The organism is Legionella stuttgartensis (genome assembly GCF_977063405.2).
This window is the reverse complement of the sequence record NZ_CDRUHA020000022.1, coordinates 230,686-288,356: the sequence shown is the minus strand read 5'-3', so window position 1 is coordinate 288,356 and position 57,671 is coordinate 230,686. Positions and strand designations below refer to the sequence as shown.

The following is a 57,671-nucleotide window of genomic DNA, read 5'->3' as shown; positions in this document are numbered from 1 at the left end:
ATTTAAAAAACGTGACAATGAAACTGGATATGATGTCAAGGAGTGTGAACGCATCATTAAACGCCTAGAAAATGGCCATTGTAATGGATTTGCCGCTACCTGGTTACTGCTTTGGTTAAATGATAATGAAGATGAGTATTATAAACTTTTAGGGCCGGTTGTGGATTGGAACAGGGAGAGGGATTCCCTAGATGCCGCCTTAACGAAACAATTTGAATATGCAATTTCTGTAATTAGGAGTTTCCAACAAGGCCGTGTCTTTTCTGATGAAAAAGAAATGCATGAAAAACAATTGGATGAGTGGGCAGGTCTTAAGAGTACGAAAGACAAGCATCGAGATGTATTAATAGGATCGCCTAGCTTCTTTAAGCCGCAAGATAGTTGGGAAGATTTTTCGGAACCAGGGAAATATAAATCGGAATACCAGTGGGAAAGTCCACATTTTTCGCTAGAAGCTCTGATGATTTTGCTAGAAAAGTTAGGGAAGAATTCTGAGAATAAATTAGGCTTGTCTATTGGTTCTTATCAACACGCCACTGCTGCAGGAATTAAAAACTCAAAACTTTATTTTTTTGATCCTAATTGCTCTCCCGTATCGAATACAACTGCTAAAGTTGAGTTACCTAGGGTCTATGATTTAACATCTGAAGAAGATAGGAAAAAGGCTGCAGAAGATATCTATTTTGCTGTGGCTTACAGACCAGCTGAATCTTTATATAGTTCCTTTCAAGGGAGTATTAAAACCATATCTTTATCAGAGACTCCTTATAAAGGAGAAGAAATTTCTATGAGCGCTATAGGACTCTCTAGGGCTAAGCGTTTAGGCGGATGATTTAACTCCTAAATGAAGAAGTTATTCGAAGAATTAGAACTCTTACTTTTGTTAAAAGGTTACATTTTATTTTGATTAAATCAATGGGATCTATTTTTGGTCCCATTGATTTAGAAAGTCATTTGAAACTGAATCTATCTACTTATAGTAGACTTTTTCCAGTTATTGGTTGAGTATAAACACCACTTTTATATTCTTGCCAATTATCAGCAGGTTTGATAGCACATTTTTTTGAAACCATATGCCATCCTGGTTGATACTTGTAACATGCCGCATGGATTGGTCCGACTGCAAGCATGGTAGTGGCGAGTATTAATCCTGCTGCTTTGATCTTCATTTAAATCTCCTTATACATAGTTGTACAGCTTGACTAAAAATACTTCAATATGATTATATATTATGCTTTGTTGATGTGCAAATTTGTACTTGATTAAAAGCAGTGCTTACAAGGATTGAGCGTATTATTTTGATGATTACCAGGCAGAGGATCTTCTAATAGCTTTAAGTTTTGGAGCCCTTTCTTGCATTGCGAACGATTAGCCTTAATAAAACCTTAATGTTGTTAGCATAAAATATGATCTGTTTATTTAATAATTGATCAGATTATTTCTGTTAACGTACTTAAGGATACAACGTGAATAAAATTTTGACTTTATCTCTTTTTATCATCTTTGGACTATTCTGTTCTCAATCAAACGCTCAAAAGACAATTAAACTCAATCCAAATGAAACAAAACTACTCGCAAATAATACCCTTTGGACGCTCAATGCTACATGTGTTGTTCAATGTACGCATCAAAATAACGGTAAAATTAAAATTAACGTAATAAAAAATAGTGGCGTGATCAATGGGAAAAAACTGTCTACGGGTCAAGGAACCCTAATTCGGGTTAAGAATAACAGCAGTGTATCTGTAAGCGCAGAATCGGGTACTCAAATCAATCTCATCAATTTAGGCTCTGATGAATTGCAAGCGGTTTGTTCTACCTAATTAAATAACCCAAAATGATCTAATAAAAGTTCCCATATTTGCTCAGTAATATGGGAATGATTCCAACTTCGTCACTATTTATGAGCACAGCACCTTAATAGATGTTCATTGATTTTTTCATAATCTTTATGTTAAGGTGGTTAAATGAACAAATCTCGTTCTCTGATCCTCTTAATACTTATGAGTGCCATTTTTCTTGCACCACTCAAGCTTCCGACTTGTCCAAAACAAAGCGTTAATTCGCCTGTGGCTCTTTCTGTCGTAATGACTCCTTGTTCTGTGCAGCAAGTAATGAACAGTAGTTGTTATTCAGCTTCTTATTGGCTTCAAGATGCATTTGTAAACTCATCATGGATAGTACGAAACCTCATTGGTTTATTAGGTTTTTTACTTATTTTGTCAAAATATAATTCTCCATTGGATACGATTTATCGTCCTCCCATTTGATTTCTTATTTTATTTTTAAACTCAAAAAATTTATTAAGGAATCAAAATGAAAAAACTAATTTTGTCATTGTTGATGGCATTTATTTCTTTTTCTGTTTTTGCATCAGGGATTAGCAGTGCGAATCCTGCCGATGCAATGCAGTTTATCCAAAGTCACAGTCCAATTTTTTATCTGACTGCATTCTTTTGCCTTGGTGTTCTATTGGCATTTACACCTTGTGTTTTACCCATGGTACCGATTCTATCTAGTATCATTACGGGGCAAGGAGCAAATACCGGACGTCATGCCTTTAAATTATCTTTAGGATATGTTTTGGGGATGGCAGTTACTTACGCCATAGCAGGAATGTTAGCAGCATGGTTTGGGTCGACGGTACAAACACTAATGCAGCAGCCGCTGATTATTGCTAGTTTCAGTATTTTATTTATAGTTATGGCATTATGGTTGTTGGGTGTTTTTGAATTACAATTGCCTGTTTTTGCACGACTTACACCTAAGCAAAAATACCAGCATGGTATTTTGTCGGCAACTTTGATGGGATCTTTGTCTACCCTGGTCGTTTCGCCCTGTGTTACAGCACCTTTGATTGGTATTCTAACTTATATTGCTCAGAGCAACCGCGTTGCTGAAGGTGGTTTATTACTCTTTGTTTTGGCATTAGGAATGGGGCTGCCTTTATTAATTGTGGGGGCAGGATATGGTCGTTTTTTACCCAGCTCTGGCCCTTGGATGGTTCGAATCAAACAAGTATTTGCCCTCATGATGTTTGCCATGGCCGTCTGGTTATTAAGTCGTGTTGCGCCTCAGTTTTGGATTGATCTCTCGTGGGTTGTTGTCTTGCTTATAAGTGCATGGGTTTTTGGTGCTTTTCGCCAGGAACCTCATTTGGGGGGACGCTTACTGCAAGGTTTGGCTTTGTTATCTATGATGGGAGCGGGGGCTTTGGCTTATCAAGCATTTGTACCTACTCCAATTATTGAGTCAGTGACACAAGCCCCATTCATTAGGGTGCATAATCTTGAAGAAGTGAATGCCAAATTAGCTGAAGCAAAGGCAAATCATAAACGTGTTTTTATCGAATTTTTTGCCGGGTGGTGTAGTGACTGTCAGGCCATGGATAAACATGTATTTAATCAAGCTGATGTTATTGAGGCCATGCAAGATTCAGTAAATCTCCGCGTGGATATCAGCGAAAAGACAGATGAAGTGGCTAAAATTCGTCAGGCGTACCATATTTATGGTATTCCTACGATGCTCTTTTATGATAAGGAGGGGCAACAACTTGCTAACTTAAGTTCTGTAGGACAGATATCTAAAGAAAAAACCGTGCAGTTATTAGCACAATTTCAGAATTAGTATTCTGTAAATCCGCAACCCACAAGTGCATATTTTTCATAAGTGATGAATATGAGGTATTTGTTCATCTACTGAGCTTGTGGGTTGCTCTCACCATCTCTTTTTTTGAAGACACTAAGGTGTCTAGACCAATAATGAATCATATTAGTCAAAAATAATGTGCTCTATATTATTATTGTGTATAATATTTACCCATGATTGCTCAAAAAGAACAGATTGCCTCTTCGTGAATTGACAAAACTGCGCTTATTTTTACAGGAATATAGATAAATGGCTGCTAGATCGATAGATGAACTAACTGCGGAAATTATAGCTTTGAAACAATCAGGGGGCATGAGATTTGATATGTCCGGATGTGATATTGGAAAAAAATCAGACATAGAGTTGTTACCCTTATTTGAGGTTTTAAAAAACGCTCGCGTGAAGAATTTTCAGCTAGGGAATAATTTTCTTTGGGAAAAAACAGGTACTGAGCTGGCCGCAATGTTAAGTGCTTTAATAGACGCAGGGGTCACAGAGCTTGATTTGTATGGAAATGAGCTTTGCCAAAAATCAACGGCTGATCTTGTTACTATGTTGGGTGCTTTACAAAAATTAGGGCTGAGAAAGCTTAGGTTGGGGAGAAATGATCTTTGGAAAAAATCAGGAACTGAATTAGCAATTATTTTAGGAGCTTTACAGGATTCTGGAGTGACGCATCTTGATTTGAGTGATAATCATCTCGTAGAAAAAACAGGTATTGAGCTCGCAACGATGTTGGATGCTCTAAAAAACGCTGAAGTACACCACCTTAATTTGAGTAGAAATAATCTAGGTCAAAAAACAGATACAGAGCTTGCTATTATGTTTACTGCCTTAAAGGGAAGTGGGGTAAGGTATCTGGTTTTGGCTAATAATAATTTGGTTCAAAAAACTTGTGCTGAGCTGGCTACTATTTTAAAAGCTTTTAAAAACTCTGGGGTCAAGTATCTTGATTTAAGTTGGAATTATCTTGGACAAATAACGGGTTCTGACCTAGCGATCATACCGGAGGCTTTAAAAGATTCAGGAGTAACCCATCTTGATTTAGGTGAGAACCGCTTGGGACAAAGATCTGGTCGCGAGTTAGCTTCCATGTTAGGTGGTTTAAAAGACTCAGGAGTAACACATCTTAAGCTACGCGAGAACCTACTAGCACAAAAATCAGGTGCTAAGTTGGCTTTCATTTTAGGGGCTTTAAAAAGTTCAGGAGTTAAGCATCTTGATTTGAGTTGGAATAATTTTTGGCAAAAAACAGGGCTTGAACTCGCAACGATGCTCGATGCGTTACAGGACTCAGGGATAACTCATCTTAGTTTGGCTTGGAATGAGCTATCCAAAATAACTGGAGCTGAGCTAGTTACTATGTTAGGTGCCTTAAAGAAATCAGGGATAACACATCTTAATTTTTGTGGGAATCAATTGGGATTCAAAAAAACCACTGAGCTTGCGGCAATGATACGTGTTTTAAAAGATTCTGGGATAACACATCTTGATTTGTCTAGTAATAATCTAGAAGAGAAATCCGCAGCTGAACTTGCGGTCATTTTCGCTGAGCTGGAGGGGTCGGGAATAACTCATCTTAATTTGAGTTGGAATGGACTTAGTAATAGATCGAGTATTGATCTTGAAAAAATTATTAATGCTATTCCCAAGAGTGTTGTATCGATTAGCTTAACTTTTTTTGACATCGAAAAAATGGATGAAGCGCAACGCAAAGTGATTAAAGATCGATTTCCAAACCCTGAAAACATTATTCTGATTGCTAAAGAGAATAGAAAATTAGATGCCTCACTTAGGAAGGCTGATGCAAATGTTTATAGGGCGCTAGGATATAAGACGACTATCCCATCGCTTTTAAATAATTGCGCTTTGTTCGTAGCCCAAAACAAAGAGCTATTTAAAAAGCGAGATAAAGAACTTCCTCTAGACTTAATTGAGTATGTCAATGAACTCAAAAGCTAAGCAAAGAGGGCAACAAACGCTGTGGGATATCGCCTCAGGGGTTTGATAAGCGATAGTGTATCAAATCAAATCTGAGGCTATAAAAAATATTCTCAAATGTACCTATTTTACTGTCGATAATGAATGATAATTTAGTGTAGGATTATTCTTTGCAATCAGATTCCCAAAAAAAGAATTGTCCATTTCCACGACGTTCGCATCACTAATAATAACTGATTCGCGAGAGAGATCTTCAGGAAGTTTGTCGAGGTCAATTTTGGCTGAGATCAATGCAGTTAAACCGATGTAATTTCCATCGGAATCTTTGGTTGTTGAAGTAACAACACCCTTGATAAAAATCGCATCACCGTATTCTTGAGTATAGCTTTTTACAAGTTCTCGTAAAAATTCCATGGCACTAGGAATTAGTTGATTGCTCTCTTCTTGGGTTAAGAACTTGGTGAGATCTAGGCCTATAGAGCCTTTGAGAACAGTGGTTGGTGAAGAGCCATTACCATAATCATAACTTAGATTGTCAACTTTTACTTCGAAGCTGTTTTTTGGACCGACTTTCTTATAGAAACTATTTAAAGCGACTTTGGATGCTCGTTCTTTATCAATTTCTAAAGCGTCAAATTTAAGTTTTGCTACAGTAGCTTCCTTTAAAATCTAAATCTCAGTAAAGAAAAATCAATACTTATAGATAAATGTTTCCTTTAACTGTTTGAGAAAAGCAGATCTATTTTTGCTCATCCTAATTGATAATGATTATCATTATCAATTAGGATGTAGGCTGATTTTCAATATTCTTATTCATTATGATTAAAATAATTGCAACTTTTGCGGCTTTTTTGCTGGTGTCATTTAACATTTTTGCAAAATCCGCACTATTTGAATGGCATCCTAAACGATTTACTTATGAGGGCCATGTATACTTTAATGCGACCAACTCGGCAGTTCAGGGGGGAAGATATTTACTTAACCAGCAATTATCAAATGTTAAACTAGGTTCTGAATTGCAGATGAACGATTGGAGTAAAGTGAAAGGATTATTAATTTATAATACCTTGCCCACTCCTATTAATCCTCAATTGTATATTGATCAACTGTATAACGAATTTAAAAATCCCAATTCACATTGGTATCTTGAGGGAGGAAAAAAATGGATTACTTTTGGCAACTACAAAAATGATCTAATTTATAAACCCCTCACTAAAGCTTTAGGTCAAACCAATGAATTAGCAGCAGTAATGGGATACGACGCAGAATATTACATCAATGTCTCTTTATTTTCTCCTTATTCACCTATCCGCTCATCCAATCTTCCTTATTACAATTTAAATGTAGGTACACATAACAGAAATTATGATGTCGGTGGCAGTTATCTTTTTTCTTTAGCCGAAAGCCAGCTTTTACAATACAACAAGGGTTTTGGTGGTTTTTTGGGTAGGGCTATGCCCAGCAAAGTTCCCGGTTTTGCTGCATATATAAATTTGAACTATAAAAAAATGGGGGGCTATTTGACCTATGTTACAGCACTTAATCGATTTCAAAGCACAGAACTTAGTTACAATACAAAAGGGGCCAAGCCTCAAGCCTTTAGTATTCAAAGCGGGTATGACGTGACGATAAAAAAAATGCCGATGAAACTGATTGGATTTTATGATTATTCCTATGAGGCTTTAGCCTTAAGAATACCTAAACAACGAATCGGAGTAGGGCTTTCGGCATATCCTAAATCTTATCTAACTGCGCAATTTCAGTATTTTAAAGATTATGAATACAGTTCTAAAGACCAAGCGTCAGGTTTAAATAAAATGATTTTGGGAACATCTGCAAAGGTTAATACATTTGCACTACAGCTTATTTTAAATTTCTAGCTCCTTACAACATCTTCTTTATTTAACCACAAAAAAATCGATCAACTATTGCAAATGAGAATCATTATCGTTTATATTGCAAATGATAATGATTCTCATTTTGTTGTTCTGAGCAAATCGGCAATTGGAACGTTGTTTCTAAGAGTAACAACTGTAATCGAAAGACAATAAAGAGGGTGGTGTGTATGATTTTATCGAATACTCATGCTAATGAACTCAATTACCAATTACGTTCATTATTAACGAATACTGATTTTCCTATTTCATCCAAACAAATGGGGCATTTTCTTGTCGCTTCTTATCAACAGTGTTTTAATCGACTAAGAAGATCTGCGATTTCAGAAGGATTAATTGATAAAAAAGTAATGAGTCCATCCATTACTACTTATCTTGATCTCCTGAAAATTTATTCTCAAAATCAACAAACTCATTTCAAATATTGGCACTCATTACATGAAGAGTTAAATGAAAGTATTGCAAATCAAGCCTTGGCTCTTGCTTATCAGTATCAATGGCATAAAACAATCCGGCAACAGGCAAAGGGATATACAAATTTATGGTCTTGGTTAATCGAACACTCAAGCCAACAGCAAATACTTAATTTTTTAGAACAATGGGGTTGCATGGGGCATCCATCTCATCCCAACTTTCGTGCCAAAATAGGGTTTAATCGTAAAGAGGTTGTGCAATATTCTCCGGAATTTAATTCCGAAGTCACAATTGGGTGGGCTGCCATTCACCATTCACTTGCATTTATTTCAACATCAAAGTCCGCTTTTCACTGGCTGTTCAGCAATCATTTTCCCAAGGAATACAGCTTGTGGAGTGAGGCGTTACGATTAAAAAAATTGAACCCCGATGATTATTATCCATTTCCTATTCATCCCTGGCAATGGACTAATAAATTACAAACAGTAACAAAATCTATATTCGAGGAAAATCAATTTATAATCAATCCAGTGCACCAACAAACCAAACCATCGATGTCATTTCGTACTATGATGCCGCTTGAAAAACATGGTCCTCATCTTAAATTAGCGGTGGGTGTACATACTACTTCATCTTTACGTACTGTTTCTCCAGCCTCGGTAAGTAACTCGTCTACACTCTCGCAATGGATCAATGAGTTACTTACACAAAATCAATATTATAAGGGGCAATTATTTTTAGCTCGTGATTTAGCAGGGATCAACGCAATACATTCATCTATTCCTAATGACGAAAAAAAACATTTCGGTCTTATAGTTCGTGAAAATCCTTTACAATGGATTCGATTAAATCAAAAACTTGTGCCGCTTGCGTCTCTTTTTAAACGCTCACCTCTGAGCCAAAGATCCTTATTAAGTGAGCTCATCGAACTTAACCAAAGTAATCCAGTAGATTATTTTATGGACTATTGTCGCTGCATTTTAGCGAGCCAGCTGCATTTATTATTATGTTATGGAATTGCTTTAGAGGCTCACCAACAAAACACTTTAGTTATTTTTCAGGCAAATCGTCCTTCTGGTTTGGTACTGCGTGATTTGGGAGGTATAAAAATTTGTAGTCACGCATTCTATGATAAGGTGGCTAAACCAGCACTACATCCAGACTCCACAATAACCTGCTCTGGGTTAAATGAGCTGACCAATAAATTCATACATGGTAATTTACTGAGTAATTTGGCTTATGGGATTGATTGCTTGAGTGTGGATTATAAGCTTTCTAAGGCAATGCTCTGGCGAAAAGTAAGACAAATTCTAGATCATCTGTTAGAGGAATTGCGAACAGAGATTGAGCCCCGAATACATCATTGGTATCGACAGCAATTGCTTGTTCAGCCCTGGCAGCAAAAATGTTTGCTTGCTATGCGACTCCATGAAAATCAAAGCCAAGATCTTTTTTCTATGATTCGAAATCCTTTGAGCAGAGCTTATGCCTAAATCAATACAATCGCTTCTTTTAATAAGTCAATTTTTTATGATTTTGGCTTTAGAAATGACGAATCCTTTTTTATCGTTATTGATTGCATCGCAGGGGGAGATATCGATGCAGAGTGCTGTATTCTATAGCATGCTCAGTTTGGTATTTCCTATGCTTGCCAATATCATTATGACACCAATTTGGGGGCTTGCTGCGGATCGTTATGGCTATAAGCCCATGCTTATGCGTGCAGCGTGGGCTTTGGTATTTACCCAATTGAGTATGATCTTTGTGAATTCCCTTAATTGGATTTTAATCATTCGTATTGTTCAGGGCGCTTTTGCTGGTTTTATTGTATCCATGCAAACCTATTCGTTAAGTCTTTGTGAATGGCACCATAAAAGTCGACAGTTGTCACGCTTACAATCAGCAAAGGCGGTTGCTACAACTTTGGCAGGGTTCACAGGAGGCCTAATCTTAACAGCGACTAATTATCAAGGATTATATGAAGTAGCAACGGTTATTTGTTTCACTATCACACTTGTTATGCACTATTACTTGCCAGCCAGCCCAAAACCTGAAAGTAAAAATTTAGGTCATAAAACCGATACGTTGAACGTAGACTCGAAGCCTATATACGCGCTGTGTTTTTTAATTACCTTAACTCAAATCATTAAATTTTTACCTGATCCGGGATTATCTTTATTTATTAATGATTCGTTTTCTCATAATTTAATTTTTATCGGCTTACTTTATTCTTTTCCTGCGGCGGGTATGCTGTTGAGTTCGGAATGGTGTGGCCGTCAGTTCGATCGATGCAGGTCTGATCCGTCTTTAGTTCATCGTTATTTAATTCATTACAGTGTGTTAGGTTTCATTCTTATGCTATGTCAAGCATGCATAAGCAACCTTATTTTTTTTGCCTTTATTCGCATTCTATGGGGCGTTGTGTTAGCTGCTTTATTACCTGCATTATTTGCGCTTTTAAGTGATCGTTATTCTTTACCGGGCTATGCACTTGGTTTAGCGAATTCGTTTGCCAAACTAGGTAATCTCATTGGTTTGTTATTAGGCGGTCTACTGCTAAATTGGCTTTCTTATTCAACGCTTTTTGTGATTAATGCTGGTCTTTATGGTTTATTTGCTTTTTTCGTGCTGTGGCTTCATGGAGTTTTTATCAATCTTTTGCCACATATCTCTAATACTTACCCTGACAGAACATTATGACCAATAAAATGCTTCTAGCCATATTGCTTACCTGGTTTTTTGGAAATCTTGATATTCATTTCCTTGCTCCAGCTTTACCTAGATTAGCTGAATATTTCGAAGTGGAACCCAATATTGCTCAATTAACAATTAGTATTTTTTTATTGGGTAAAGCATTAAGTATGGTCTTATGGGGAATGCTTTCCGAACGTTATGGAAGAAAACTGATATTTATTTCAGGTTTATTTTTGTATTTGATCTCTAATTTTCTTGCGGCATGGAGCTCTTCTATTGGTATTTTATTGTTTTGCCGATTTGTTCAGGGATTGGCTGTAGGAGCGACTTTGCTCATGGGAAGAGCAATGATTAACGATACCTATGATGAACAGCATGCAACAAAATATTTTGCTTGGTTGTTCACTTTTGGAGGTCTGTTTATCTGCTTTTTACCTTTTTTGGGAGGCTTAATTAATAACCATTGGAGTTGGCAGACTGCATCAATAATTATTGCCCTGTATGCTCTTTTTCTCCTTCCTCTAAGTATCGGTATGAAAGAGACCAAATCTAATGATTCAATAAGTTTGAATTTTAAAAAAATAATAACTACCTTTTTCCGTCATCCTATTTTTGTGGGGTACTTATTCATTTCAGCGTTAATGATGGCAGGTGAATCCGCTTTCAATACTTCAGCATCGTTTATTTTAATTAAAGGTTCTCAATGGACGTCCACCCAATATGGACTTGCAAAGACAGCTATGGCCATAATGCATTTATTAGGAACTGCGTGTTGTGGCCTATTAGTTAAACATTACACCAGTAGACAATTGACCGCATGCGGCGTTTATTTTTTTGCTTTCTCAGCGGGTTTAATGTGGATGTCACATTTATTTTCGGATATGGTTTATCTTTGTTTTGTGATACCAATGATGATCTATTATTTTGGTACTGGTTTTATTGTTGCCAGTGCAACTTCTGCAGTTGTACGTCCATTCCCCAAGCAAATGGCATTAGCTTTGGCGTTAACGTTATTCTGCCAATTTAATTGTTCTGCTTTATTCAGTTTTATTACCAGTGTTATCGGTATCACAGATGCTTATTCTTTTATGCACTTGCTGTGCTTAATTGCTTTACTCAGTTTGATTACATTAAATCGACTTAAATTGAATGAAAAAAATTATTGGAACAACGATTTCTTGCACAATAAAAAATAGTGTTTCATAGAAGTAAAACGAATCCAATTTATATGACTTGGTTCCCACTCATACTACTCACGGGGGTTGTTTCCTCCAATCCCTCACTGGGGACTAAAGAGGGTTCTTCACGTATTAAAAGTGCTTGGAGTTGATCAATCTTTTTTAGTTTATTTTGTAATTGCTCAACAGTCTGTGAAAATAGAAAATGCAGCGATTTTTTATCTAAAGAAATTTTATCCAATTCTGTATGGAGTTTTCTACGTTTTATTTCGAGGGTTCCATAAAGGTGAACACACATTTCTTTTGGATGAAGAAATGAAGCATAGTCAATGCGTGGAGTGATATCAAAAAAGCCATTCTCTCTGACCCAGGCACATTGAGCGCATACCGTTGTTAGAAGTTTTTTCTTTTCTTCTAAAGGCATTTCAATTTTGGTTAATTTTAATAAGTATTTTGCATCTGTTAGTAACGCTTGAACAACAGCTTGATTTTGTCTCCACGTTTCTCTCTTATAAGGTGATGTGGAAACCTCATAGCTTCTGCTCATTTTCCTCAGATCACCTAAAATACGTTCATCATTAAACGGTTTCTTTTTATTTAATCCTCCAATGGCCCAAAATAAAAGAAAACGATAGACGTCGGCTCCTTCCAGTGCCTCTATATGCGGTAACTTCTGATGTAACCGAGGCGTTCTCAACTTCATCAGTAGTTCGTTGTAATATTCGCCATCCATTCCTAATTGTTCGACAGAGAATAGATAGAGATGACGCATACACGTTGAAAACTCAATTGGATTTATTTTATTCCGAAACAACTCTAGAGGACATGGTTCTCCGTTGGGTTTTTGATAGTCAAAAACATGTAAAAGCCTTAATAGGCTAAACTCAATATGCATATATAGATTCTCGATTTTTAATTCAGGCCAAAAAATAAAATGCAGAAAATAGCAAAAAACTGATAATCATGGACTTTTATATTACATAGAGCTACTCATGAAAGCAACTATTTGGATTGTGGGAATAAATACGACATTTTTTATTACTCAAGCATTCCTTTGCAGTTAGTCTAATCAAGATAATCCATTGGTCTTAAACTAGCGTACTTTTCCAGTTTGTTTTTTTCCTAATCAAAAGCCCCGATGCATATAAAACAACACCGGTAAGAATTAAAGATAAGGTACGAATAATTGTTGGTGTTGATGAGGCATCATAAAGTAATGCTTTACCTGCAGCAAAAAATAAAACGAGAAGGGTCGATTTTGCAATAAGCACATCGTTTCTCAGAGTTGAAACTCGCAATATGATAAGTACGTATGCAAGCCAGGACGCAGATACAGCCAATGTACTGTATTCAATGGTTAACTGGTAAAGACTCATAATCGCAAGGAGATGAGAAGCTGCCAACAAAACATAGCAATACTCTTCTTTTTTAGCTAATTCCTGGTAATTTTGGATTAATAAAAACCAAATACTGGCAAAAGAAGCGCCAGCCACTACAGACCAGGATAGCTCTTTACTGCTAATTAAGTGACTTAATATACTGAGGTATTCAATCCCCAAAATAGCAGAGAGCGCCACAAATGGAATTAAAAAGGGAATACTCCATTGAATCTGTTTGATTTTTGCATAGAAAAAGGTGCACCCAAAAACGATTGCAGCAAAAAGCCATGGTTTTAAACTTAAGGGCAGAAGGCCAAGATAAATCGAATGAAAGCAAACAAGTGTTACAAAGGTTAGCAATACATTCCGACTATTAAAACGACGCTCAGGAAACCATCTTTTAGCTGAGTAATAAAGCCCGACTAAAAGAGCCGCTGAAGCTAAGGAAACACAAGAAGCCAAAGTGGGGTCAATACGACTGAGATAATAATATTCCATTGCATAAAAGATTAATAATACTGGGAACAGACTCCAAGACTCTTTCTCTGTAAGATGTTTTTTAGTCAACTGCGTATGAAATAAAGTGCCAATGGAGTAGATTAGAAAATTAATAACGAGTGCCGTAGCAATTAACACATCTTGATGAAGTTTTAGCCCAACTATTGCTGTTATTGATATGGCCAAATAAGCTGAAATCATGGTTAACGTACGTGACTCCACCCAAATAGCAAGTGTTGCAAAATTCAACGAACAAATTGTGAAATAATACAAAGAAAATATAGCGTTATTCTCAACTCCAGCAACAAGGGGGGCGATGTATGCGCCTAAGGCCGCAACGATCGCATAAATATCATGCTTAAATCGTAAATAAAACCAAATAGAAACCCCTGAGATAATCGTTGATATGGCGATAACCGTTTGGAATGAGATAAGCAAATAATACTGATATGCGGCAAAACAAGTTAAATAGAGTACCGTTGCTCCTGCAGCTGGTAAAAAACAAGCATAGATTCGATCGGCACTGGAAATAATGATTCCACCTGTAAATAATGCCATTCCAAATAATGTAGCCACTCCAAGTTGTTTTTCATGAGTCAACCATCCCGATTCAATTGATAATTTTACTATGAAACACGCTGCTAGAATAAAACAAACGGAAGCTACAAGCCCCAACCAATTGCCCGACATGGGTTTAGATGTTGATTTTTGTGTACTTCTTTTATCTTTAATAGATCTAGATTGTTTCGATGTAGTCGAGGTCATGCCATTAATTTTTTCAACCATAGACACACGCGCTTCTAAGGCCTGTAAACTTTTTTCAATATCAATCGATTCCAAAGAAGTATCCCACATATTAAAAAGACTTGCACAATTTTACTACATTTTGCCCATTTGTTTCGAGTATTATTTTACAATTATGGTTAAATTCTTTATTTAATGAGCGTTTAAGAATTCCTAGGTCCACGACATTTCACTTTGCTTATACTAATAGAGTGATTATCTAACTTATTTTCCAACTCAGTGGTGGATATTTTTTAACCCATCATATGATAAACTTTAATTATAGAGTTCTAAAATCGTTTTCCCTTAACAAAGGGAGTTCGGCGCTGAGGAATAATTGTGGGATTACAAATTAAAGAAATTTTTTATCTTTTATCTGCTATGAAAGATGTTGCTACGGCTCAGGGGAAACAGTCATTAACACCACTACAACAATCATCCCTTAATGCGGTATATTCTCAGGTATTTGGCCATACAGATGAATTGCAATTAACACATCTAATTGACACACCACTTTTAGGTTTTGCCCAAGTTTTCCCTGATGCGAGAAAAGCAGAATATGTATTACGTTTTTTAGTGGTCACGGCCTTGATGGATAAAACCATTGATGGCGAAAAAATTCTAACTGTTTTTGATTATGCGAAGGCTGTCAATATTTATCCACATTACCTAAACCAATTAAAGAAAACCTTGGAAGGAGATTTTCAGTGGCTTATTAAAGATATTATGCGTAAGAATCTTGAAAGTTTTGATATTTTTCCAAATATTCAAAATGAAAAAGATATTGAAAACTGGCTTTTTCCTTATCGTGGCGACAAAAAGAATCCTCAACTTGCTCAACGTTACGAGGCTCTTCGTCACTTACCCGAAGAAAGTTTTGGTCATCATATTTGGATGCAGTTTAAAACGAATCATTACAAATTCCCAGGCGAAGAGGAGGGTGCTAATTATGAGTTTATCATGCCCCATGACTCACTTCATGTTTTAAGTGAATATGATACAAGTCCTTATGGTGAACTCTTGGTATCTGTATTTACTTCAACAATGTTGGAAAAAAATTCAATTGATGGTCACGTTATTCCGGTTCTATATTCTTTTTACTTAGGTATCAAGATCAATGAACTTGCAGGCTCCTCTCAGGTAGACGTTAATCCCTATGAGTTTTGGGAGGCATGGTATCGAGGCTCGCAAATGCAAATTAATTTGTATTCTAAAGGATGGAATATTTGGGATGTCGCTGAAACTCCCATCACTGATTTAAGAGCGCTTTATCATGTTGTACCTAAATCGGATTTATTAAACCCCGTGAGTAGAGAACGAGAGAAATTGAGCTGAATTGAACGCTCAATTTTGCGTGAAATTACACTCTTGCTTGAAAATTTCATGAAGATTCTTCCATGCCGTAGGATTTGAAGTGGCCTCAAAAGCTTCTTTGATCCTTTTTGCGGTTTCTTGAATTGAAAGGTGCGTATTGTCTATTGAAAAATCATAGATCATATTTTGATGAGTGACTAATGCACTCGTACGATTCCATCCTCCTGGCCGACCGTTTCCTTGGATGTCATGAGCGCCAGCGGCTTGACTTCGTTGTAATTCACGACGGAGACCTTCTGCATCAGAAACAAATAAACCTACAAAAAAAACTTTGTAAGGAATAAAAGCATTCAATGCTGCTTGAAACCATAAAGGGCTCCAAAAAAGCTGATCGGAGATTACATTAATACCTACGTCAAGATAAGCAGCGATCGAAGAAAATGAAGCACAGATAACTTTATCCAAAAGGGGGCCTGTCGAAATATTATAGTACTCCAAGCCGTCCTTGAGGTATTTTTCAGCTGAAAAATACCTCGACTCAATAGTGGCCATATTGTTTTGTTTTGGGGGCGTTGCTTGTGAATAAACATCAAGACCGAGCAAGACATATTGTTCCTCCATCATGTCCTGTAACGCGCGACACGTACTCGTTTTCCCACTGCTTGAGGAGCCATTTAATAGAATGATTTTTCCTTTATCCATTAGTTATCCCTATAATCTCCTTATTGTTCATATTATTTTAGAATACTTTAGGTAGTGAATCTTCAACTGTTAATTAACATTTTTTTTGAACTCTAGATTATGGATATTCTGAGGGGAATTATATTAGACGGGATTATGATTATGATGCAAAAGGGGCGAAATACCCCCTTTGGACTTTACTTTTTTATTCCTGCTATGATTACTTCCTCAGCATCATGTTCATCATGTGCTTTAGCAATTTTTTTGGCAAGTTTTTGGTAAAACAGCGTACAGGGCATCTCTTCGACACCGCCTTGCTTATTGACATCAAAACGAGAACATCGAGTACTCCCAATTTTTTCCATATAAATTTGGTGCCTATCTCGTTCTCCGTCTTTACGGACTGTTGGATAAGTGATTAATACCTGATCGTAATCCTCGAGCAACGCTTTCACTGTTTCCTCACTTTCACTTTCACTTGCTTTAACCTGTGTTTTCTTATAAGGAATATTATGATCTACAAATACCGCATGCAAACCGTCTTTTCCCTGATGAATTAATTCAACTTGGTGTAATTTTTCTTTAATAGCTGTTTCATAAATATGATCAGCGCTACCTTTCATAAAGCTATCATCTCGAAAACCTAATTTTTTCTCAAAATATAAGTTAACAACTGGAGAGCAGATCCCATTTTCATCAGCGGATGCACCAACTTCATCTAAGATCTCATCTTGGGTTGTAAAGGTTTTCTCAGAAGAAGGAGCTTGTGGGCTCACAAGAGATGTCATAATTTTTTTTGATGAAGTCAAGTCAGATGATTCGGGACCATCTTCTTCTAGTTGAGGGTGGGTTAAATCTAAACGAGTTGAAACAGCACTTCTCAAAGCTGTGAATTGAGTTGCGGCAAAATTTAAAACGAAATTAATTGGAGTAAGTAATGAATTAAAGGTCCGAGGTTCGGTTTTATTGCGTTCATTACTACTTAAATTAGATGAATGTTCCTCATCGCTGTTATTTGTTTCGTAAAAGCTAGGCGAACTTTCATATGCTTCCTGAAGTTCAATGTCTACTTGATTATAATCGGTATCAAAATAATCAATCGCAGGAATTCCTGATTCACTATCCGATTCTAATAGCGGAGGGGCTTCCCTAACTGAGAGAGAGTTTTGAACTTCACTTACAATATTTGGATCGCCAAACGCGTCGTCCATAGTCAATTCCTCCTATACTAATTACATCCACAGCGTGTCATTATGTTAGCATAGTGAAAAATTTATTACCACAAATGACTTTTCAAATCGATAATGGTTGGGCCTAATGAGCGCTTTCTCACAGTAGTTATATGTTCGTACAAATCTAATGAAGACTTAAAAAGTCTTCATTAGATGATTATCTACCTATACTTTTTTTACAGATGAAAGATCATTTGAACCTTCTTCAACATTTTCAGTAGTGGTTGTACTAATAGTTGGTGTACTGTCCTTTTTAAGCGCCTTTTCACGTTCCCTGATTTTACTTATTATGGTGGCAGAGTCAGGAACAAAACCAGGTTGAGAAGTGATGCCTCCCTGAATTGGTTCCAAATCAAGAGCAACTAGTTCAACAATCCCTTTTCCTTTATGAATTAAGCTGCCTGCTAGATCATATTCATCCTCACCTTTGCCAAATTCATGAGCAATATCAAATTCTTTTAACGCATGAGAAGTTGCTTCACTAGGAGGATGAATTTCTGAGTTATTTTCCTTTAATGATTCTTGCTTTGCGTTAGCGTGTTGCTTTAACGATTTACGTGCACCTGGTAATAATGGTTTCCCACTTTTATCGAGAAAGACATTGACACCTACCATTTCAATATTCTCTGTACCACCTGTTTTATTATGAAGTTTCTCTCTTTCTGGATATTGAAACTTGTGTTTTTTGCATTCTTCGATATTTGTTTGTGCAGCCCCTTTTACCGTATCAATCATGGCCCCTAAAATTTTATTTGTTGAGCCAACATCTTTTTGATGCTCCTGATAGTCTACTCCATCAAAATTATCATCGATTACTGGTTCTGGAGTAATCTCATCGGTTGATAATTGCTTTTCGGTACTAGAATCTGTATTTTTCAATGCGCTGAAGGGAGTAGAAATAATATTTGCGATAAAAGTAATAGGTGTTAATAGAAGTTTAGCTCCTGCCCAGGGATCGCTATTTTTTTCTGAACTGCTGGTTGAGGGGATACTGCTATCACTTTCATAAGAGCTTGTTGATTCTGCAGAGTAACTTTGTGACTCTTGTTCTTTTTGAGTATAATCTGTGTCGAATTTGTTATAATCTGTGTCGAAATATTCTTGTATAGGTATTCCGCTGACTTCTGGGCTCTCTGATATGTTAGTTTCCGAAGTAACGTTGTCTTTAAGCTCATTTGTCGCAGTTTGCTCACCAATACTTCGACTCTCCTCTTTATTTACTTCTTGGTTATCATCAGGGTCAAAATCAAACCCCATATCACCTTGATATTTTGATTGCATAATTTACCTCTTTAACTAGATTTTACGGATGAGTAACTGGCATTTTAAGTGATCAAAATTAAGGCAGTATTAACACTGTTTAAGCATTTACATTTTTTAAATAAATATGATTATTCTTTACGGTTTTTTTACATACAATGTGTGTTTCAAGGGACATTAAAATGAATATTTATGAACGGATGTAACTTTGATAGGCTCTATTGATTTGTAATAAAATCAAAGTCATAAAAGATATAGGATTTTTTTTAACTTGAGTTTTCTACATGAAACAATAGATGATCTAGCCTAAAATCATTTTTGCTAAAAATTTTTAAAGAATAGTCCACGTGATTATGCTACTTGCATAGTAAGAGATATTACTCTGAGTGCCATACCAATATTGAGAAACAGGTAAAGAAATACCAACCTGAGCAATTAGTTTGGGTGTAGAAAACCAGAGCGAAGGAGTCGCATAAATAATATTTCCTCCTGTATTAGGAACAACATGCGGGCCCAATTTGGTTTTATCACTATACTCACCATTAAATTCGAGCAATCCTGAAAATATATATTTTTTTTCCACGCTTTTGATATTACGTCCTATTCCCAAATTATAATAATACTGTGTGCCTTGCTGAATAGAATCCTGTTTACTGATAAATAAAACTCCTGGTGCAATAAAACTATACCAATCAATTAGAGTACGAGAGTAAGTCGCTCCAATGAAATAGGTCATCGCATCGAAACTAGAAGGACCATTTTTTTTTGAAAATCCGGATACACGTCTACTTGGATCAAGCTTTTTAGAAATTGTATTTAAATTGCTGATAGGGAAGGTAGGAGAAAAAATAATAGTGGCTTGATCTGAATATTTTGAGTTGTCGTGATTATAAAAAGCATATTCTAAATCAAGCTCAAAATCACTTATACCCGACAAATTTTGATTGTTATTTTTATAACTCGAAACAACAGGTAGCGTGAGTAATAAAGAAGCCGTGTCTGTAATTCCATAAAGTAGGGAGGGTGTTATATCTAAAATCTGTTGAGACTGGCTAAATAAATAATCGGGATTAAATGAAACAATTAATTGATTTTTATCAACAATATTTTGACCAAAAGAAAAAAATGGGCCTGGTTGTTGTGATGTTGCTAAAGAAAAATTACCTACCGTTGGAGGCTGATTGGCTAGGGTGGGCTCAATAGCTGCGGATGAAGTTGCATAACCTATGAATATTAAAAAAAACAATCTTCGGCATGAGCTTCGAAGATTGGTTTGTCCTTGCATCCTTCTCTCCCGATGAAGATCCACTTATTTCTTTTTATTTATATTTCTCCAAGCATAATCCTATGCGAGATGTAGAGCAAACATCACTCCATAAAATATTCAAAATTTAGATTCTGGCTGATTCAAATAGTTATTAGTTTTACTCAATGTCTTTTATTTGATAACTATTTTTTATATATAATATCAATATCGTCTCAACTTGACTGAGTCATTTTATTAATCCAATTGGAATAGCATTGAGGAGTTTTATGCCTACAATTCTAATTAAAGATGTAGTGCTATATGCATCAAAAAATGAAATGATTAACTTTAAATCCACTAATTTTCTTTCAAATCATACGATTAAATAAAACGAATCATTCTCAAATTAAAACCAGGTTTTGATTTGATTATTGCTTTTTCGCTCTTGTGTGCATTGATGTAACTACAGTTCCTATTGTTTCATCAGTTAAGCAATGCACCCTATAGATAAGAATAGAGTCATTTGGTGGCCTGGCGCATTTACTAAAGCTTCCCAACATCAAATAAGAAATGCAATTGAAGTAATCGATGTTACAGAACAAGAGGTAAGAAAATTTTGGTGTAATGCCATTGTGTGTAATGAGCATATTATAATTCCAGCTGGTTGTGATTTACTAAGAGCAGAATTAGAAAAAATGAATTTTAAAGTTTCTAGTTGTGACATGAGTGAATTTATTAAAGTTGGGGGCTTGCAAATGATTCTGCTTAATTATGTCTTCGCCCAAGTTATGCTAAATATTCGATTAGAAAAAAGAAAAAAATGAAAAAAAGTCCCAAGATTAAATAAAACAAAAATTCATCTTGAATGCGTCTTTGTTCTTTTTCTCTTGACCGAAGCATGTAAAACGCAATAAAAAGAAATACGACGCCAACTATTATGCTTAAAATCTGCGCTCCCACAAAGAGGGACGTAAAATAAGACGATGTTGTTTGTGTAACAGGTTCTTCTATTGGATTCATTTTCGTCACAGCCTATAAATTCATTTTTATGTATGTGAGAACTTTTTTATCCTCGCTCTATTTAACCAAGATTGCAAGTCTGAGGAAGATTTACTCAATTTTGAATGAAGTATCAAACCGTTTTGCTTGCTAATGATTTAGCGAAGCATTGCCTATTTTGTTGATATTTTAACCAAAAAAATATAAAATGCTCGAACTATGAACAGGTTTTATATTTCTACGCGATATGAAGATTTATTTAGTTGGTGGGGCAGTACGTGACAAACTGCTTGGTTCTAAACCAAAAGATAACGATTGGGTTGTAGTAGGTGCTACTCCAGAAGATATGCTGACATTGGGCTATAAGCCAGTCTCTAATGGTCAAGAAGAAAACAGCTTCCCTGTTTTTTTACATCCGGAAACCAAAGAAGAATATGCTCTTGCTCGATACGAAAAGCGAATAGGGTATGGGCATGGAGGTTTTGAGTTTGATATCTCTCCGACGATTACTTTAATAGATGATTTAAAACGGCGAGACTTGACCATAAATGCCATGGCTATGCCGGTTGAGGAAGGCGAGCTGGGAGCGTTGATTGATCCTTATAGTGGGAAAACTGATTTAGAGAAACAAATATTGCGACATGTATCGCCTGCATTTGTTGAAGACCCTCTTCGGTTGTTCAGAACGGCACGCCTTGCCGCTTGTTTAGGTTTCCAAGTAGCAAAAGAAACGTTAATGCTCATGGAACAGATGGTTGCCGAAGGCAAAGTCAGCGAATTAAGTACTGAGCGAATATGGAGTGAACTAGAAAGAGCGCTTATGGGAGCCTATCCGTCAAATTTCTTTGAAGTGATTAAAAAATGTGGTGCGGATGGTATTTTATTTCCTTATATGAACATATCAGATATTAGTGTTAAAGCCTTACAACGAGCTGCTGATCATAAAGATTCAGCTCACATCCGTTTCGCTGTATTGATGCATAATTTGACTCAAGAAGAGATAATCAAGTTTTGCAAGCAATTCAATGTACCTAGTCAGTACCGAGACTTGGCATTATTAACCAATAAGCATTTAGCGCAATTCCGCCGGATCCAAGAGCTTGATGAAAAAGGAGTATTTGACCTACTAACAAACATGGGCGCGTTTCAAAATAAAGAACGTTTTAACAATTGTTTACATGTTTTTGCTTTATGCACCCAAAACTCGTCCTCAATAGAGCAAGCACACCAAGCTTTTCAAGCAGCCCAATCTATTGATACAAAAGAACTCGCTTCGAAATATATAGGTAGTGAAATTTCTACAAAAATTAAGATATCTCGTATCGAAGCAATCAAACAATGTCTCAATAGTTCCAAATTAGATTTCGGTCTTAAGTTTTTATACTAAGTTTTGGAGCTATTCTTACCTGCACTTTTGGTAAATCTTTTTTTACCTGGTTTGTTAAACGTTGAGGTAGTTCTCTTTTTGTTATCCGGAACAGGCTTTTTAGGTTTTGAACAACTATTGGTTTGGGGGACATTGTGATTGGGTTCAAAATCTTCGATTTCAATACGGCTTAATTTACGTTGAATTAGTTTTTCTATCGCGTGTAATTGATTGACCTCATCAGCACTAACTAATGAGACGGCTAATCCTGAAGCACCAGCGCGACCCGTTCGTCCGATACGATGAACGTAATCCTCAGGTACTTGAGGCAAATCAAAATTAACCACACAAGGTAATTGATCAATATCAATGCCTCGAGCAGCAATATCTGTGGCCACCAAAATATGTAACTCCCCCGATTTAAACTCTGCTAAAGCTTTAGTACGTTGGGATTGTGATTTATTACCATGAATTGCCGCTGCATGAATTTGTGCATCTGCCAATTGCTTTACTAATTTGTTTGCACCATGTTTGGTTTTGGAAAACACCAAAGTTTGACCCCATTTGTTTTTATGGATCAAATGGCTCAGCAAAGCGGCTTTGCGGCTTTTATCTACGGGATGGACTGTTTGCTTGATTTTAACTACGGTTGTATTTCGGGGTGTAACATCAATTTCTACAGGATGATTGAGAATGGTTTTAACCAGATTACGAATTTCATCAGTAAACGTTGCTGAAAACATGAGATTTTGGCGGTCTCTGGGTAAGTGTTTAATAATACGTTTCATATCATGAATGAATCCCATATCCAACATTCTATCAGCTTCATCGAGAACTAATGTATCCACCTCATCGAATTGTATGGCTCGTTGTTGATGCAAGTCTAACAAACGTCCGGGTGTGGCGACCAGAATCTCAACACCAGAACGTAATCTCATCATTTGAGGATTAATTTTAACCCCGCCAAAGACTACCGCAGAGCGAATTGAGAGATGTCGCCCATATTCAAGGATGCTTTCATGTACTTGGCTTGCTAATTCACGAGTCGGTGTAAGAATGAGAACACGAGTTCTATTATTTTTAGCCCGAGGTTTTGAACTGAGTTTTTGTAAGATAGGTAATACGAAACTTGCGGTTTTTCCTGTTCCTGTTTGTGCCGAAGCAAGAACGTCTTTACCTGATAATACATTTGGAATGGCTTGCGTTTGAATAGGGGACGGCTCCTTGTAGTTTAATTCGTTAAGGGCTTGAAGTAATGGTTCAATTAAACCTAACGATTTAAAACTCATGCTGTTTTCCTTTATTTATTGGGTATCAGTGTAGGGGAGATAATATTATTTACATTGGTCAAAATGTTTATTTAGAGGGCAATTGTATCACAAATTTCTGAAAATACGGTAGAAATGCTTAAATCAATCACAAATTGAAGCGAGTAATATATCTTTACCAAATGTTTCTTGTGGTCCGGGAGGCTCCCCCTAGACGGGGGAATTAATCAATATCCATTTTTCAGAATAAACTCCTAGGAGGTAGATCGATCTTTAGCAAACTATCACATGAGTAGACATGCACAACTCTCTTCTTTTTTATCATTTAATGCTACAGGTTGATAGTTAGAAACTTGGCCCGAGATGAACTCGAGATTTGAAACATCCCCTAACACATATTCGATTGCTGTTTTACTAGGCCCCATACGATAAGTATGATATAGCGCTGGTGTTACTAATTGCTTGGTGACAATACCCTCAAAAGACTCCTTTAATTGTACTTGAAAAACTGCGGCAATTCGATTTACTACAGAATGACTTTCTTCTAAGGTAAGGGTTGCATATTCTTGGGCTTCTTTTTGCGTACGAAATAGCTTCATTTTTTCAGTTTTTGGAATAGCAGCTTCTATTTCCTTAGCAGGGATTGTTTCTCGCTTTTTTTGATAGGGAAACGTTTTATCCCAAGGATTTGAAGATTGACAAACGTTTACTTTCTCGCCCACAGCATAGTAACTTGTCGTATTAGGTAATTTTTTTATAACTGGATAATCCTTATTAGTTGTTTGGAGTAGACGTAAACTTTCACTTCTCAAATCTATTGAGACTTGAGCGGTTTTTTGTAAATCGAATGTGTTAAGTTTTTCTAAAATTTTGGTTTTCATTTCAAGTGGTAGTTGATCAAAAAGCATGATTTTCCTCGCGATAAAGCTGTATCAATTAATGGCAATGATATAAAAAAATATATCAACTGAGCCAATATTAGCCAATTCGTTAATTTAGGAGAATCCACTAATTTTGAAATTTATGTTTTCCAAAATTGAAAAAAATAGATACAAATTTAAATTTCAGAGTGAAATGAAGTATATGCTTCTTAGCTATTTGAACTAGGATGGTCTGATTTAATCAATGCACTAGGATGATTTTTATTTTTAAGAGGTTGTTCATCAGTTGGTTACTATTGATTTAAGCCAAGCTAAAGTAGTCATGAGTCTATTTTATGTATTACGAGTAATAAATATACAATAAGAGCATAATTTTAATATTACCTTAATAAAACATTATTAGAATATATCACTATTCATTATTCAATTATTCATCGGATAACTAGCAAACTGTTGACTTGACACAAGCTACACGAGTTGTCTGTACTGAATGGAGGGCTGGTAAACTTAACTAAAATCAATAAGCAGATTTCCTGTTGAGATAGATATTTAAGTTTAATCAGTTTTTTGTATCAACATTTTGAACGAGTAGTTGCATTAAACACCTATCAATACCTTTCAGTGATACCCACTTACGCTTACCAACTGAGCGTTGTGATTAGGATTGTGAATGCACTATCAAATCTCATCTCAATTTAACATTTAACTAATTTAATTTTTTAAAGGTAACAAAATGACAATACGCTATATCTCGTTTGGTATTGAGAACGGACTGTTTAATATGAGTTATACCCATGCGGATCATCAAAATTTTACGAAACATTTAGGCGATGCAGTTTTAGTGCATAATAAAGCCTTTCTTGATACATTAAAAGAACAAAATAAATCCTATACTTCTGTCTATGCTTTTCTTTATTCCAACAGGCAATCTTATGAGGTCGATCTAGCTAATCAATATCAAGAGGGGTTCAAAGGCTCTGCTTTTTCTGCAATTGAGACTGTTTGCAACGATTTAGATATCATCTTCGATTCTTTTCTATTAGCAGATCTCTATAATAACCTTCCCTATGGGACAGCGTTTGCAAAAGCTCTTGCAGAAGTGAAAAATGGGAATGATCTCACAAATCCTGATAGCTCAAACCACCCTTATTGTCCCTCTGACCGTGACAAAGTACCACTACTGTTCGCGCAAATGCAAAAGGCAGCTATTGATGCTGCTGCCAAATATCCTGATGAAGAGATTATTTTTGATGTCTTTGATAGTCACAAGCATACACTTGATTATACAAAAAGTTTTTTTTCAGAGAATAAGCACCTTATTCCCAAGGGAATGACTTTAAATTTAAACTACTATGATGGTGGAACGCCAAGTTTTGACTGCAGTATTGAAGGTGAGGGTGTTGTTTATTTGAATTATGCAAAACACACGATTGAATTATTGAACCAGGGTTTTCTTTCCCGAGAAGATTATGTAAGGTCATGTATCCATCCAGAAAGTCCCAAGACGCTATTGAATATTGTCGCTCAGTACTTTGCCAGACACCAAGACTTATATGAAGCTGAACGGGTACCGGAAGAGGTAACGGAGCGAGTCAGATCCGCTTGTCGGGAGCTTGGTCTTGATGAGATTGCATTTAAAGACAGCGAAACTGCAATAAATGTGGGACTAGAAGCACAGGGAGAAAACAAAAATTTGGATAATGCGGGAGACTGCGAACAAGCTCCGCCTGCTGAGCTCCCTGCGATCAGTTCACAAACAAGCCTATCCACTCCTGGGCGAAGCCAATATGGATTTTATGCCGCTGGAGAGAAAGAAGAGCAAGAACAGACAGAACCTTCGAAACAGAAATGTAGTTCATCGCGTTTTTGCATTGTCTCATAAGCCAGAAACCTTTGTTGCAGCTACGTCAGTGCTGCGACAAAGGTTTAATTGACTTCTCGTCCCGGTGATGATTTGAGCCTTCCGACCAGTCCCTAGGAAATATTACCCCTGAACTAAAAAGGGCAAAGACATAACATACATGCTGCATAAATTCGAACTGCACAGAAAAAAGCTGCTATACTTTATCTACAAAATGTTCAAAAATATTCACAATATTGAATAATAGAATAAAAATGAAAAACACACATAAAACCATTAACTTAGGGCTTCAAGGAGGTGGCGCTCATGGTGCTTTTACATGGGGTGTTTTGGATTATTTATTAGAAGATGGGCGTTTGGATATAGAGGGGGTGAGTTCCACTAGTGCGGGAACAATGAATGCGGCAATATTGGCGCAAGGCCTTTTGAATCTTGATCGAGATGAAGCCCGCCAAGCATTATATAATTTTTGGGAAGAAATTAGTAAAATTAATAGTCTAACATCTTTTAAACACTGGTTTGGTAACCCTTGGTTTTCTTTGGATCAATATAGCTTGGATCACTCACCATTTTATTTTTGGTTTGAGATGATTACCCACTTGATGTCGCCATACCAATTCAATCCTTTTAATTTCAATCCAATGCGTACTATTCTTGAGAAAAGCATCGATTTTGAGGCGTTAAGAAAAAGGTCTACGGTAAAGCTATTTGTTTGTGCAACCAATGTGGAAACGGGTAAGGTTCGTATTTTTACTAACTCTGAGTTGTCTGTAGATGCGTTACTTGCGTCCGCTTGTCTTCCATTTCTATTTCAATCCGTCAAAATTAAAGATCAATATTACTGGGATGGTGGATACATCGGTAATCCTGCAATTTATCCATTAATTTACAATTGTAAATGCCAAGATGTGGTGATTGTACATATAAATCCTATTATCCGCTCAGGTACACTTCATCATGTAGGTGAAATTCTTAATCGTGTGAATGAGGTAAGTTTTAATTCCTCTCTTATGCGTGAAATGAGGGCAATTGCTTTTGTGACTGATTTGATTGATAGTAAACAAGCAGAAGGACTTGACCTTAAACGAATGCATATGCATTCAATTCGTGCAGATGATGAAATGACTAAACATGATGTTTCTACAAAACTTAATGCTGATTGGAACTTTTTAGTACATTTACGTGATCAAGGACGCCTTATTGCTAAAAGTTGGATTCATGACAATTTTTCTAAAATAGGAAAAAAGTCTTCGGTGGATATTCGGAAAGAGTTCCTTTAGCTGATGTATGAATTACCTAAAACTCAGACTACCTTTTAATTTCTGCTATAATTATTTTAAAGTTTTATAACTGCATGATTTATGGAATAAAAATGGGGCAGGCACATAAACTTATTAATCTTGGACTTCAAGGAGGCGGCGCCCACGGGGCATTTACATGGGGGGTTTTAGATTATTTACTCGAAGATGGCCGTTTAGATATAGAAGGGGTGAGTGCCACAAGTATTGGTTCAATGAATGCAGTAGTTCTTACACAAGGCTTATTAAATGATGATCGTGATGAAGCACGACAAGCACTACATGATTTTTGGTATGATATTAGCTGTAGCCTGGGTTATTTTTCATTCCATTCATGGTTTGATATACCGTGGATGCGGACTCATGAGTACAATCTAGAGGGCTCACCATTTTATCACTACTTTGAATTGATAACGCAAATGTTCTCCCCTTATCAATTTAACCCACTCAATATCAATCCAATGAAATCAATTATTGAAAAAAACATTGATTTTGATGCCATTAGAAAAAAATCAAAAGTTAAACTCTTTATCTGTGCAACCAATGAAGAGACGTGTAAAGTCCGCATTTTTACTAATCCTGAATTATCAGTAGAAACTATTCTTGCCTCCTCATGCTTACCGAACCTTTCTCAATCAATTGAAATAGATGGTCAAAAATATTGGAATGGGGGATACATTGGTAACCCAGCTATTTTCCCATTAATATACAATTGTGGCAGTCAGGATATTGTAATTGTACATCTCAATCCAATACATAGACGCGGAGTTCCACACACTGCATCAGAAGTTCTTAATCGCATTAATGAAATTAGTTTTAATTCAACCTTATTGCGTGAAATGCGTGCTATCGCATTTGTTTCAAAGTTACTCGATTTAAAAAAGGATAAAAATCTGAAACTTAAAAAAATGCTTATACACTCCATTCGAGCTGACAAGGAAATGGCACATTATGGGGTTTCTTCTAAACATAATGTAGATTGGGATTTTCTCTGCTATTTACGAGATAGAGGTCGTTTACATACTAAAAAATGGCTGAAACAAAACTTTTCTAAAATTGGCAAAGAATCTTCAGTGGATATCTACAAAGAATTTCTCTAAATTAAATAATATAAAATTTTTTATAGAGAAAGACGTGTTATATGCAAAAAATTTACATTTTCAGGCGTACACCATTAGCTGATTATCATGTTAAGCCCTACATATTAAAATTGGTCGTTCTGTCAGGTATTTAAAAGATGATCTTGACTTTTAGTTGGAATTACACAGAAACTAAATTCAAATATAGAAAGCTGGGATTAGGTCACAGCGTTCTCAAAGCTAATATGCTTAAATTTTCCAGGTATAGTATCTTTTAGTAACGTATCTATTTGAGCAGCAAAAGGTTGATATAAGGATGGACGCCGAGGAAAAATTCTGTCGTTTATCCAATAAACCGGCCATCCCTCAGTAGTTTCGATGCATTTTTTCGCAAAATTTGTAATTTTAAATTTTTCTTCAATTTGAATACAGCCACGTAGAAAAATATCAACATAGGATTGGACAATTGGGAAATTTTTGGAAGGTAATTGATTCTCAGTTGAAGTTATAGTGTATATCCAAACTTGTTTTTGAGTTGAACTGTTCGAAGATTGAGAGAGGAAAACGAGGTTATCAGGATTAATTTGCTCTCTGCAATAAATACTTTCTCTTTTATCATAACTTCTGATTTTTGATGGATTGTCCAATTGATAACTTACGCCAATAAAAGAAGAGCTTTTATTTTTAATTGCAGATAAAAATGTAGTATTCACACCAGGTAAATTTCCGTGTCCTGCCCAAATTCTTTTATATCCTTTTATCAAAACGGGAAAACTCTCTTCAGCATATGGATCTGTTCTTTTTTTAGAGGTCTCATCGATTAAACTTCCATAGCCAACAATATATTGAGGAAGATTAGGGTTGATTTTTGGGTGGCAGTCAAAAGCAAAAGAAGGGAGAGAGAATAACAACAATAAGAATAACTCAAACTTCTTCATACTGCGTACTTCCATTTATTAAGGGCTTTAAGGCTATAACTATACTCATAATTGCTTATTGCATCAGTATATAAAAAAGATTAGAGGTATTTTATATAATGCTTTGAATTTTACTGGCGTCCCGGAGAGGATTTGAACCTCCGACCTGCCCCTTAGGAGGGGGCTGCGCTATCCAGCTGTGCCACCGGGACTTTAACGGCGTAAGTCTACCGTTATCATGAAAAAATAACAACGTCTATTGGCGCAAATGTGTTTTTTGATTTTTGAATTTAATCATTAAAAATGAGTTAATTATGAGCATTTTTCTGGCTCAATGTGGTATAATCCATCGACCTTTTTTTTGAGCATGTATGATGGACACTTCAGATTTAAAATATCCATTTCATTCAGCCTGGAATTTTTTGTGGCAGGTCATCAAGCCTTATCGGTGGTGGTATGTCTTAATGTTTCAGGCTCCGGTGCTCACTGCGTTTTATATTTTTGCGAATAACTATTCGTTTAAGCTTCTTGTGGATGCGTTTTCTAGCGAGACAATTGCTTCATATCATCAATTGGTATTTCCTATTGTGCTATTTATTACAGCGCAAGTTATATTGGATGTTGTTTGGCGTATTAGTGATTTCGCAGAGTGGAAAGCCGAGCCCTATGCACGGCAGCGATTATTGTCTTCCGCGTACGATTATGTCCAACATCATTCCTATAATTATTTTCAAAATATGCCGAGCGGTACGGTAATTAGTAAGCTCAAAGGGCTTTTGGATGGATATGATAGTGTTTTTGCTAATCTTCACCATATTGTAGGCAAACACTTTTGTGTGGTTATTGTTTCTGTTTTTGTTTTATTGGTGGTCAATTTTAGTGTGTTTTGTTTTATGCTGGCCTGGTGTGTATTAGTTATGGCAATTATGCTACCTATGGCGCTCAAACTAAATCAGCTTTCTAATAATATGGCTGAAAGTAAACATCAGGTAATCGGTGCTTTCTCTGATAATATTACTAATATTTTCTCTTTGTTTTATTTTGCAAAACGTCGTGCTGAACATCGACGTGTTAATGAGCTGATGTTGGCTGATTTTGTGCCACGGCAAATTGAACTTTATCAGTATGATTTTAAATTTAATATTGTCGGCTCAGTGCTGTATTGGTTCATGTTGATTGCTGTTTTTATATTTATGATTTACCTACGTATTCACGGTCAGATTTCTACTGGCGATTTTCTATTTGTCATGCTCACGGCCATTACCATTTCTTTTGATTTATGGTCGCTTATGAGTAGTCTTTGCACTTTCTTAAAAGAAATAGGAGATTTTAAATCGTCTTTTGGTATTTTGGCGACGCCTCATGATGAAGTAGATACATTTCATGCACACGCATATCAGATAAATCAAGGTAAAATTGAGTTTAAACAGCTCTCATTTGCATATCGTGAAGGAGCTCCTTTTGTATTTAAGGATCTTAACTTATTGATCAAACCTGGTGAGAAGATTGGTTTGGTAGGACATTCTGGTGCAGGTAAATCAACATTGGTTTCTTTATTGTTAAAGAACTTCAGACCTACAGCTGGGCAAATTTTAATTGATGATAAGCCTGTCTCAGAGATAACTTCAGACTCTTTGCGCCAACAAGTTGCTCTTATTCCTCAAGACATTATGCTTTTTCATCGTTCTATTGGTGAAAATATTGGTTATGCAAAAGAGAATGCAACCCAAGAAGAAATTAAACGCGCCGCTGTGATGGCTAACATTGATGACTTTATTGAATCACTACCTGAGAAATATGATACTTTGGTTGGTGAGCGGGGGGTGAAGCTTTCAGGAGGCCAGCGTCAACGCATTGCGATTGCACGAGCATTTTTAAAAAATGCATCCATTGTTGTTCTTGATGAGGCGACCTCAAGTTTGGATACCCTTTCAGAGCAAGAAATTCAACAATCAATTAATGCCATGCTGGAGCAAAACAATGCGACAGTGATAGCTATTGCTCATCGTCTCTCTACCATTCGCCATATGGATCGCATTGTGGTCATGGAAGGGGGGGTGATTATTGAAGAAGGTGCTTTTAACGAGCTGATAAATAATGAAGACAGTTACTTCAAAATGCTTTGGGACAGTCAAGTTAATGGGATGGTTTTATAAAATGAAAAAATGTATTGTTTTTTTAATTGCTTCTTTGGCAATTAATTCTATGGTGTTTGCAAATAATAACTGCTTTATTGCTAAAGAGGGCGCAGTCACGCTAAAACAAGAAGGTCAATGTTCTCAGCGCCATGCACCTTGCTCGACTTTTAAAATTGCGATCAGTTTAATGGGGTTTGATAAGGGGATATTAACCGACAAAACTCACCCAGAATGGCCTTTTCAACAAGGATACAATGATTGGCTGGATGTTTGGAAACAACCGCATAATCCAACCACTTGGATACAACATAGTTGTGTGTGGTACAGTCAGCTTATTACGCAAAAATTAGGAATGGAACAATTTAAGCATTATATGCATGTTCTTAATTATGGAAATCAGGATGTTTCTGGCGATAAGGGCATGAATAATGGCTTAGTTCGTGCTTGGCTTTCAAGTTCGTTGCAAATTTCACCACAAGAGCAAGTCGAGTTTTTGTCTGCCTTGACTCAAAACAAGCTTCCTGTAAGCCATTATTCCATGCAAATGACCCGTGAGCTTCTTTTTATTGAGAATTTGCCCGGAGGCTGGAGGCTGTACGGTAAAACAGGAGCCGGCAACCCGTTTAAGAAAGATGGTTCTCGAAATACAGACAAGCAGCTCGGATGGTTTGTTGGCTGGATAGAGAACAATTCACATACTATTTTGTTTGCTCAATATATTGAAGATAATGCTACACCTGACTATTCAACGGGAAAACGTGCAAGAGAAATTGCGAAACAAAAATTAATCTCATTGACGCAAGAAGATAAGTTTAAAAGATCTTAAATAAATTGTAGCCTGGGTACCACATTAGTGGAACCCGGGAATTTCTAAAACAATTGTTTCGAATTCCACTACGCTGCATCCAGGCTGCGAAATGAGTAAGCGTGGTTTTGCGTTTACTCTGCGTAACAATATATATCACCACCACTTGGAATACCGGCATGGAATATAACGGCATCTAAGCCAACAATATCTCTTTTTTCTTTTAAGCAACGATATCCCGGATAAGTATAATAATAATCACCTTCAGGGACTGCCGTTCCTTCAATAGTAGTATAAGTATGTGCTTTTTCATCTACAGTGATGGGAACACTTTTCCAACTTTTAGTTTCCGTGATAATTACATTATCAGCTAAAGCGACTGTAGTAATCGTTAGCAATAAAGCTGTTAGTAGTTTTTTCATTTTGTATCCCTCCTTACTCATTGATCCATAATAAGATACATTTTCTTTAATAAAATATATCTGACAAATTATAGTACAAATTGGTCAAAAATCAAATTTAAAGTTTTGGAGTGTCACATAAAAAAATACAAAAAATCAATTGATTAAAGTGTTTTAATCTTCCCTCAAAAACGAGGGAAGAATTTATTAAAAGTGTTTATGAGTATGACTGGTAGTGTGTCCATGCGTATGATTGTCATCATGTCCATGAATAGTTCCGTTAGTGGGATGTCCATGTGAGTGATCGCTATTTACGTATACCGAGCTGGTACCGTAATCAGGAGATGGAAAGCCGTTATAAACAGAAGAAGGAGGGTAAAACCCATAACTTCCATAACTACTATATCCAGGGGTAGTGGTACTTACTGTAGTATAAGAGTCATTGTTACAATTACATAAAAAAGGGAGTACGAGCATCAGTCCAATTGCAAAAATAGCGAGGGGTAATGCTGGTGTAAAGATAAAGGCTGAGGCGAGTAATGTTTTCGCTGCTACCGCAGTTGCTGCTGCTGCAGCTGATTTTAGTGATACGAAAGCAATAATTCCTGCGGTGGCTATGGCAGCAGCAGTTATTGCGGCCATACATTTAAGTAAAAAATTATAATTGGTATCATCTTCTTGTTGTTTATTCCTCTTGGTCATTTTTCACCTCCTGTGTTGTACCAGATTAAATAAATTTGAATTTAAATCTATTGATTAATGCCGAAATTGCATTTTCGAACGCTTTAGGATTCTACTATAGGGAAGAAAAATGTCATCTTAATTTTTTTTACGTTCATGCCCTATTCACAATTTGCACATCTTGCGCGAAATAAAACTTCGGAAACCCCACTACTGATGTAGGCAACATTGGGACGAAGCTAAGAGTATTTTTCTATATTTACTTTTGGCCTACGTTCTGTGACTTGTTCGCGGGATCCAGCTACGAAGCCTACATTCCTTCCGTTCCCCAAGAGGCAAGTATACCTCCTGAACGGTTACATTTTTTTCTTATTGGAAAGACAACGGTTCTTGTGTAATTGTTGTAGATGAAAGAAATCAATCGGTCATTTGATCGAATTTACCCCGTAAGGGTAAAACCCTTACGCAGGTATGTGAAGTTTTTTGAAGTGATAAGTATCTCTATTCGTCATCCCAGCTTAAAGTACCGCCTGCTTGATATTCAATGACACGAGTTTCAAAGAAATTCTTTTCTTTTTTCAAATCCATCATTTCACTCATCCAAGGGAACGGATTTGTAGCACCAGGATATTGCTCTGGCAAGCCAATTTGGCTTAAACGACGATTAGCAATGAAGTGCAAATACTCTTCAAACATTTCAGCGTTCATTCCCAGAATGCCTTGAGGCATAGTGTCCTTAGCATATTGATATTCCAATGCAACACCTTGGCGAATTAGTTGAATCATTTCTTCTTTAAATTCAGGTGTCCACAAATTTGGGTTCTCAATTTTAATTTGGTTTATGACATCAATACCAAAATTCATGTGCATGGACTCATCACGTAGAATGTATTGGAATTGCTCTGAAGTTCCTACCATTTTATTGCGACGACCCATGGAGAGAATTTGAGTAAAACCAACATAGAAAAAGATCCCTTCAAAAATTACATAGAAGGCAATTAAGTCGCGTAATAATCGCTGATCGTTTGCTAAAGTACCTGTATGGAATGTTTCATCACCCAAGCTTTGAGTAAAAGGTAGTGCCCAAGCTGCTTTAGTCGCTACGGATGGAATTTCACGATACATATTAAAGACCTCTGCTTCATCAAGGCCTAAGCTCTCAATGACGTATTGATACGCATGCGTATGCAGCGCTTCTTCAAAGGCCTGACGTAATAAGTACTGTCTGCACTCAGGATTCGTAATATGTCTGTACACAGCGAGTACTAGATTATTGGCAACTAACGAGTCTGCTGTTGAGAAAAATCCTAAATTACGTTTGATAATTAAACGCTCCGCTTCTGTAAGCCCGTTAGGATCTTTCCAGAGCGCTACGTCAGCGCTCATATTAATTTCATTAGGCATCCAGTGGTTGGCACAAGCAGTTAAATACTTGTCCCATGCCCATTTATATTTAAAAGGGACGAGCTGATTTAAGTCTGCGCGGCAGTTAATGATGCGTTTATCATCCACATGGATGCGCGCTGCCCCCATTTCGAGCGGTTCATATCCAGTGGCACCAGTATGAATTATATCTTGTTGTTGTATGATGTTTTCTGACATTTAAATTCTCCTGATTATTGGCACGCTTCACAGTCTGGATCGAGTATGGAACATACCTTAGGTTCCTCTGCTATTATTTTAACCGCATTGAGTGCACCATCAGTCACAGTAGATTTCTCAGCATTGGATGCGCCTAAACTACGTAAGTAATATGTGGTTTTTAATCCACGTGTCCATGCATGCATGTAGAGTTGATCCAATTTTTTACCTGATGGCTGAGCCATGTAGATATTGAGTGATTGTGCTTGATCGATCCATTTTTGACGACGAGAAGCAGCGTCAACTAACCAAATGGGGTCAATTTCAAAAGAAGTCGCATAACGTTTTTTCAATTCAGCAGGAATACGGCTGATTGGTTGGACGCTACCATTAAAATATTTCAAATCATTGACCATCACTTCATCCCAAAGATTCAATGCTTTCAAATCAGCAACCAAATAGGGATTAATCACAGTGAACTCGCCTGACAAATTGGATTTTACGTATAAGTTTTGGTATGTAGGCTCAATGGATTGCGAAACACCACAAATATTTGAAATAGTTGCTGTAGGTGCGATTGCCATCACATTGGAGTTGCGCATTCCTTGAGTACGAACTTTAATGCGTAAGCTTTCCCAATCCAGACGTTGTGAACGATCTTGCTCTAAGTACTTATTGCGAGATTGTTGTAATAGATTAATTGAATCAATTGGCAATATCCCCTTACTCCATAAAGAACCTTCATAGCTGGAATAACTGCCTCGTTCTTTAGCCAAATCACAAGAGGCTTCGATTGCATAGTAGCTGATCAACTCCATAGATGAATCAGCAAACTCTACTGCTTCTTGGGAGGTATAATCAATTTTTAACTCATATAATGCATCTTGGAATCCCATTAGGCCTAAACCAATAGGTCTATGCTTCAAGTTAGAATTACGTGCTTGAGGTACGGAATAATAGTTAATATCAATCACGTTATCCAGCATACGAATTGCAGTTCTAATGGTACGTTTTAATTTTTCAGCGTCCAATTTGCCTTTTTTGATGTGTGCGGGAAGATTAATACTACCCAGATTACACACGGCAATTTCTTCTTCTGAAGTGTTGAGTGTAATTTCAGTACACAAGTTAGAACTATGAACTACACCCGCATGTTGTTGTGGTGAGCGTAAATTGCAAGGATCTTTAAAGGTCATCCAAGGGTGGCCAGTTTCAAACAGCATGGATAACATCTTACGCCACAGTTTGACTGCAGACAGTGTTTTTGCGTTTTTGATGAGGCCTTGGCGTGCCTTTTCTTCATATTCGCGATAGAGTGTTTCAAAACCTTTTCCATACTGATCATGTAAATTGGGTACTTCATCAGGCGAGAATAAAGTCCAATCCCCATTTTCGCGTACACGCATCATAAATAAATCGGGTATCCACAACGCGGTATTCATATCGTGTGTGCGACGTCGATCGTCTCCCGTATTTTTTCTTAACTCGAGGAATTCTTCTACGTCCTTATGCCAACATTCCAGATAGGCACAAACAGCACCTTTTCGTTTACCGCCTTGGTTTACTGCGACTGCAGTAGCATCAGCAACATTTAAGAACGGAACTACACCTTGTGATTTTCCATTGGTGCCTTTGATATGTGAGCCCATTGCACGAACTGGCGTCCAGTCATTACCCAAACCTCCAGCATATTTTGAAAGTAGGGCATTATCTTTAATTGCACTGTAAATCCCATCTAAATGATCAGGGACGGTAGTCAAATAGCAACTGGATAACTGAGGTCTAACAGTACCTGAATTGAATAGGGTAGGTGTTGATGACATGTAATCGAATGAAGACAGTAATTGATAAAACTCAATGGCTTTTTCATTTTTATCGTGTTCACGTAAAGCCAGTCCCATAGCAACACGCATGAAGAATGCTTGAGGCAACTCATAACGTACCCCTTGATCATGAATGAAATAACGATCATATAAGGTTTGCAAGCTTAAATAACTAAACTGCATATCACGTTCAGGTAATAGCGCTTTGCCGAGTTTTTCTAAATCAAAGTCGGCCATTTTTAAATCTAACATTCCTTGTTTGATGCCATGAGCGATATACACTTTGAAGTAAGAAGGATAAAGCTTGCTCATTTCATCAAAAGTTGCGTCCGCTTGAATTTCTAATTTATTCAATGCTTCCATACGCAAACTGTCTAATAATAAGCGAGCGCTAACATAAGTATAGTTTGGCTCCTTTTCGACCAATGTGCGTGCAGCCATGATCAACGCTTTGTGCACGTCTGCAAATTTTGCTTGATTGTAAAGATTACGCATCGCATCTTTAATAACAGGTTCTGCTTGAACATGTTCTAAATTACGGCATGCTTCATCTACAATCGTATTCATGCGCTCTGTGTCTAATGGCTTTAATTCACCATCGGGCATAGTAATTAATAAGACTTTACTATCACTAGCCTGTTGTTTTAATTCATTCTCGCGTGCTTTACGATGTTCTTCTCGATACAATACATAAGCGCGAGCAACTTTATAGTGGCCACTGCGCATGAGCCCTAACTCGACTTGATCTTGAATGTCTTCAATATGAACAGCACCACCACTGGGTAAGCGGCGTTTGAACACTTGAGTTATTTGACGAGTAAGTTCTTCTATCTGTTGATGAATACGATCTGATGTGGAAGCTGTACCGCCTTCATCTGCAATGAATGCCTTAGTAATTGCGACTTTAATTTTCGTATCATCGTAATTTACTACTTTACCATTGCGTTTAATGGTTTTTAATAAACCAGGGGCATTAGCGGTCAATTCCAGTTGACTGGTTTGCGGCACATCATTTACCGGATCAAGAATTGCGGACATTTTTCCTCCACGCATTTTTGTTATTATTTTATTATTAACAGTCAGTTAAATTTATTAACTGTTAATTGGATTATAGCACAATATATTGGGTTTGATTTGAAGCTAAACAACAAGATAATGTGTTTTTGAGAAATGGTCAAGAGAATAATATGGGAGTATTTTGTGGATAAGTTGTGGGTTTATTCACAAGTGACTAGTCTCTTAAAGGGAAGCTGGTGGAATCCGTTTTTTTTATGAAGTTCCTCAATACGTCTTCTGCTGCATTACATTCATATGGTTAGGGTAAATAGTATCCGACCTATCTTTTTTTCACGACAACCGCATCACTGACATTAGAAAATCCATGAACATTTAGTAGAAACGAGCCAATATGTGCATACAGTTGACTGGAGCTGCCTCCATCTAAATTGATTGCATCGATGCACGATAGAGGGGGCGATCTGAGTAGCTGCGCAAGTTTATTGGTGGTCATTGCCGCATTGGTTGAAACAAGGATAATTATTCTTCCATCACCTGTAATTCCCAGAGCAGATCGGTCAGCAATACCAGGTTTTAGAGAGGGTATTTTTTGTTTAATTAATAGTCGAGGACCACTTTGAATAGCAAATTCTATATCATTATCATGGTTAAAATGTTTGAGGCTTGAAATATAGGCCTTATTATTTTTTATGTAAAAAATTCCCCACCAACTAATTCGCTTTAAAGGATTAATCAATTTTTTATTATTTATTCGAAGTCCAAGGGGATTAAACTCATGATCAAAAAAGCCTCCATTAATACTTAAAAGGGCTTTACTGTGTTCGGCAAATTGATCCGCAGAGGCATTTTTTAAAGATAATTTTTTTGCACTGGCTAAAGCCAGCTTATTTTTATTTAGATCGATACGGAATGCATAAATATGCGCCCAGGGCGAAAGTATTCCCCCAGCAAGATCTTGATATTCAATACCTGGGCTTAATGTTCGCCAATAGCCCTCAGCATAACAATGAAGGGGGACGAAAATGAAGCAAAGAACAAATAATAAATGGAACAAATATGATTTGTTTGCAGGATAAACATTGGTTTGTGAAGACATGTTATTGTATCCTTATGTACATCATTCAACACCACGGAATCTCTTATGCAAATTAGAACGCAACATAACAATAGTGAAGTACATAAGTCAACAACAGATTTAACTCGTTTGATGAATGATGTGCTTGAACTGGCAAAAAAAGAAGGTGCAACCGATGCGATGGTCGCAGTGAATAATGACAAAGGATTCTCTGTTGATGTGCGCATGGGAGAGGTTGAAACCGTCGCATTTAGTGAGGATAAAGGTGTGGGTTTGACTGTATATATTGGTCAACGGAAAGGTGGCGCAAGTAGTACCGATACGTCACCAGCTGCTTTGGAGGCGATGGTTAAAGCGGCCTGTGATATCGCAAGAGTAAGTGCAGAAGATCCATGCTTCGGATTGGCAGATAAAGAGTTAATGACTAAAAATCATCCCGAGCTTGATTTATTTCATCCCTGGGATATAAGCCCACAACAAGCAATTGATATGGCATTAAAGTGTGAAAATTATGCTTTATCACTGGATAAGCGAATAGCCAATTCAGATGGCGTGAATGTATCCTCTTATGAATCGCACCATGGTTTTGCTAATACAAATGGTGGATCTGGATTTATTCACAGTACACGTCACAGTTTAAGTTGCTCTTTAATCGCGAAGGATGGAGAGGAAATGCAACGCGATTACGACTATACAACAGTCCGGAACCCTCAGGATTTGATTGATTTTCATGTAATTGCTAAAAATGCTGTGGATCGCGCTGTAAATCGTTTGGGGGCACAGCAGATTGCGACGCAAGCAATCCCAGTTATTTTTTCATCACGAATTTCCAGTGGTTTATTTTCAACGTTTATCAATGCTATTAGTGGTTCAAATCTTTATAGAAAAAATACCTTTTTGTTGGATTCTATAGGACAACAAATTTTCCCTGAGTTTATTCGTATTTATGAGCAGCCTCATTTGTTAGGTGCTTTAGGAAGCTCAGCATTTGACAGCGAAGGGGTCCCAACACGTCCTAATCTAATTGTTGAAAAAGGTCGCGTAATGCAATATGTAATGGGTAGTTATTCTGCACGTAGAATGGGATTAAAAACAACTGGGAATTCCGATGGAGTCCATAATTTAACAATTGATCCAACAGCAGGTGATCTTACTGACTTATTAAAAAAAATGGGCAGAGGATTATTGGTCACTGAATTGATGGGACAAGGAATAAATATTGTAACAGGTGATTATTCACGAGGTGCTGGTGGTTATTGGGTTGAGGATGGAGTAATCCAATATCCTGTTGATGAAATTACGATTGCTGGAAATTTAAAAGATATATTTAGATCCATTCTTGCTGTGGGGAATGATGTTAATCCAAATGTTGCGACACGATGTGGTTCAGTACTCATTGAAAAAATGATGGTTGCAGGTAAGTAAAAGAAATAAGAATCCCTGTATTTATTGCAGGGATTACTTTAAGGTTAAATTATATAATCTAGAATGTCCGATGACTCCATACAAAAAGAAGTAAACCGTCAAATATCTTCCATAATATAAGCAAAATAGACAGATAAAAATTTAAGTTGTTATCATGTATTTTTCGATTTTTTAGATAATATTCAAAGAACATACTGCCCTTAATTTGGTCAAAGCACTTGCTTTGTTGATTCTTTATTCTACGCTTTAGATAAGAGGATTGAATTGGAGTCCGCATGCGCAGGGTGATTTTAGCAGCATTGCTGGTAATGAATACTGCTTTCGCAGATGAGATTGTGGGTTTCGCTGCATATGAAAACGGAGATTATAGTACTGCCTACCCTTATTTAATGCAATCTGCCCGAGATGGAAATATCGAGGCAATGTATTTACTTGGCCGTATGTTCCAATACGGCGAAGGTGTTGCTAAAAATTACACACAAGCAATAAATTGGTACCAAAAGTCAGCCGAGAAAAATAATCCTTTAGCGCAACTCAGTTTGGGCTTTATGTATGACTTGGGCCAAGGGGTAAAGCAAAACTTCTCTGAAGCTTTTAAGTGGTATATGAAATCAGCAAATCAAGGTAATGCAATTGCGCAAAGAAATATTGGTTTAATGTATGTATCAGGTGATGGTGTTCCAGCCAATAAAAAGACTGCATTTGAATGGTTTGAAAAATCTGCAAAACAAGGATACAGCAAGGCACAAGTGAATCTTGCCTATGATTACATTATGGGAGAAGGTACCAAAAAAGATGTCAATAAGGCATTTTATTGGTACCAACAGGCAGCCGATCAAGGCGATGTTAGGGCTGAATATAGTTTAGGTCTGTTATATACCGGTCAACAACAAGGTATTGCGCAAGATGATAAATTAGCATTTTATTGGTTTTCTCAAGCAGCGAATCAAGGCCATGTTAAAGCGCAAACCTATCTGGCTTATTACTACATTAAAGGATATGGAGTTGAGAAAAACCCGGAAAAAGCAGCTTATTGGTATCAGGCAGCTGCACAAAGCGGGCAGCCTGAAGCACAAGCTGAAATAGGGCAGTTACTTCTTACAGGAACCGGTATACCTAGAGATTATCAACAAGCTGTTTACTGGTTTACAAAATCTGCTGTACAAGGCAACCCGGTCGGCCAAGCCAAATTGGGTTATATGTATCTTGCCGGATTGGGTGTAGATAAAGATTGGATTAAAGCATATGCTATGTTTAAGATTGCTGCAAAAAATAAAAATGAAGAGGCGATTCGAGAACTTAAGCTACTAAAAAATAAACTATCTGAGTCGGACATTCAAGCTGGTAATGAGTTAGCCGACGAAATACTCCATCAGAATACAATTCAACCCACTAAAAAAGACGAGTAATCGGGATGCTCAAGATTAAAAAACATTGAAGCTTTCTCTGAGGACATTGACTGAAATTTTTCCATTTTTATCACGACTTCGTTTAAATAAGGTATATACAGTTAAATTAAGGTTCTCACTCGTTGCCGAAGCAACGCTGAGAAAGTAACTACTCTCTAGGGTTACTTGATCATTTGCTATATTTAGTTTTTTTAGTATCTCCGCGATTTTGCCTAGATTTTTTATTCCATGTTCCTTTCTCGCTTTAATTAATTCATTAAGTTGCGTTTCCTTGGTTGTACTGCTGAGGGATTTGAGTACTTTCATGGAAGCAGTATTGATATTAATAGGTGTGGATTCGGGTAATGCAGTAATCAATGGTTCCAGAGCCAAATAAAGCGATGCGTTCACATCTTTGACCAGACGTAGCTCTGATTTGCTACTCATGAGTTGATGACTAGGATAATAGGGCGGCTTCTGGCTCATATAATAAGATAGGTAATTATCTTTACCCCGTGCCAGATCATAGGAGGAAAGCCAATCATTGATTGCAAGGGTTAACTTGACCTTTTCTGCTTCGGCATTTTGTTGTGCTGCTGCATTCATGAGATTCACAAATCCGAGCATTGATTTTCTGTTTTCTAAATTATTAATATTATAAAGAGACTGTAAATCGTAAAGAGCACCTATTAAGGTAACGGTGCTGTCAATATGTTCCATATTACGCGGAAATAAACTTACCACTCCTTGAGTATTAGCTTTGGTAAATTTATTATTTTTATTACTTAATTCACCAAGTGCCCAGAACGCAACTGCTTGTGAGGCAAGATAGACTCTATCGTGAATAATGATTAGTCGAGTACGATAAATATCTAATTGAACTTTGGTGCTCATAGCCGTTGCCACAATCGCAACCAGCGTCATAATAAAAAGCGCTGTGAGTAAGGCACTCCCTTTTATGATTTTAACTTGTGGCATAAAGTGCACCTGGTAGAATAAAAAGTAAATTTATTTCGCCCTGATCCCGAAAAGTCATATTAACTTGTACTGCTTTAGGAAAAGGCTCTTTACGCTGATTCAAGCTTACTGCTTCTTCTCTCCATTCAGTAAGGATTTGTAAGTTTTGATTTAAATAACCAAAATGACAATTAGTAAGATGTTTTAATAAGAGTTTATCTTCATAGATTTTCTGATCAATTATGTCAAGACTGTTCCAAGTTCTACGGATTAGTGTTCCCTGCTGACAGAGATAAGCTACTCGCTTTAAAGTACTGCGTTTTTCCAGGCTGCTGGGATTTATATTACCGTCACGAGTGAACTCAAAGTAATTTGTCTGACCGATAAATGCGGGTAATAATCGCATCTCATTACTACGAATAGGGCGTTCTATTGTTTGAGTAGTATCTTGTTGCATGAGACTTATTGCAAGTTGTAGTTCATTTAGACGTTCACTTTGAGCATTAACTCGAGAACGAGTTGTAAATGCGTTATATAATACGGATGAAGTGATTGTTGCTAGAATGGCGAATACCGCAAGTGCAATTAAAATTTCAATCAGAGTAAATCCATTGAGTTTTTTTGAAGTGATGTTTTTTTTCATGGCACAAACCTGAATGCTTGCAGTTCTTCTCTAAATGGTCCTGCTTTATCCGTGCTGACTGAAATGACTATTTTTTGAATATTTTTTTGTGGTGTAGAACTGACTTTTGCTCGCCAGTACCAATGCTCGTTCAACATTGTTGTATCTTGAGTTGTTTCCTGACTCTGATTAATCTGTAATAAATTGAGTTGAATCATGGCCACGCCTTGCATGGCAATCCAATGACCTACAGATTTCTCTTTCACGCGGCGTGTGGTTTCGACATTTTGGGATATCGCTTTAAGCAAAGCAGTTAAGGCAATCGCAATTATGGAAAGAGCTAATAATACCTCAATTAGTGTGAATCCTGATTTATGATGATATGCACTCATTTAGTGGGTACCACATTAAAGGTTAAATCCCCATTTCGTTTGCCAATAAGCACCGCTAAATTATTGTCCTTTTTATTGCCAAAATTTAATGTAAAAGGAGTGAGCTCTCCAGAGGAAGAAATAATAATGGAAGGGGCTCCTATTGGAGTTGAATTAATTGTTTTTAGGGTAATATGTGTGTCCTGGGGAAAGTAAGTCATTTTAAATACCCCTTTATCAGAAATCGGCTTCCATTGAGCGTTGTTGTTTAATTGGAGTATTTGATAACCTGTATTATCAATACGCAAACCAAGCGTGCTGGTTTCTAAAATAGCCTGCTGTTGGGCCAAACGAAGCGTATTCACTAGTTGTTCAGCTGAAAATAAGAGGCGACGGCTTTCACCAAAGTCACCAAAAGCAATTAAGGCAAAACCAAAGGTAATGCCTATAATCACCAAAACAATCAAAATTTCAATCAAGGTAAAGCCTTGATGCGATTTCTCGGAAACTTCAACTGCAGAAGGGAAAGCACTTAAATCCCCTTGTACATGCATGTTCACCGCTGTTTCGTGCTCCATATCTCTTCGCACTTCGCTCTCTGTAGTGAGTTTCCAAAGAAGTTTATTGTTTTGGTTCATCCCAGTTACCAATTTCGGCATTAATACCTGTTCCACCAGGTTGTCCTTCAGCACCGTAGGTGAATATATCGACATCGCCATGTTGTCCAGGATTTAAATAAAGGTAATCTCTACCCCATGGATCTTTAGGAAGCGACTTGAGGTATTGTTTCCAATTATTGGGTACTGGATTGGATGAGGGCTTTTCAACAAGGGCCAACAAACCTTGATCTGTAGTAGGATAATTTCCATTATCTAGTTTATATAAATCCAGCGCATTTTGTATGGCAAGCACGTCTTGTTTGGCTTTAACTCTTCGTGCTTCATCAGGGCGCCCCATAATTTTAGGTACTACTATAGAGGCGAGAATGCCTAATATAACAACCACTACCATAATTTCAATTAATGAGAATCCTTTTTGTCTATTCATTTTTACTCCGACTTAAACGTAGATTGGATGAGTGAAGCGTACAATTTAATGCTTCGCCAGACTACAAGTTTTAAAATTTAAGTAATTAACTGCTCCATTGAAAAAATAGGTAATAAGGTGGCTAAAACAATAAATAAAACGATTGCACCCATCAAAAGAATTACCATCGGCTCCAATAAGGTTAATGACGTATCAATTAACCGTTTGACTTCATTATCAAGATGAACGGCTGCACGTTCCATCATATTTGACAATTGTCCACTTTTTTCACCGCTAGCAATTAAATGGATTGCCATAGGACTAATATAACTCGTTTCTTTTAACGCTTCGTTAATACCACATCCTTCTCTAACTTTTACAGTAGCAGTATCAAAAGCTTGCCGCATAACGACATTGGTTACTAGACTTGCTGCAACACGCATGGTTTCTAGAACACTCACTCCTGCTGCGAAAAGTATACCAAAAGTATGTATATAACGCGAAACATTAACTGTTTTTACTAAGTACGAGACTATAGGCAACTTCAACAATAGACGATGCCAAGCTGTTTTGATTTTTTCATTAGCGAGACTTTTTTTAAAGGCAATGAATATGAGAATAAGAGCAATCAAAGTGTAAAGGCCATAATCTCTAATGAAGTGACTTATATTAATTAATAATACCGTCATTTCAGGCAGGGTTTGTCCGCCGCTTGTAAATACTTCAATAATTTTGGGTACTACAAAACTGAGTAAAAAACAAATAATAGCAATGGAAACGATGATCATAATGAGAGGATAAATCAATGCTTGCTGAACTTTTTGCTTCGTTTGCTGTTGATTCTCAGTATAGTCCGCCAGTTTTTCTAGAACCACATCAAGGTGCCCAGTTTGTTCACCTGAGCCCACAGTTGCACGATATAACTCCGGAAAGGCATGGGGGAATTGTGCCATAGCCTGGGCTAATCCATAACCTTCAAGTACTTTGGCTCGCACACCGATAATGAGTTCTCTCACTTTATCTTTTTCTGTTTGTTCACTCACTCCGCGTAATGACTCTTCAACTGGGATACCGGCGGCAAGCAATGTAGCCAACTGACGGGTAAACAGAGCAAGATCAGCTGCAGAAATTTTGCTTTTAGTTTGACTACCTGAGCGTTGCTGAGTCAACACACGAATTTGAGTTGGAATTAATCCTTGATCACGTAACAGTTGGCGCGCATGACGTTCAGAATCTGCTTCGAGCACGCCTTTTGCTGTGTTGCCATTTTTTTGAAGCGCCTGATATTGGTAAGCACCCATTATTTTTTATGGTTTATGTTAAAACATAGAGTTTAATCTATTGGGATTAATAAGTCACTTAAGGTACACTATACAACCAGACTATCCTGGAGAGCAATAATGAGCAAAAATACAGTACTAGAGGCGATTAAGGCACATGATGCCAAATTAATAGACCTACGCTTTACCGATATACGGGGTAAAGAGCAGCATATAACAATGCCAATTTCAGCAGTTGATAATGATTTTGTTGAAAATGGAAAAATGATTGATGGATCTTCTTTTAAAGGTTGGCAAAAGATTCACCAATCCGATTTGGCATTAATGCCAGATTTAGAAACAATCAAGCCTGATCCGTTTTTTCAAGACAACACTTTATTTATTCGATGCAATGTAGTCGACCCCAAAACAATGATGGGATATGAACGTTGTCCTCGATCATTAGCTTTACGTGCCGAAGCTTATTTGCAATCTACGGGTATTGCGGATACCGCTCTTTTTGGACCTGAGCCTGAATTCTTCGTTTTTGACAGTGTACAATGGGAAACAACCATTGGCGGTTCTTTTTATAAAATCGACTCAGAAGAAGCACAATGGTTTTCTGGAAAAGAGTTAGAAGGGGGTAACATAGGACATCGCCCATCGATAAAAGGCGGTTATTTTCCAGTTCCACCCGTAGATTCCTCCCATGATATGCGTTCTGCAATGAGTTTGACTCTTGAATCATTAGGAATAGTTGTTGAAGCGCATCATCATGAGGTAGCTACAGCGAACCAATGTGAAATCGCTACTCGATTTAATACAATGACTAAAAAAGCAGATGAATTACAGATTTTAAAATATGTAGTTCACAACGTAGCACATAATTACGGAAAAACAGCTACTTTTATGCCCAAGCCTTTAGTTGGTGATAATGGAAGTGGTATGCATTGCCATCAATCATTAGTTAAAGATGGTGTAAATCTGTTTTCTGGTGATCAATACGGTGGTCTTTCAGAAACCGCGCTTTATTATATAGGTGGAATAATCAAACATGCCCGGGCTTTGAATGCGTTTACTAACCCATCAACTAACAGTTACAAACGATTGGTTCCTGGTTTTGAGGCTCCTGTCCTGTTGGCTTATTCCGCAAGGAACCGCTCTGCAGCGATTCGTATTCCTCATGTGAATAATCCTAAGGCGCGTCGTATTGAAGTACGCTTCCCTGATCCTACAGCAAACCCATATCTTGCGTTCGCCGCTATGATGATGGCAGGATTGGATGGTATCCAAAGAAAAATTCATCCTGGTCAAGCTATGGATAAAGATCTCTATGATTTACCACCAGAAGAACTTGTCGATGTACCTACTGTTTGTGCTTCATTGGAACAAGCTATGGAAAATCTGCAAATGGATCATGATTTCTTATTACAAGGTGATGTATTTACTCAGGATTTCATTAATAATTACATCCGCATGAAAGAAGAAGAAATAAACAAGATAAGAAGTCTGACACATCCTTATGAGTTTGAATTATATTACAGTCTCTAGGAATAATGGTGATGAGTAAATTTTTTGTTTCTCTCTCATTGATGATGGTAATTTGCGCATCTTATGCTGCGCAAATTTACAGATGGACTGACAGTCAAGGTAATGTTCATTTCAGTGATACTCCTCATCCGGGAGCTGAAACGGTGATTATTCCTGATTCACAAAGTTTTTCATCACCAACTCCTTCAACCTCTAAGACGCCAGCGCAAGAACCGGAACAAGAAAACCACTCCGACACGGTTAAATTAAAGCATTCTTATACCAATATAGAAATTGCTGAACCTGCGAGTGGTGCAACGATTCGTAACAACGAAGGTTTTGTCATGGTGACGGTACAAATAGAGCCTGATTTGCAGCGCGGAGATCAATTACAACTGCTTTACGATGGTGACCCTCTTGGTGAACCGCAAACTAATCTAGTCTTTGAAATAAAAGGGATGTATAGGGGCTCTCATACTTTAGCAGTGCAAGTTATGGATGCTGAGGGAAATGTGATTGATAAGAGTGAACCTATCACAATTTATGTTTTTAGACCACGGGTAGGTATGGTTCCTGGCACGGCTCCACGTTAAATTTCTACGGACTGATTATGCTAATTTTATTATCACCAGCTAAAAAATTATTAAATAGTTTCAAGCCATATTCTGGAACGACATCCAATCCGCTGTTTGTTGATAAAACCAATACTCTAGTCGAATTGATGAAATCTAAATCGGTTGCTGATATAGCTGCTTTGATGGATTTGTCCAAGGATTTGGCTGAATTAAATTATAAACGTTACCAAGATTTTTCTGTGAATAAAGTCTCTACGCATGCATATCCAGCATTACTTCTATTTCAGGGAGATGTTTACCAAGGATTAAAAGCAGCAAGCTGGGAACAAAAGACGATTGATTATTCACAAAATCATTTGCGAATCTTATCTGGACTTTATGGCCTGTTAAAGCCATTGGATAATATCCAACCTTACCGGCTTGAAATGGGGATTCATTTACAGAATCCTGCAGGGAAGAATTTGTACGAATTTTGGCAACAAACTATAACGCACGAAATAAATCAGGAGTTGGCGGCTCAAAAAAATCCAGTTCTGATTAATTTGGCCTCAAATGAATATTTTAAGGTAGTGGATGTACAAAGATTAAATTATCCATTGATTACGATTAATTTTTATGAAAAAAAGAATGATCAGTTGAAAATGATTGGTATTCACGCCAAAAAAGCACGTGGAACGATGGCTAAGTTTCTCATGCAAAATCAATTTGACGATCTAGAGCAACTGAAACACTTTAATGAGTTGGGTTATAAATTCCATCAGTTAACCTCAACTGATAGCCATCTAGATTTCGTTAGAGATACTCATTAGTACGACAATTAATTATTTGTAGCCCGGGTGGAGCGCAGCATAACCCGGGGAAAATAAATTTTATACATACACCCGGGTTATGCGTTCCACCCAGGTACACAACTTATTCAAATCTATGTGGAATTTATCCAGCCGAATTCATCGTTTAAATCAATTTCCTAGTGATAATGTGGATTGCTATGTTAAACGAGATGATGAATTAGGTTGTGGTATTAGTGGATCAAAATTACGTAAATATGCCAGCCTTTTTCCTTTTTTAATAGAGCAAGGGATTCAACACCTTATTATTATCGCAGGACCTCAATCCAATAATTTACTTGCTGCATTGCAATTAGCCCGAGAATTTAAACTAAAAGTCACCGCATTTTTGATTCAACCTTGGAAATTGGAACTGCGAGGAAATTATAAATTAAGTCGTCTATTTCTTGAGGAACAGGAAATTGTCTGGATTGCTCGTGATGATTGGCCAAAAGTCAATGAACTGGCTTCTGAGTATCTACAGACGCAAAATGAACCTGGGTTCATTTTGCAAGAAGGAGCGAGTGTTCCGCAAGCAATGACTGGTGCTTTGACTCTTGCTGATGACATTTCTGTAAATGAGCATACTTTGGGAGTTTCTTTTCAACATATTTTTATTGATGCAGGAACAGGTTTTTCTGCGGCGGGACTCATTCAAGGGATGGCTCGATTAAATCACTCAGCAATGATTCATGTATTGCTGCTAGCTGATGATGAGGCAACATTTCATGGTAAATTAAAACAATGGCTTGAATTAATTCCCCCAAATTTTCGTTGCTTTTATCCTACCACGGCTAAAGCCTTTGGTTCGGTGAATCAAACCATCAAAAATGAAGTAAAACGTTTAGCACGAGAGGAGGGTATCTTGGCAGATCCTATCTATGCTGCCAAACTATTTTTTGAGTCTAGGAACTATATTAAAACCGAAGAATTAAAAGGTAATGTACTAATTATTCATTCTGGGGGTACTTTAACAATGCCTGGATTTGATTATAAATAAGTAGTGACATAAATTTCCTTTCTTTTGCCCCTTGAAATTTACTGATTGAAACCCTATATGACAATAATCATAAGAAAATGTGTCTGTCATAGGAGAGTAGGTAAATGTCGAGTAAGCAACAAACCATGGGCTTTCAAACAGAAGTAAAGCAAATGTTGCATTTGGTAGTGCATTCGCTTTATAGCAACAAGGAGATATTTTTACGCGAGTTAATTTCTAATGCTTCGGATGCATTAGATAAATTAAGATTTTTGGCTTTATCAAACGGCTCGCTTTATGAAAGCGATTCTGATTTAAAAATTACTATCGATGTTAATGAAAAGTTAAAAACGATAACTATTAAAGATAATGGTATCGGTTTAAGTTGGGATGAGGCTGTTGAAAATTTAGGTACCATTGCGAAATCTGGTACTAAAGAGTTTATGAGCCATTTAACAGGAGAAAGTGCAAAAGATTCTCAGTTAATTGGACAATTTGGTGTGGGTTTTTATTCTGCATTTATTGTTGCTGATAAGGTAACTGTTAAAAGTCGACGTGCGGGTTTGAAGCCTGAAGAGGGAATAATTTGGGAGTCTAAGGGAGAAGGCGAGTTTACCATTGATTCTGAAAAAAAAGTCACTCGTGGTACCGAAATCACCTTACATATTAAAGATGATAATGATGAGTTCCTGAGTAATTGGCGTTTACGCAGCATTATTAGCAAATACTCAGATCATATTTGCTGGCCCATCGTTATGAAAAAAGCATCTGAAGATGATAAGGAATCAACAGAATATGAAACGGTAAATAAAGCAACTGCTTTATGGACCATGCAAAAGTCAGATATTACTGACGAAGAATATAAATTACTCTATAAGCATATATCACATGATTTCCAGGACCCATTGACTTGGTCACATAACCATGTGGAAGGAAAAAATGATTATATTTCTTTGCTGTATATTCCGGCTCATGCACCATTTGATTTATGGCAGCAAGAAACAAAGCATGGCTTAAAGCTTTATGTAAAACGCGTGTTTATAATGGATGATGCCACCCAATTTTTACCTCGTTACTTACGCTTTGTTAAAGGTATTGTTGATGCAAGTGATTTACCACTCAATGTGTCACGAGAAATTTTACAGGACAACAAACAAGTAGAGAGTATCCGCTCTGCATGTACGAAGCGCGTTTTATCCATGCTTGAAAAAATGAGCACCGGCGATAAAGAAACCTATCAAAAGTTCTGGAATGAATTTGGATTGGTTTTAAAAGAAGGCCCCATTGAAGATTTCACTAACAAAGAGGCAATTGCTAAATTGCTACGCTTTGCCACTACAGCAACTAATTCTGAGAAGCAAGAAGCAACTTTGGATGAGTACATAAGTCGCATGAAAGAAGGACAGGATAAGATTTATTATATCACTGCCTCTAGTTACAACGCGGCTAAAAATAGTCCTCATTTGGAAATTTTTAAGAAAAAAGGAATTGAAGTATTGCTCCTCAGTGACAAAGTTGATGAGTGGTTAGTTAGTTATCTGAGTGAGTATGATGGAAAGAAACTCCATTCTATTTCAAAGGGTAAAGTGGAGCTAGGTGATGAGTCCCCTGAACAAATCAAAGAACAGGAAAAAACACTGGAGCCTTTGTTAAACCATATTAAAAAGGTTTTGGATGCGCGAGTTAAAGATGTTCTAGTGACAAATAGACTGACTGATTCTCCTGCTTGTGTGGTTGCCGATGAGCAAGATATGGGATTAGAAATGCAACGTATTTTGCAGGCTGCTGGTCAACAGGTTCCAATGAGTAAACCTGTATTTGAAATAAACCCTGATCATCAAATCATTAAGCGTTTACATGATGTTCAAGATGATGATTTATTTGAATTATGGGTCACCATGTTGTTTGAACAAGCTGTTTTAGCTGAGGGTGGTCAATTAGATAATCCAGCAGATTTTGTAAATCGAATAAACAAATTATTGGTTTCGTCTGCGGTTTAATATAGGTTTATTTCTTATAACGTCTTACCTATATCCCGTACGTATTGTGGGATATAGGTAAGATATTAGTTCTTAAATTAATGAAATGACTTTGATTAATTATAGGTAAACGGTTGTCCAGTGAATTCCTCCATTGAAGGAGCTGTTGGTTGGATAGAAACTTGATATGCATCACTGTTTGTCACTTGAGGTGGTAGTAGGTTAGTGAATCGTTGTTCGCTTGGATAGATAACAGCTACTCTTCTTGCCTGCTCTCTTTGTAAATCTGCTTTTTGCTTTAAATTCAAATAGTCTCTATTTAATTCTCTTAGCTCTTTTTCAGCAGTACTGATTTTACCTTTTAAATCCGGAATTACCGTATCCTCCAAAGAAATTATTTTACTAGTTTGTTGATCAATCTTATCGCGATTTTCTTCCATTGTTTTTTTGTTTTTGTCTAATTGATTGTTTTCGACACTTGCTTTGATTGCATAAACTAATGCTGCAATGAAAAGGCTGAGGGTAATAACAGCAAGTACTGCAGCAGGTGCAAGAACTAAAGAGGTTAGAACAACTATGCCTCCTTCAATAGCTAGTCCAGTTCCGGCTGCCCCACCTGTAAAAAGAAGAGAAAAAAGTCCTGCTTTTGCAAGATTATTTCTGGTTTTTTGTGAATTTTGGACGGAGATTTCTAATTGTTTATTTGTAGCTGCTAAAGTTAAATTAGAAGATACCAACTCCGGATTTGACTTTTTAAATTGTTCGACATTTTTTTCATTATCACGCATTTGTTCTTCTAATCGACTCTTATAACTCCGCTTATCATCCAGGATGGCTTTTTTAGCGTTCTCTTCCGCTTTTGTTACAAGATATGCTTTCATGATCTGAACTATTTGTGTTAGCGCCTGATACTCCGAGTAATTTAACTTTATTGTCGAGAATAAAAGAGCTTCAAGTTTGTAGAGGTAAATTTGATAACTTATCTCATTTGCTTCCTGCATTAGTTTTTCTTTTTCTTGGGTTAGATTTTGATGTGTTAACTTAATTGCAGCTTCCATTGAATCACGGTTTTTTTGCGAGAGTTGTAATAAAGTAGGGTCACTAGTCAAACGAGCTCTTTCTCTAGTTTCTCGTGTATGAGCACGTTCCATTCTTTGTTGCTCCTTTTGGGGAAGCTCAAAGAGTTGCTTGTTTATTTTTTTTTGCTGTTCTAACTGTTGTTGATAATGTAATTTTTTACTTTCTAAACCAATTTGGAGTGAACTTATTTTCTGAATGAGCTCTTTTTTTTCGAACTCAAGATCCGTTGCTTGAGATCCATGTTGTATAGTATTGGGATGACTATGAGTTGTTTGCAAAGGAGAAACAGTTTCTTGGTGAGTATGGATAGTTGCTTCGTGTTTTTTTTCATCAGGATGTGAATGCTCTGTTCTATGATACTGTTTTGATGTTTCTGGATGAGTATGGTTATGAGTAGTAGATGCTTCTGTTTCAGCATGGGAATGATGATGAGTTGCCTCCTCTTTCTTTTGATTATTTATAGTAATTTGTTCTTCAACCCGCTTTAAATGAAGTTGGAGTTGTTGAATATACTCGTGTTCTTTTTCTATCTCGTGCTCATTTTTTACTACTTCCTCATTAATGAATTGTAAATTGCCTTTTAATTGAGTTGATACGAGCCAATCCGCTCGTTTTTCGTGCTCATCCTTTTCTTTCTCCATTAAATCTTGTTGTTTCTGCTTATTACATGCATCTAAAATTAGTTTGGATGCTGATTCTTTTTTAGCAAGTGAAAGCATTTCAGATAGTTGATTATTAACTTCTTCAATCACAGCCCTAACAGGTGATGCGAGAATACAGGGATTGCGTAGGCCAGAGTAGTCTGTGAGATGACTAAAAATGTAGTCAGAAGTCTTTTGTTCAACTATATGTTGGATATTTAATTTTGATAGGGACATACTCGAATTCTCCACGCAAATTTTTAATACATTTTATACAAGTTCATTTAATAGTCAATAAGCGTTATTTTTAAATAAATAATCCTGAAAAATAGTTCCAGGATTATTAGGCGTGATTATGTGGCGCATTAAGCATATGGCAGTACTAATACAGTGGTTCCCACATCAATAAAATTTTCGTTTAGCCATTTGGCTGCGCCAGGGAGGACACGAATACAGCCATGACTGCTATTGAATTTAGGAACTTCATAAGCGGCATGAATCGCATATCCATCATGGAAATGCATACAATATGGCATTTTAGCACCACCCACTACATGACCATCACGGGCAATAGGGTATTCATTGGATTTGCAGTCAGCCCCTTTTTTATTGAACACATGATAGATACCTGTAACGGTACGACACTTTTCATGAATATCATCACAATAATCCATTCCACCAGAAGCACTACCAGTCATGACCCGGTTACCTTGGGCATCATAAGCTGCCCATGCATAGGCCTTAGGGTCAAAAATAAAGAGTTTCTTGCCATGGACCTCTTGTTTCATGGGAAAAACATTCCTGCCTCTTGTATCATCTTGATAGGGTGTTGTGTAATGTAATTGACCTGTATCATCTGCAATTACATCAGGCTTGTCAGTCACACAGGATGTAATGAGAAGCGCTAGTAAGGGTGTGAGATACATTATTTTTTTCATGACATAATTATCCTTAAAAACAATGAAACGTTACTGCAAAAAAAAGGCTCGAATATCGAGCCTTTTTTGAGAAACATAAGTAAATTGTGATTTAAAAATTTATTATTCGTCAGTTAAACGAAAATATTTAGTTCCAAAATATCTTTGGAGTTTCTTTCTGATTGTGCCGCGGCTAATGCCTAGCATCTTAGCAGCTTGCAGTTGATTGCCACGACGTTTTTCCATTACTGCTTGCAGTAGAGGAGGCTCAACTTCAGATAATATCATATCGTAAAGATCGTCAATGTTTTTGCTTTTGTTTTCAGCGAGAAAACGAGAGACTAGATTGTAGACTAAATCTTGGAGACCTTGGTCTTGTTTAGTTATGCTTAAAGTAGCTTCAGGTGTTTCAATGACAGTCATCTTAACTTCCTTATTATTAATTAAATCACACATTCCAATTGCTAACATTCAAAATGAAAGCAAAATTAATTGTACATGAAGCATAATTGATATTCTATATTTTTAAGAGAAAACTATGCATTTTTTTCGAGCAATTCATTCACCACAAGATTAAATAATGTGCGATCGGATTTTTCTGAAGACAATGAATTTTTTACTTTATTTAAATTGGAAATCATTTTTGCCGGTTGGCTTGGATCTTTATAAAAATGATCTACATAACGGCTTAATTCATGAGCGTTACAATCATATTGCAAAAATTCAGGGACGATCATTCTGTTTGCTAATAGATTACACAAACCAAAAAATTTAACTTTAATAAATCTCATCGCTAACACATAGGATAGGAATGAAGACTTATAAATAATACACATAGGTTTCTCTAATAAAGCACACTCAAGAGATGCCGTACCTGAAGAAACAATAATGAAATTTGCTGCCGCCATGCAGTTTAGCGCTTGGCCTTGTACAAAGCTAATAGGTAAATTTACATTCGAGAAATAGTGTTTAATTTTTTCTGGGTCAATTGTATCTGCAATAGGAATTACAAAATGTAAATTTGGATAGCGTTGATGCAAAATTAGGGCAGTATCCCGTAGAACGGGCATATGATATTTAATTTCGTTCGCTCGACTTCCTGGAAGAAGAGCAAAAATGTTCGCCTCTTGGGGAAGCCCTAATGTTGTACGCTGTGATTGACTTTCATCAACAGATGCTATTTTTTCAACTAGAGGATGACCAACAAAATTTACTGGAACCTCGGCTTTTTCATATAAAATTTTTTCAAAAGGCAAAATAACTGCCATTCGATCAATGCATTTTTTTATAAGGTGAATGCGATTGGCTTTCCATGCCCAAATTTGGGGACTAATATAATACAGAATCTTAATACCTAATTTTAGCTTTGCATATTTAGCTAGTCTCAAATTAAAGCCTGGATAATCTACGAGGATCAGTAGATCAGGTTTTTGCTTATTTAAATGCTTTTTAATTGCCAGAAATGCCTTGCGAATCACATGAAGATTACGAATAACTGCTGTAAGTCCTGTCACACCAAGGTGTGCCAAGTCTGAAATAACTTCAGCCCCAGCTTCTTGCATGTGTCGACCACCAATTCCACTAATCTCAAGATTAGGGTAGGTGGCTTTTAATTGGCGAATCAAAACCGATGCATGAACATCTCCCGATTCTTCACCAGCAATAATAACAATGCGTTTAAATTTCTGCATGACGTTCAATTAAGTTATTGTGTATAAGAGAAGTAATTGTTTCTGCAACTTCCAGTGCTTGCAGACCATCTTCACCAGTCACCAGCGGTGTACTATTTTCTTGGATGCATTGGATGAATGATTTTATTTCTTCAAATAATGCATCTCCTTGTTCGTACGCGGTTTCTTCGCGAACTATATCAGGAATCCCAGGAAACATTTCGCCTGTTCCTTTTTTGAATACAGCAAGTTTTTTACTCTGATAATCAATTGAAAGATAGGAGTTTTTTTGGAATATTCTGGTCTTGCGTTCTGTTTTAAAACTTACGCGACTGGCAGTAAGATTAGCTACACACTGATTGGCAAATGTAATGCGAGCATTAGCTATATCAATTGCCTTAGTGAGTATAGGCGTACCTTGGGCCAGAATTGATACTATAGGGCTCTTAACTATATTTTGGATTAAATCTATGTCATGGATCATCAAATCAAGGATTACATTAACATCTGCTCCACGTGGCTTAAACGGAGCCAATCGTTCTGATTCAATAAATAAAGGTGTTTCTAAATAGTCATCTAAAGCCAATCGTGCGGAATTAAAACGCTCAAGATGTCCAACTTGTAGTTTTACTTGATGCTTTTTAGCAAGTTGAATTAACTCATTTGCCTGATCTACAGTTTCAGTAATTGGTTTTTCAATTAAAACATGGATGCCATGCTCCAAAAAGACTTTGGCGATTTCAAAATGTTTGTTTGTTGTTGCTGCAATACTTACTGCATCAACTTTGTCAAATAAATCATGATAATCGTTATAACCTGTCACCTTTAGTTCTTGAGATACAGTTTCTACTGTATTGGGATTCAGATCGCAAATTCCTACTAACTCTGCATTTGGAAGAAGTTGATATTTTTGTGCATGAAATCTACCCAGATAACCTACACCAATCACGGCACAACGAGTTTTATTCATTTATAATTCATATATATGTTAATTATTTGCGCGAATGATCGCATTTCCTGGATGATAAATCAATTTTAAAAGAGTATTATTGGCCAACATTATGTCTATGAA

General features: G+C 36.8%; 51 protein-coding genes and 1 tRNA gene (1 of these 52 running past the window's edge). 24 read left to right on the top strand and 28 right to left on the bottom strand.

Annotation, left to right across the window (positions count from 1 at the left end):
- A protein-coding gene (locus tag ACWTEW_RS06925) for a hypothetical protein (RefSeq protein WP_454780978.1) crosses the window boundary here: on the top strand, nucleotides 1-832 show its 3' portion. Its footprint begins 392 nt before the window's first position; 832 of the gene's 1,224 nt are visible here — the last part of the coding sequence; the start codon falls outside the window, past its left edge; its stop codon occupies nucleotides 830-832.
- Nucleotides 833-974: 142 nt separating this feature from the next.
- On the opposite strand, the gene ACWTEW_RS06920 is transcribed toward ACWTEW_RS06925, so the two are convergent.
- The gene (locus ACWTEW_RS06920; protein WP_454780977.1) at nucleotides 975-1,169 is read right to left on the bottom strand and encodes a hypothetical protein; all 195 of its coding nucleotides are present in this window, start codon (nucleotides 1,167-1,169) and stop codon (nucleotides 975-977) included.
- A gap of 297 nt (nucleotides 1,170-1,466) precedes the next feature.
- Between ACWTEW_RS06920 and ACWTEW_RS06915 the strand changes: the two genes are divergently transcribed.
- From ACWTEW_RS06915 to ACWTEW_RS06900, 4 genes are all read left to right on the top strand, one after another.
- Complete coding sequence (locus tag ACWTEW_RS06915; protein WP_454780976.1) at nucleotides 1,467-1,823, top strand: hypothetical protein; 357 nt, start codon at nucleotides 1,467-1,469, stop codon at nucleotides 1,821-1,823.
- A gap of 144 nt (nucleotides 1,824-1,967) precedes the next feature.
- Nucleotides 1,968-2,270 (top strand): hypothetical protein, encoded by a 303-nt coding sequence (locus tag ACWTEW_RS06910; RefSeq protein WP_454780975.1) that lies wholly within the window; start codon nucleotides 1,968-1,970, stop codon nucleotides 2,268-2,270.
- Between the two features lie 46 nt (nucleotides 2,271-2,316).
- Entirely contained in the window at nucleotides 2,317-3,627 is a 1,311-nt protein-coding gene (locus ACWTEW_RS06905) for a protein-disulfide reductase DsbD family protein (protein ID WP_454780974.1), read from the top strand.
- A gap of 270 nt (nucleotides 3,628-3,897) precedes the next feature.
- Nucleotides 3,898-5,610 carry a leucine-rich repeat domain-containing protein gene (locus ACWTEW_RS06900; protein WP_454780973.1) on the top strand — a complete coding sequence of 571 codons (1,713 nt, stop codon included), beginning with the start codon at nucleotides 3,898-3,900 and terminating at the stop codon, nucleotides 5,608-5,610.
- Between the two features lie 102 nt (nucleotides 5,611-5,712).
- On the opposite strand, the gene ACWTEW_RS06895 is transcribed toward ACWTEW_RS06900, so the two are convergent.
- On the bottom strand, nucleotides 5,713-6,003 hold the full coding sequence (locus ACWTEW_RS06895) for a hypothetical protein (protein WP_454780972.1): 291 nt from the start codon (nucleotides 6,001-6,003) through the stop codon (nucleotides 5,713-5,715).
- Between the two features lie 404 nt (nucleotides 6,004-6,407).
- Between ACWTEW_RS06895 and ACWTEW_RS06890 the strand changes: the two genes are divergently transcribed.
- The 4 genes from ACWTEW_RS06890 to ACWTEW_RS06875 all read left to right on the top strand — a co-directional run bounded on the left by ACWTEW_RS06890 (nucleotide 6,408) and on the right by ACWTEW_RS06875 (nucleotide 11,788).
- Nucleotides 6,408-7,469 (top strand): LbtU family siderophore porin, encoded by a 1,062-nt coding sequence (locus ACWTEW_RS06890; RefSeq protein ID WP_454780971.1) that lies wholly within the window; start codon nucleotides 6,408-6,410, stop codon nucleotides 7,467-7,469.
- A gap of 185 nt (nucleotides 7,470-7,654) precedes the next feature.
- Nucleotides 7,655-9,391 carry an IucA/IucC family protein gene (locus ACWTEW_RS06885; RefSeq protein ID WP_454780970.1) on the top strand — a complete coding sequence of 579 codons (1,737 nt, stop codon included), beginning with the start codon at nucleotides 7,655-7,657 and terminating at the stop codon, nucleotides 9,389-9,391.
- A complete protein-coding gene (locus ACWTEW_RS06880) occupies nucleotides 9,384-10,598 on the top strand; it encodes an MFS transporter (RefSeq protein ID WP_454780969.1) in 1,215 nt (404 codons plus the stop codon). Before ACWTEW_RS06885 ends, ACWTEW_RS06880 begins: the two co-directional genes overlap by 8 nt.
- A complete protein-coding gene (locus ACWTEW_RS06875; RefSeq protein ID WP_454780968.1) occupies nucleotides 10,595-11,788 on the top strand; it encodes an MFS transporter in 1,194 nt (397 codons plus the stop codon). Before ACWTEW_RS06880 ends, ACWTEW_RS06875 begins: the two co-directional genes overlap by 4 nt.
- A 28-nt stretch (nucleotides 11,789-11,816) precedes the next feature.
- Here ACWTEW_RS06875 and ACWTEW_RS06870 read toward each other — a convergent pair whose 3' ends face one another.
- Together ACWTEW_RS06870 and ACWTEW_RS06865 are read right to left on the bottom strand one after the other, a co-directional pair.
- Nucleotides 11,817-12,665 (bottom strand): hypothetical protein, encoded by an 849-nt coding sequence (locus ACWTEW_RS06870; RefSeq protein ID WP_454780967.1) that lies wholly within the window; start codon nucleotides 12,663-12,665, stop codon nucleotides 11,817-11,819.
- A gap of 193 nt (nucleotides 12,666-12,858) precedes the next feature.
- Nucleotides 12,859-14,502 (bottom strand): DUF2339 domain-containing protein, encoded by a 1,644-nt coding sequence (locus ACWTEW_RS06865; RefSeq protein WP_454780966.1) that lies wholly within the window; start codon nucleotides 14,500-14,502, stop codon nucleotides 12,859-12,861.
- Nucleotides 14,503-14,769: 267 nt separating this feature from the next.
- Between ACWTEW_RS06865 and ACWTEW_RS06860 the strand changes: the two genes are divergently transcribed.
- Nucleotides 14,770-15,765 (top strand): hypothetical protein, encoded by a 996-nt coding sequence (locus ACWTEW_RS06860; protein WP_454780965.1) that lies wholly within the window; start codon nucleotides 14,770-14,772, stop codon nucleotides 15,763-15,765.
- Between the two features lie 9 nt (nucleotides 15,766-15,774).
- Here the strand turns inward: ACWTEW_RS06860 and ACWTEW_RS06855 are convergent, their stop codons facing one another.
- The 4 genes from ACWTEW_RS06855 to ACWTEW_RS06840 all read right to left on the bottom strand — a co-directional run bounded on the left by ACWTEW_RS06855 (nucleotide 15,775) and on the right by ACWTEW_RS06840 (nucleotide 20,202).
- Complete coding sequence (locus tag ACWTEW_RS06855; protein WP_454780964.1) at nucleotides 15,775-16,446, bottom strand: phosphotransferase-like protein; 672 nt, start codon at nucleotides 16,444-16,446, stop codon at nucleotides 15,775-15,777.
- Nucleotides 16,447-16,622: 176 nt separating this feature from the next.
- A complete protein-coding gene (locus ACWTEW_RS06850) occupies nucleotides 16,623-17,636 on the bottom strand; it encodes a hypothetical protein (RefSeq protein ID WP_454780963.1) in 1,014 nt (337 codons plus the stop codon).
- 186 nt (nucleotides 17,637-17,822) lie between these two features.
- Nucleotides 17,823-18,914: a hypothetical protein gene (locus ACWTEW_RS06845; protein WP_483099563.1), complete on the bottom strand. Its 1,092-nt coding sequence runs from the start codon at nucleotides 18,912-18,914 to the stop codon at nucleotides 17,823-17,825.
- A 334-nt stretch (nucleotides 18,915-19,248) separates the two neighbouring features.
- Nucleotides 19,249-20,202, bottom strand: coding sequence for a hypothetical protein (locus ACWTEW_RS06840; RefSeq protein WP_454780961.1), 954 nt, complete (start codon nucleotides 20,200-20,202; stop codon nucleotides 19,249-19,251).
- 455 nt (nucleotides 20,203-20,657) lie between these two features.
- Here ACWTEW_RS06840 and ACWTEW_RS06835 point away from each other — a divergent pair, with 455 nt between their 5' ends.
- Together ACWTEW_RS06835 and ACWTEW_RS06830 are read left to right on the top strand one after the other, a co-directional pair.
- Complete coding sequence (locus tag ACWTEW_RS06835; RefSeq protein ID WP_454780960.1) at nucleotides 20,658-20,987, top strand: hypothetical protein; 330 nt, start codon at nucleotides 20,658-20,660, stop codon at nucleotides 20,985-20,987.
- A 422-nt stretch (nucleotides 20,988-21,409) separates the two neighbouring features.
- Nucleotides 21,410-22,549 carry a tRNA nucleotidyltransferase/poly(A) polymerase-related protein gene (locus ACWTEW_RS06830; RefSeq protein WP_454780959.1) on the top strand — a complete coding sequence of 380 codons (1,140 nt, stop codon included), beginning with the start codon at nucleotides 21,410-21,412 and terminating at the stop codon, nucleotides 22,547-22,549.
- Here the strand turns inward: ACWTEW_RS06830 and ACWTEW_RS06825 are convergent.
- Both ACWTEW_RS06825 and ACWTEW_RS06820 read right to left on the bottom strand, forming a co-directional pair.
- A complete protein-coding gene (locus ACWTEW_RS06825; RefSeq protein ID WP_454780958.1) occupies nucleotides 22,546-23,817 on the bottom strand; it encodes a DEAD/DEAH box helicase in 1,272 nt (423 codons plus the stop codon). The genes ACWTEW_RS06830 and ACWTEW_RS06825 overlap by 4 nt on opposite strands.
- A 263-nt stretch (nucleotides 23,818-24,080) precedes the next feature.
- The gene (locus ACWTEW_RS06820) at nucleotides 24,081-24,704 is read right to left on the bottom strand and encodes an F-box protein (protein WP_454780957.1); all 624 of its coding nucleotides are present in this window, start codon (nucleotides 24,702-24,704) and stop codon (nucleotides 24,081-24,083) included.
- Nucleotides 24,705-25,410: 706 nt separating this feature from the next.
- On the opposite strand from ACWTEW_RS06820, the gene ACWTEW_RS06815 reads away from it, so the two are divergent.
- From ACWTEW_RS06815 to ACWTEW_RS06805, 3 genes are all read left to right on the top strand, one after another.
- Nucleotides 25,411-26,559 (top strand): hypothetical protein, encoded by a 1,149-nt coding sequence (locus tag ACWTEW_RS06815; protein ID WP_454780956.1) that lies wholly within the window; start codon nucleotides 25,411-25,413, stop codon nucleotides 26,557-26,559.
- A gap of 233 nt (nucleotides 26,560-26,792) precedes the next feature.
- Complete coding sequence (locus ACWTEW_RS06810; protein WP_454780955.1) at nucleotides 26,793-27,818, top strand: patatin-like phospholipase family protein; 1,026 nt, start codon at nucleotides 26,793-26,795, stop codon at nucleotides 27,816-27,818.
- 92 nt (nucleotides 27,819-27,910) lie between these two features.
- Nucleotides 27,911-28,936: a patatin-like phospholipase family protein gene (locus tag ACWTEW_RS06805; RefSeq protein WP_454780954.1), complete on the top strand. Its 1,026-nt coding sequence runs from the start codon at nucleotides 27,911-27,913 to the stop codon at nucleotides 28,934-28,936.
- Between the two features lie 197 nt (nucleotides 28,937-29,133).
- Here ACWTEW_RS06805 and ACWTEW_RS06800 read toward each other — a convergent pair whose 3' ends face one another.
- Nucleotides 29,134-29,853 (bottom strand): gamma-glutamylcyclotransferase family protein, encoded by a 720-nt coding sequence (locus ACWTEW_RS06800; RefSeq protein WP_454780953.1) that lies wholly within the window; start codon nucleotides 29,851-29,853, stop codon nucleotides 29,134-29,136.
- Between the two features lie 114 nt (nucleotides 29,854-29,967).
- Nucleotides 29,968-30,044 (bottom strand) — tRNA-Arg (locus ACWTEW_RS06795).
- A gap of 159 nt (nucleotides 30,045-30,203) precedes the next feature.
- Here ACWTEW_RS06795 and ACWTEW_RS06790 point away from each other — a divergent pair.
- Nucleotides 30,204-31,988, top strand: a complete 1,785-nt coding sequence (locus ACWTEW_RS06790; RefSeq protein ID WP_454780952.1) for an ABC transporter ATP-binding protein — start codon at nucleotides 30,204-30,206, stop codon at nucleotides 31,986-31,988.
- Between the two features lies 1 nt (nucleotide 31,989).
- Nucleotides 31,990-32,796, top strand: coding sequence for a class D beta-lactamase (gene blaOXA, locus ACWTEW_RS06785; protein WP_454780951.1), 807 nt, complete (start codon nucleotides 31,990-31,992; stop codon nucleotides 32,794-32,796).
- Between the two features lie 113 nt (nucleotides 32,797-32,909).
- On the opposite strand, the gene ACWTEW_RS06780 is transcribed toward blaOXA, so the two are convergent.
- The 5 genes from ACWTEW_RS06780 to ACWTEW_RS06760 form a co-directional block, all read right to left on the bottom strand.
- Nucleotides 32,910-33,197, bottom strand: a complete 288-nt coding sequence (locus tag ACWTEW_RS06780; protein ID WP_454780950.1) for a hypothetical protein — start codon at nucleotides 33,195-33,197, stop codon at nucleotides 32,910-32,912.
- 186 nt (nucleotides 33,198-33,383) lie between these two features.
- Nucleotides 33,384-33,878: a hypothetical protein gene (locus ACWTEW_RS06775; RefSeq protein WP_454780949.1), complete on the bottom strand. Its 495-nt coding sequence runs from the start codon at nucleotides 33,876-33,878 to the stop codon at nucleotides 33,384-33,386.
- 480 nt (nucleotides 33,879-34,358) lie between these two features.
- Nucleotides 34,359-35,459: a ribonucleotide-diphosphate reductase subunit beta gene (locus ACWTEW_RS06770; protein ID WP_454780948.1), complete on the bottom strand. Its 1,101-nt coding sequence runs from the start codon at nucleotides 35,457-35,459 to the stop codon at nucleotides 34,359-34,361.
- Between the two features lie 14 nt (nucleotides 35,460-35,473).
- On the bottom strand, nucleotides 35,474-38,299 hold the full coding sequence (locus ACWTEW_RS06765; RefSeq protein WP_454780947.1) for a ribonucleoside-diphosphate reductase subunit alpha: 2,826 nt from the start codon (nucleotides 38,297-38,299) through the stop codon (nucleotides 35,474-35,476).
- A gap of 298 nt (nucleotides 38,300-38,597) precedes the next feature.
- Nucleotides 38,598-39,374 (bottom strand): phosphodiester glycosidase family protein, encoded by a 777-nt coding sequence (locus tag ACWTEW_RS06760; RefSeq protein ID WP_454780946.1) that lies wholly within the window; start codon nucleotides 39,372-39,374, stop codon nucleotides 38,598-38,600.
- Nucleotides 39,375-39,419: 45 nt separating this feature from the next.
- On the opposite strand from ACWTEW_RS06760, the gene pmbA reads away from it, so the two are divergent.
- Together pmbA and ACWTEW_RS06750 are read left to right on the top strand one after the other, a co-directional pair.
- Complete coding sequence (gene pmbA, locus ACWTEW_RS06755) at nucleotides 39,420-40,778, top strand: metalloprotease PmbA (RefSeq protein ID WP_454780945.1); 1,359 nt, start codon at nucleotides 39,420-39,422, stop codon at nucleotides 40,776-40,778.
- Between the two features lie 275 nt (nucleotides 40,779-41,053).
- Nucleotides 41,054-42,187, top strand: coding sequence for a tetratricopeptide repeat protein (locus ACWTEW_RS06750; protein WP_454780944.1), 1,134 nt, complete (start codon nucleotides 41,054-41,056; stop codon nucleotides 42,185-42,187).
- A gap of 15 nt (nucleotides 42,188-42,202) precedes the next feature.
- On the opposite strand, the gene gspK is transcribed toward ACWTEW_RS06750, so the two are convergent.
- The 6 genes from gspK to lspF form a co-directional block, all read right to left on the bottom strand.
- Complete coding sequence (gene gspK, locus ACWTEW_RS06745; RefSeq protein WP_454780943.1) at nucleotides 42,203-43,144, bottom strand: type II secretion system minor pseudopilin GspK; 942 nt, start codon at nucleotides 43,142-43,144, stop codon at nucleotides 42,203-42,205.
- Complete coding sequence (gene lspJ, locus ACWTEW_RS06740; RefSeq protein ID WP_454780942.1) at nucleotides 43,131-43,766, bottom strand: GspJ family T2SS minor pseudopilin variant LspJ; 636 nt, start codon at nucleotides 43,764-43,766, stop codon at nucleotides 43,131-43,133. The genes gspK and lspJ overlap by 14 nt, the downstream gene beginning before the upstream one ends.
- Entirely contained in the window at nucleotides 43,763-44,137 is a 375-nt protein-coding gene (lspI, locus tag ACWTEW_RS06735; RefSeq protein WP_454780941.1) for a GspI family T2SS minor pseudopilin variant LspI, read from the bottom strand. The genes lspJ and lspI overlap by 4 nt, the downstream gene beginning before the upstream one ends.
- A complete protein-coding gene (gene gspH, locus ACWTEW_RS06730; protein ID WP_454780940.1) occupies nucleotides 44,134-44,775 on the bottom strand; it encodes a type II secretion system minor pseudopilin GspH in 642 nt (213 codons plus the stop codon). Before gspH ends, lspI begins: the two co-directional genes overlap by 4 nt.
- Complete coding sequence (lspG, locus tag ACWTEW_RS06725; RefSeq protein WP_182390832.1) at nucleotides 44,738-45,163, bottom strand: GspG family T2SS major pseudopilin variant LspG; 426 nt, start codon at nucleotides 45,161-45,163, stop codon at nucleotides 44,738-44,740. Before lspG ends, gspH begins: the two co-directional genes overlap by 38 nt.
- A 77-nt stretch (nucleotides 45,164-45,240) precedes the next feature.
- Nucleotides 45,241-46,443 carry a GspF family T2SS innner membrane protein variant LspF gene (gene lspF / locus ACWTEW_RS06720; RefSeq protein WP_454780939.1) on the bottom strand — a complete coding sequence of 401 codons (1,203 nt, stop codon included), beginning with the start codon at nucleotides 46,441-46,443 and terminating at the stop codon, nucleotides 45,241-45,243.
- A gap of 99 nt (nucleotides 46,444-46,542) precedes the next feature.
- On the opposite strand from lspF, the gene glnA reads away from it, so the two are divergent.
- The 5 genes from glnA to htpG all read left to right on the top strand — a co-directional run bounded on the left by glnA (nucleotide 46,543) and on the right by htpG (nucleotide 52,312).
- Nucleotides 46,543-47,952: a type I glutamate--ammonia ligase gene (gene glnA, locus ACWTEW_RS06715; protein ID WP_454780938.1), complete on the top strand. Its 1,410-nt coding sequence runs from the start codon at nucleotides 46,543-46,545 to the stop codon at nucleotides 47,950-47,952.
- An 11-nt stretch (nucleotides 47,953-47,963) separates the two neighbouring features.
- Nucleotides 47,964-48,524, top strand: a complete 561-nt coding sequence (locus ACWTEW_RS06710) for a DUF4124 domain-containing protein (protein WP_454780937.1) — start codon at nucleotides 47,964-47,966, stop codon at nucleotides 48,522-48,524.
- Between the two features lie 17 nt (nucleotides 48,525-48,541).
- Nucleotides 48,542-49,315, top strand: a complete 774-nt coding sequence (gene yaaA, locus ACWTEW_RS06705) for a peroxide stress protein YaaA (protein ID WP_454780936.1) — start codon at nucleotides 48,542-48,544, stop codon at nucleotides 49,313-49,315.
- Between the two features lie 115 nt (nucleotides 49,316-49,430).
- Nucleotides 49,431-50,333 carry a pyridoxal-phosphate dependent enzyme gene (locus ACWTEW_RS06700; RefSeq protein WP_454780935.1) on the top strand — a complete coding sequence of 301 codons (903 nt, stop codon included), beginning with the start codon at nucleotides 49,431-49,433 and terminating at the stop codon, nucleotides 50,331-50,333.
- 104 nt (nucleotides 50,334-50,437) lie between these two features.
- The gene (gene htpG, locus ACWTEW_RS06695; RefSeq protein WP_454780934.1) at nucleotides 50,438-52,312 is read left to right on the top strand and encodes a molecular chaperone HtpG; all 1,875 of its coding nucleotides are present in this window, start codon (nucleotides 50,438-50,440) and stop codon (nucleotides 52,310-52,312) included.
- 95 nt (nucleotides 52,313-52,407) lie between these two features.
- On the opposite strand, the gene ACWTEW_RS06690 is transcribed toward htpG, so the two are convergent.
- From ACWTEW_RS06690 to ACWTEW_RS06670, 5 genes are all read right to left on the bottom strand, one after another.
- Nucleotides 52,408-54,249, bottom strand: coding sequence for a hypothetical protein (locus ACWTEW_RS06690; protein WP_454780933.1), 1,842 nt, complete (start codon nucleotides 54,247-54,249; stop codon nucleotides 52,408-52,410).
- 128 nt (nucleotides 54,250-54,377) lie between these two features.
- Nucleotides 54,378-54,950, bottom strand: coding sequence for a L,D-transpeptidase (locus ACWTEW_RS06685; RefSeq protein ID WP_454780932.1), 573 nt, complete (start codon nucleotides 54,948-54,950; stop codon nucleotides 54,378-54,380).
- A gap of 102 nt (nucleotides 54,951-55,052) precedes the next feature.
- Nucleotides 55,053-55,352 carry a helix-turn-helix domain-containing protein gene (locus ACWTEW_RS06680; RefSeq protein WP_131794728.1) on the bottom strand — a complete coding sequence of 100 codons (300 nt, stop codon included), beginning with the start codon at nucleotides 55,350-55,352 and terminating at the stop codon, nucleotides 55,053-55,055.
- Between the two features lie 113 nt (nucleotides 55,353-55,465).
- On the bottom strand, nucleotides 55,466-56,620 hold the full coding sequence (lpxB, locus tag ACWTEW_RS06675; RefSeq protein WP_454780931.1) for a lipid-A-disaccharide synthase: 1,155 nt from the start codon (nucleotides 56,618-56,620) through the stop codon (nucleotides 55,466-55,468).
- Complete coding sequence (locus tag ACWTEW_RS06670; protein WP_454780930.1) at nucleotides 56,607-57,569, bottom strand: Gfo/Idh/MocA family protein; 963 nt, start codon at nucleotides 57,567-57,569, stop codon at nucleotides 56,607-56,609. The genes lpxB and ACWTEW_RS06670 overlap by 14 nt, the downstream gene beginning before the upstream one ends.
- Nucleotides 57,570-57,671: the final 102 nt, after the last annotated feature.

Coding starts and splice junctions, on each gene's coding strand:
- gspH (WP_454780940.1), bottom strand. CDS start 44,775: ATGCCGAAATTGGTAACTGGGATGAACCAAAACAATAAACTTCTTTGG.
- ACWTEW_RS06810 (WP_454780955.1), top strand. CDS start 26,793: ATGAAAAACACACATAAAACCATTAACTTAGGGCTTCAAGGAGGTGGC.
- lspJ (WP_454780942.1), bottom strand. CDS start 43,766: ATGAAAAAAAACATCACTTCAAAAAAACTCAATGGATTTACTCTGATT.
- lspG (WP_182390832.1), bottom strand. CDS start 45,163: ATGAATAGACAAAAAGGATTCTCATTAATTGAAATTATGGTAGTGGTT.
- ACWTEW_RS06910 (WP_454780975.1), top strand. CDS start 1,968: ATGAACAAATCTCGTTCTCTGATCCTCTTAATACTTATGAGTGCCATT.
- htpG (WP_454780934.1), top strand. CDS start 50,438: ATGTCGAGTAAGCAACAAACCATGGGCTTTCAAACAGAAGTAAAGCAA.
- ACWTEW_RS06790 (WP_454780952.1), top strand. CDS start 30,204: ATGATGGACACTTCAGATTTAAAATATCCATTTCATTCAGCCTGGAAT.
- ACWTEW_RS06830 (WP_454780959.1), top strand. CDS start 21,410: ATGAAGATTTATTTAGTTGGTGGGGCAGTACGTGACAAACTGCTTGGT.
- ACWTEW_RS06820 (WP_454780957.1), bottom strand. CDS start 24,704: ATGCTTTTTGATCAACTACCACTTGAAATGAAAACCAAAATTTTAGAA.
- blaOXA (WP_454780951.1), top strand. CDS start 31,990: ATGAAAAAATGTATTGTTTTTTTAATTGCTTCTTTGGCAATTAATTCT.
- ACWTEW_RS06680 (WP_131794728.1), bottom strand. CDS start 55,352: ATGACTGTCATTGAAACACCTGAAGCTACTTTAAGCATAACTAAACAA.
- ACWTEW_RS06920 (WP_454780977.1), bottom strand. CDS start 1,169: ATGAAGATCAAAGCAGCAGGATTAATACTCGCCACTACCATGCTTGCA.
- ACWTEW_RS06865 (WP_454780966.1), bottom strand. CDS start 14,502: ATGTGGGATACTTCTTTGGAATCGATTGATATTGAAAAAAGTTTACAG.
- ACWTEW_RS06800 (WP_454780953.1), bottom strand. CDS start 29,853: ATGAAGAAGTTTGAGTTATTCTTATTGTTGTTATTCTCTCTCCCTTCT.
- ACWTEW_RS06880 (WP_454780969.1), top strand. CDS start 9,384: ATGCCTAAATCAATACAATCGCTTCTTTTAATAAGTCAATTTTTTATG.
- ACWTEW_RS06815 (WP_454780956.1), top strand. CDS start 25,411: ATGACAATACGCTATATCTCGTTTGGTATTGAGAACGGACTGTTTAAT.
- ACWTEW_RS06845 (WP_483099563.1), bottom strand. CDS start 18,914: ATGGGGTTTGATTTTGACCCTGATGATAACCAAGAAGTAAATAAAGAG.
- ACWTEW_RS06840 (WP_454780961.1), bottom strand. CDS start 20,202: ATGCAAGGACAAACCAATCTTCGAAGCTCATGCCGAAGATTGTTTTTT.
- ACWTEW_RS06835 (WP_454780960.1), top strand. CDS start 20,658: ATGCACCCTATAGATAAGAATAGAGTCATTTGGTGGCCTGGCGCATTT.
- ACWTEW_RS06690 (WP_454780933.1), bottom strand. CDS start 54,249: ATGTCCCTATCAAAATTAAATATCCAACATATAGTTGAACAAAAGACT.
- ACWTEW_RS06805 (WP_454780954.1), top strand. CDS start 27,911: ATGGGGCAGGCACATAAACTTATTAATCTTGGACTTCAAGGAGGCGGC.
- ACWTEW_RS06770 (WP_454780948.1), bottom strand. CDS start 35,459: ATGTCAGAAAACATCATACAACAACAAGATATAATTCATACTGGTGCC.
- ACWTEW_RS06780 (WP_454780950.1), bottom strand. CDS start 33,197: ATGAAAAAACTACTAACAGCTTTATTGCTAACGATTACTACAGTCGCT.
- ACWTEW_RS06875 (WP_454780968.1), top strand. CDS start 10,595: ATGACCAATAAAATGCTTCTAGCCATATTGCTTACCTGGTTTTTTGGA.
- ACWTEW_RS06850 (WP_454780963.1), bottom strand. CDS start 17,636: ATGGACGACGCGTTTGGCGATCCAAATATTGTAAGTGAAGTTCAAAAC.
- ACWTEW_RS06685 (WP_454780932.1), bottom strand. CDS start 54,950: ATGAAAAAAATAATGTATCTCACACCCTTACTAGCGCTTCTCATTACA.
- lspI (WP_454780941.1), bottom strand. CDS start 44,137: ATGAGTGCATATCATCATAAATCAGGATTCACACTAATTGAGGTATTA.
- pmbA (WP_454780945.1), top strand. CDS start 39,420: ATGCAAATTAGAACGCAACATAACAATAGTGAAGTACATAAGTCAACA.
- ACWTEW_RS06750 (WP_454780944.1), top strand. CDS start 41,054: ATGCGCAGGGTGATTTTAGCAGCATTGCTGGTAATGAATACTGCTTTC.
- ACWTEW_RS06900 (WP_454780973.1), top strand. CDS start 3,898: ATGGCTGCTAGATCGATAGATGAACTAACTGCGGAAATTATAGCTTTG.
- glnA (WP_454780938.1), top strand. CDS start 46,543: ATGAGCAAAAATACAGTACTAGAGGCGATTAAGGCACATGATGCCAAA.
- lspF (WP_454780939.1), bottom strand. CDS start 46,443: ATGGGTGCTTACCAATATCAGGCGCTTCAAAAAAATGGCAACACAGCA.
- ACWTEW_RS06670 (WP_454780930.1), bottom strand. CDS start 57,569: ATGAATAAAACTCGTTGTGCCGTGATTGGTGTAGGTTATCTGGGTAGA.
- ACWTEW_RS06905 (WP_454780974.1), top strand. CDS start 2,317: ATGAAAAAACTAATTTTGTCATTGTTGATGGCATTTATTTCTTTTTCT.
- ACWTEW_RS06885 (WP_454780970.1), top strand. CDS start 7,655: ATGATTTTATCGAATACTCATGCTAATGAACTCAATTACCAATTACGT.
- gspK (WP_454780943.1), bottom strand. CDS start 43,144: ATGCCACAAGTTAAAATCATAAAAGGGAGTGCCTTACTCACAGCGCTT.
- ACWTEW_RS06890 (WP_454780971.1), top strand. CDS start 6,408: ATGATTAAAATAATTGCAACTTTTGCGGCTTTTTTGCTGGTGTCATTT.
- ACWTEW_RS06870 (WP_454780967.1), bottom strand. CDS start 12,665: ATGCATATTGAGTTTAGCCTATTAAGGCTTTTACATGTTTTTGACTAT.
- ACWTEW_RS06895 (WP_454780972.1), bottom strand. CDS start 6,003: ATGGAATTTTTACGAGAACTTGTAAAAAGCTATACTCAAGAATACGGT.
- ACWTEW_RS06760 (WP_454780946.1), bottom strand. CDS start 39,374: ATGTCTTCACAAACCAATGTTTATCCTGCAAACAAATCATATTTGTTC.
- ACWTEW_RS06825 (WP_454780958.1), bottom strand. CDS start 23,817: ATGAGTTTTAAATCGTTAGGTTTAATTGAACCATTACTTCAAGCCCTT.
- ACWTEW_RS06855 (WP_454780964.1), bottom strand. CDS start 16,446: ATGGATAAAGGAAAAATCATTCTATTAAATGGCTCCTCAAGCAGTGGG.
- ACWTEW_RS06710 (WP_454780937.1), top strand. CDS start 47,964: ATGAGTAAATTTTTTGTTTCTCTCTCATTGATGATGGTAATTTGCGCA.
- lpxB (WP_454780931.1), bottom strand. CDS start 56,620: ATGCAGAAATTTAAACGCATTGTTATTATTGCTGGTGAAGAATCGGGA.
- ACWTEW_RS06700 (WP_454780935.1), top strand. CDS start 49,431: ATGTGGAATTTATCCAGCCGAATTCATCGTTTAAATCAATTTCCTAGT.
- ACWTEW_RS06775 (WP_454780949.1), bottom strand. CDS start 33,878: ATGACCAAGAGGAATAAACAACAAGAAGATGATACCAATTATAATTTT.
- ACWTEW_RS06765 (WP_454780947.1), bottom strand. CDS start 38,299: ATGTCCGCAATTCTTGATCCGGTAAATGATGTGCCGCAAACCAGTCAA.
- yaaA (WP_454780936.1), top strand. CDS start 48,542: ATGCTAATTTTATTATCACCAGCTAAAAAATTATTAAATAGTTTCAAG.